57 protein-coding genes and 1 tRNA gene (2 of these 58 only partly in view) are annotated in these 53,820 nt (G+C 72.0%); 38 read left to right on the forward strand and 20 right to left on the reverse strand.

From position 1 onward, the window contains the following. The 4 genes from RL72_RS10820 to rpsN all read left to right on the forward strand — a co-directional run. Nucleotides 1-419, forward strand: partial view of a DNA-3-methyladenine glycosylase gene (locus RL72_RS10820; RefSeq protein ID WP_045250844.1) — the 3' portion only. Its footprint begins 370 nt before the window's first position; the window shows 419 of its 789 coding nt (coding positions 371-789); its start codon lies beyond the left edge, outside the window; it ends in the stop codon at nucleotides 417-419. 148 nt (nucleotides 420-567) lie between these two features. Continuing rightward, nucleotides 568-804, forward strand: a complete 237-nt coding sequence (gene rpmB, locus RL72_RS10825) for a 50S ribosomal protein L28 (protein ID WP_045250845.1) — start codon at nucleotides 568-570, stop codon at nucleotides 802-804. Next, nucleotides 804-974 carry a 50S ribosomal protein L33 gene (gene rpmG / locus RL72_RS10830; protein WP_045250846.1) on the forward strand — a complete coding sequence of 57 codons (171 nt, stop codon included), beginning with the start codon at nucleotides 804-806 and terminating at the stop codon, nucleotides 972-974. Before rpmB ends, rpmG begins: the two co-directional genes overlap by 1 nt. A gap of 3 nt (nucleotides 975-977) precedes the next feature. Then, nucleotides 978-1,283 carry a 30S ribosomal protein S14 gene (gene rpsN, locus RL72_RS10835; RefSeq protein ID WP_045250847.1) on the forward strand — a complete coding sequence of 102 codons (306 nt, stop codon included), beginning with the start codon at nucleotides 978-980 and terminating at the stop codon, nucleotides 1,281-1,283. 87 nt (nucleotides 1,284-1,370) lie between these two features. Here the strand turns inward: rpsN and RL72_RS10840 are convergent, their stop codons facing one another. Continuing rightward, nucleotides 1,371-2,204 carry an alpha/beta hydrolase gene (locus RL72_RS10840; RefSeq protein ID WP_045250848.1) on the reverse strand — a complete coding sequence of 278 codons (834 nt, stop codon included), beginning with the start codon at nucleotides 2,202-2,204 and terminating at the stop codon, nucleotides 1,371-1,373. A gap of 137 nt (nucleotides 2,205-2,341) precedes the next feature. Between RL72_RS10840 and RL72_RS10845 the strand changes: the two genes are divergently transcribed. From RL72_RS10845 to RL72_RS10855, 3 genes are all read left to right on the forward strand, one after another. After that, complete coding sequence (locus RL72_RS10845; protein ID WP_045250849.1) at nucleotides 2,342-2,923, forward strand: TetR/AcrR family transcriptional regulator; 582 nt, start codon at nucleotides 2,342-2,344, stop codon at nucleotides 2,921-2,923. Between the two features lie 330 nt (nucleotides 2,924-3,253). Further along, nucleotides 3,254-3,541, forward strand: coding sequence for an HU family DNA-binding protein (locus RL72_RS10850; RefSeq protein ID WP_045250850.1), 288 nt, complete (start codon nucleotides 3,254-3,256; stop codon nucleotides 3,539-3,541). Between the two features lie 167 nt (nucleotides 3,542-3,708). Then, on the forward strand, nucleotides 3,709-5,874 hold the full coding sequence (locus RL72_RS10855) for a bifunctional copper resistance protein CopD/cytochrome c oxidase assembly protein (RefSeq protein ID WP_248700451.1): 2,166 nt from the start codon (nucleotides 3,709-3,711) through the stop codon (nucleotides 5,872-5,874). A gap of 63 nt (nucleotides 5,875-5,937) precedes the next feature. On the opposite strand, the gene RL72_RS10860 is transcribed toward RL72_RS10855, so the two are convergent. Next, the gene (locus RL72_RS10860) at nucleotides 5,938-7,056 is read right to left on the reverse strand and encodes a hypothetical protein (protein ID WP_045250851.1); all 1,119 of its coding nucleotides are present in this window, start codon (nucleotides 7,054-7,056) and stop codon (nucleotides 5,938-5,940) included. A 138-nt stretch (nucleotides 7,057-7,194) separates the two neighbouring features. Here RL72_RS10860 and RL72_RS10865 point away from each other — a divergent pair, with 138 nt between their 5' ends. From RL72_RS10865 to RL72_RS10875, 3 genes are all read left to right on the forward strand, one after another. After that, nucleotides 7,195-8,580, forward strand: a complete 1,386-nt coding sequence (locus tag RL72_RS10865) for an ATP-dependent DNA helicase (protein WP_045250852.1) — start codon at nucleotides 7,195-7,197, stop codon at nucleotides 8,578-8,580. A gap of 15 nt (nucleotides 8,581-8,595) precedes the next feature. Then, on the forward strand, nucleotides 8,596-9,639 hold the full coding sequence (locus RL72_RS10870) for an endonuclease/exonuclease/phosphatase family protein (protein ID WP_045250853.1): 1,044 nt from the start codon (nucleotides 8,596-8,598) through the stop codon (nucleotides 9,637-9,639). A 72-nt stretch (nucleotides 9,640-9,711) separates the two neighbouring features. Then, a complete protein-coding gene (locus RL72_RS10875; RefSeq protein ID WP_045250854.1) occupies nucleotides 9,712-11,463 on the forward strand; it encodes a sensor histidine kinase in 1,752 nt (583 codons plus the stop codon). Between the two features lie 25 nt (nucleotides 11,464-11,488). Here RL72_RS10875 and RL72_RS10880 read toward each other — a convergent pair whose 3' ends face one another. Both RL72_RS10880 and RL72_RS20095 read right to left on the reverse strand, forming a co-directional pair. Beyond that, on the reverse strand, nucleotides 11,489-12,142 hold the full coding sequence (locus RL72_RS10880; protein ID WP_045250855.1) for a response regulator transcription factor: 654 nt from the start codon (nucleotides 12,140-12,142) through the stop codon (nucleotides 11,489-11,491). Between the two features lie 117 nt (nucleotides 12,143-12,259). Then, on the reverse strand, nucleotides 12,260-13,315 hold the full coding sequence (locus RL72_RS20095) for a hypothetical protein (RefSeq protein WP_045250856.1): 1,056 nt from the start codon (nucleotides 13,313-13,315) through the stop codon (nucleotides 12,260-12,262). 224 nt (nucleotides 13,316-13,539) lie between these two features. On the opposite strand from RL72_RS20095, the gene RL72_RS20100 reads away from it, so the two are divergent. From RL72_RS20100 to RL72_RS10910, 5 genes are all read left to right on the forward strand, one after another. Then, nucleotides 13,540-14,115, forward strand: coding sequence for a hypothetical protein (locus tag RL72_RS20100; RefSeq protein WP_045250857.1), 576 nt, complete (start codon nucleotides 13,540-13,542; stop codon nucleotides 14,113-14,115). Next, nucleotides 14,112-15,386 (forward strand): sensor histidine kinase, encoded by a 1,275-nt coding sequence (locus RL72_RS20105; protein WP_052674325.1) that lies wholly within the window; start codon nucleotides 14,112-14,114, stop codon nucleotides 15,384-15,386. Before RL72_RS20100 ends, RL72_RS20105 begins: the two co-directional genes overlap by 4 nt. Then, on the forward strand, nucleotides 15,383-16,087 hold the full coding sequence (locus RL72_RS10900) for a response regulator transcription factor (protein ID WP_045250858.1): 705 nt from the start codon (nucleotides 15,383-15,385) through the stop codon (nucleotides 16,085-16,087). Before RL72_RS20105 ends, RL72_RS10900 begins: the two co-directional genes overlap by 4 nt. Nucleotides 16,088-16,203: 116 nt before the next feature. Beyond that, a complete protein-coding gene (locus tag RL72_RS10905; RefSeq protein WP_248700452.1) occupies nucleotides 16,204-17,472 on the forward strand; it encodes a serine hydrolase domain-containing protein in 1,269 nt (422 codons plus the stop codon). 96 nt (nucleotides 17,473-17,568) lie between these two features. Continuing rightward, nucleotides 17,569-18,585, forward strand: coding sequence for a magnesium and cobalt transport protein CorA (locus RL72_RS10910; RefSeq protein ID WP_045250860.1), 1,017 nt, complete (start codon nucleotides 17,569-17,571; stop codon nucleotides 18,583-18,585). A gap of 15 nt (nucleotides 18,586-18,600) precedes the next feature. On the opposite strand, the gene RL72_RS10915 is transcribed toward RL72_RS10910, so the two are convergent. Next, complete coding sequence (locus RL72_RS10915) at nucleotides 18,601-19,641, reverse strand: YeiH family protein (RefSeq protein WP_248700453.1); 1,041 nt, start codon at nucleotides 19,639-19,641, stop codon at nucleotides 18,601-18,603. Nucleotides 19,642-19,724: 83 nt separating this feature from the next. Here RL72_RS10915 and RL72_RS10920 point away from each other — a divergent pair, with 83 nt between their 5' ends. Both RL72_RS10920 and RL72_RS10925 read left to right on the forward strand, forming a co-directional pair. Then, complete coding sequence (locus RL72_RS10920; RefSeq protein ID WP_045250861.1) at nucleotides 19,725-20,684, forward strand: LysR family transcriptional regulator; 960 nt, start codon at nucleotides 19,725-19,727, stop codon at nucleotides 20,682-20,684. A 32-nt stretch (nucleotides 20,685-20,716) separates the two neighbouring features. Then, entirely contained in the window at nucleotides 20,717-22,036 is a 1,320-nt protein-coding gene (locus RL72_RS10925; protein ID WP_045250862.1) for a cation:proton antiporter domain-containing protein, read from the forward strand. A gap of 31 nt (nucleotides 22,037-22,067) precedes the next feature. Here the strand turns inward: RL72_RS10925 and RL72_RS10930 are convergent, their stop codons facing one another. After that, entirely contained in the window at nucleotides 22,068-22,505 is a 438-nt protein-coding gene (locus RL72_RS10930) for a hypothetical protein (protein WP_156156776.1), read from the reverse strand. Between the two features lie 213 nt (nucleotides 22,506-22,718). Between RL72_RS10930 and RL72_RS10935 the strand changes: the two genes are divergently transcribed. After that, a complete protein-coding gene (locus tag RL72_RS10935; RefSeq protein WP_045250864.1) occupies nucleotides 22,719-24,260 on the forward strand; it encodes a Re/Si-specific NAD(P)(+) transhydrogenase subunit alpha in 1,542 nt (513 codons plus the stop codon). Beyond that, nucleotides 24,257-25,654, forward strand: a complete 1,398-nt coding sequence (gene pntB / locus RL72_RS10940) for a Re/Si-specific NAD(P)(+) transhydrogenase subunit beta (protein ID WP_045250865.1) — start codon at nucleotides 24,257-24,259, stop codon at nucleotides 25,652-25,654. The genes RL72_RS10935 and pntB overlap by 4 nt, the downstream gene beginning before the upstream one ends. A gap of 285 nt (nucleotides 25,655-25,939) precedes the next feature. Here the strand turns inward: pntB and RL72_RS10945 are convergent, their stop codons facing one another. Then, nucleotides 25,940-27,577: an acyl-CoA dehydrogenase family protein gene (locus RL72_RS10945; RefSeq protein ID WP_045250866.1), complete on the reverse strand. Its 1,638-nt coding sequence runs from the start codon at nucleotides 27,575-27,577 to the stop codon at nucleotides 25,940-25,942. Between the two features lie 146 nt (nucleotides 27,578-27,723). On the opposite strand from RL72_RS10945, the gene RL72_RS10950 reads away from it, so the two are divergent. Both RL72_RS10950 and RL72_RS10955 read left to right on the forward strand, forming a co-directional pair. Continuing rightward, nucleotides 27,724-27,924: a hypothetical protein gene (locus tag RL72_RS10950; RefSeq protein ID WP_045250867.1), complete on the forward strand. Its 201-nt coding sequence runs from the start codon at nucleotides 27,724-27,726 to the stop codon at nucleotides 27,922-27,924. Further along, nucleotides 27,921-28,121: a DUF2795 domain-containing protein gene (locus RL72_RS10955; protein ID WP_082072324.1), complete on the forward strand. Its 201-nt coding sequence runs from the start codon at nucleotides 27,921-27,923 to the stop codon at nucleotides 28,119-28,121. Before RL72_RS10950 ends, RL72_RS10955 begins: the two co-directional genes overlap by 4 nt. A 12-nt stretch (nucleotides 28,122-28,133) precedes the next feature. Here the strand turns inward: RL72_RS10955 and RL72_RS19210 are convergent, their stop codons facing one another. Next, nucleotides 28,134-28,673: a GNAT family N-acetyltransferase gene (locus RL72_RS19210; protein WP_052674327.1), complete on the reverse strand. Its 540-nt coding sequence runs from the start codon at nucleotides 28,671-28,673 to the stop codon at nucleotides 28,134-28,136. A 180-nt stretch (nucleotides 28,674-28,853) separates the two neighbouring features. Here RL72_RS19210 and RL72_RS19860 point away from each other — a divergent pair, with 180 nt between their 5' ends. Beyond that, nucleotides 28,854-29,000 (forward strand): hypothetical protein, encoded by a 147-nt coding sequence (locus tag RL72_RS19860; RefSeq protein ID WP_156156777.1) that lies wholly within the window; start codon nucleotides 28,854-28,856, stop codon nucleotides 28,998-29,000. 29 nt (nucleotides 29,001-29,029) lie between these two features. Here the strand turns inward: RL72_RS19860 and RL72_RS10965 are convergent, their stop codons facing one another. After that, the gene (locus RL72_RS10965) at nucleotides 29,030-29,944 is read right to left on the reverse strand and encodes a cyclase family protein (protein WP_045250869.1); all 915 of its coding nucleotides are present in this window, start codon (nucleotides 29,942-29,944) and stop codon (nucleotides 29,030-29,032) included. 26 nt (nucleotides 29,945-29,970) lie between these two features. Next, entirely contained in the window at nucleotides 29,971-31,170 is a 1,200-nt protein-coding gene (locus tag RL72_RS10970; RefSeq protein ID WP_045250870.1) for an FAD-dependent oxidoreductase, read from the reverse strand. 78 nt (nucleotides 31,171-31,248) lie between these two features. Between RL72_RS10970 and RL72_RS10975 the strand changes: the two genes are divergently transcribed. Then, nucleotides 31,249-31,734, forward strand: coding sequence for a MarR family winged helix-turn-helix transcriptional regulator (locus RL72_RS10975; RefSeq protein WP_045250871.1), 486 nt, complete (start codon nucleotides 31,249-31,251; stop codon nucleotides 31,732-31,734). 71 nt (nucleotides 31,735-31,805) lie between these two features. Here RL72_RS10975 and RL72_RS10980 read toward each other — a convergent pair whose 3' ends face one another. Continuing rightward, entirely contained in the window at nucleotides 31,806-32,123 is a 318-nt protein-coding gene (locus tag RL72_RS10980) for a DUF2853 family protein (RefSeq protein WP_045250872.1), read from the reverse strand. 166 nt (nucleotides 32,124-32,289) lie between these two features. Here RL72_RS10980 and RL72_RS20565 point away from each other — a divergent pair, with 166 nt between their 5' ends. Together RL72_RS20565 and RL72_RS10985 are read left to right on the forward strand one after the other, a co-directional pair. Further along, entirely contained in the window at nucleotides 32,290-32,418 is a 129-nt protein-coding gene (locus RL72_RS20565; protein ID WP_258955370.1) for a hypothetical protein, read from the forward strand. Between the two features lie 7 nt (nucleotides 32,419-32,425). Then, nucleotides 32,426-32,950, forward strand: a complete 525-nt coding sequence (locus RL72_RS10985; protein ID WP_045250873.1) for a putative glycolipid-binding domain-containing protein — start codon at nucleotides 32,426-32,428, stop codon at nucleotides 32,948-32,950. A 59-nt stretch (nucleotides 32,951-33,009) separates the two neighbouring features. Here the strand turns inward: RL72_RS10985 and RL72_RS10990 are convergent. Then, a tRNA-Gly gene (locus RL72_RS10990) sits at nucleotides 33,010-33,080 on the reverse strand. A 305-nt stretch (nucleotides 33,081-33,385) separates the two neighbouring features. Here RL72_RS10990 and RL72_RS10995 point away from each other — a divergent pair. The 8 genes from RL72_RS10995 to RL72_RS11025 all read left to right on the forward strand — a co-directional run bounded on the left by RL72_RS10995 (nucleotide 33,386) and on the right by RL72_RS11025 (nucleotide 43,414). Further along, a complete protein-coding gene (locus tag RL72_RS10995) occupies nucleotides 33,386-34,330 on the forward strand; it encodes an ABC transporter ATP-binding protein (RefSeq protein ID WP_045250874.1) in 945 nt (314 codons plus the stop codon). Next, entirely contained in the window at nucleotides 34,327-35,148 is an 822-nt protein-coding gene (locus RL72_RS11000) for an ABC transporter permease (RefSeq protein WP_045250875.1), read from the forward strand. The genes RL72_RS10995 and RL72_RS11000 overlap by 4 nt, the downstream gene beginning before the upstream one ends. Before the next feature lie 238 nt (nucleotides 35,149-35,386). Next, the gene (locus RL72_RS11005) at nucleotides 35,387-39,046 is read left to right on the forward strand and encodes an efflux RND transporter permease subunit (RefSeq protein WP_045250876.1); all 3,660 of its coding nucleotides are present in this window, start codon (nucleotides 35,387-35,389) and stop codon (nucleotides 39,044-39,046) included. Beyond that, entirely contained in the window at nucleotides 39,043-40,329 is a 1,287-nt protein-coding gene (locus tag RL72_RS11010; protein WP_052674328.1) for a sensor histidine kinase, read from the forward strand. Before RL72_RS11005 ends, RL72_RS11010 begins: the two co-directional genes overlap by 4 nt. Further along, on the forward strand, nucleotides 40,326-41,021 hold the full coding sequence (locus RL72_RS11015; protein WP_045250877.1) for a response regulator: 696 nt from the start codon (nucleotides 40,326-40,328) through the stop codon (nucleotides 41,019-41,021). Before RL72_RS11010 ends, RL72_RS11015 begins: the two co-directional genes overlap by 4 nt. A 22-nt stretch (nucleotides 41,022-41,043) precedes the next feature. Beyond that, nucleotides 41,044-41,649: a dCTP deaminase gene (gene dcd, locus RL72_RS11020; protein ID WP_045250878.1), complete on the forward strand. Its 606-nt coding sequence runs from the start codon at nucleotides 41,044-41,046 to the stop codon at nucleotides 41,647-41,649. A gap of 209 nt (nucleotides 41,650-41,858) precedes the next feature. Next, the gene (locus RL72_RS20570) at nucleotides 41,859-41,984 is read left to right on the forward strand and encodes a hypothetical protein (protein ID WP_282955663.1); all 126 of its coding nucleotides are present in this window, start codon (nucleotides 41,859-41,861) and stop codon (nucleotides 41,982-41,984) included. 224 nt (nucleotides 41,985-42,208) lie between these two features. Further along, nucleotides 42,209-43,414 (forward strand): MFS transporter, encoded by a 1,206-nt coding sequence (locus RL72_RS11025; protein ID WP_045250879.1) that lies wholly within the window; start codon nucleotides 42,209-42,211, stop codon nucleotides 43,412-43,414. A gap of 88 nt (nucleotides 43,415-43,502) precedes the next feature. On the opposite strand, the gene RL72_RS19215 is transcribed toward RL72_RS11025, so the two are convergent. Together RL72_RS19215 and RL72_RS19220 are read right to left on the reverse strand one after the other, a co-directional pair. Continuing rightward, entirely contained in the window at nucleotides 43,503-44,420 is a 918-nt protein-coding gene (locus RL72_RS19215) for a helix-turn-helix transcriptional regulator (RefSeq protein ID WP_082072325.1), read from the reverse strand. 121 nt (nucleotides 44,421-44,541) lie between these two features. Continuing rightward, on the reverse strand, nucleotides 44,542-45,345 hold the full coding sequence (locus tag RL72_RS19220; protein ID WP_211256050.1) for a MarR family winged helix-turn-helix transcriptional regulator: 804 nt from the start codon (nucleotides 45,343-45,345) through the stop codon (nucleotides 44,542-44,544). 169 nt (nucleotides 45,346-45,514) lie between these two features. On the opposite strand from RL72_RS19220, the gene RL72_RS20450 reads away from it, so the two are divergent. After that, complete coding sequence (locus RL72_RS20450; RefSeq protein WP_248700454.1) at nucleotides 45,515-46,057, forward strand: MarR family winged helix-turn-helix transcriptional regulator; 543 nt, start codon at nucleotides 45,515-45,517, stop codon at nucleotides 46,055-46,057. A gap of 33 nt (nucleotides 46,058-46,090) precedes the next feature. On the opposite strand, the gene RL72_RS11045 is transcribed toward RL72_RS20450, so the two are convergent. Beyond that, nucleotides 46,091-47,014, reverse strand: a complete 924-nt coding sequence (locus tag RL72_RS11045; RefSeq protein ID WP_052674330.1) for an alpha/beta fold hydrolase — start codon at nucleotides 47,012-47,014, stop codon at nucleotides 46,091-46,093. A 73-nt stretch (nucleotides 47,015-47,087) separates the two neighbouring features. Here RL72_RS11045 and RL72_RS11050 point away from each other — a divergent pair, with 73 nt between their 5' ends. After that, nucleotides 47,088-47,774 (forward strand): TetR/AcrR family transcriptional regulator, encoded by a 687-nt coding sequence (locus tag RL72_RS11050; protein WP_045250881.1) that lies wholly within the window; start codon nucleotides 47,088-47,090, stop codon nucleotides 47,772-47,774. A 15-nt stretch (nucleotides 47,775-47,789) separates the two neighbouring features. Here the strand turns inward: RL72_RS11050 and RL72_RS11055 are convergent, their stop codons facing one another. Continuing rightward, nucleotides 47,790-49,205: an MFS transporter gene (locus RL72_RS11055; protein ID WP_052674331.1), complete on the reverse strand. Its 1,416-nt coding sequence runs from the start codon at nucleotides 49,203-49,205 to the stop codon at nucleotides 47,790-47,792. A gap of 104 nt (nucleotides 49,206-49,309) precedes the next feature. Between RL72_RS11055 and RL72_RS11060 the strand changes: the two genes are divergently transcribed. The 3 genes from RL72_RS11060 (at nucleotide 49,310) to RL72_RS11070 (ending at nucleotide 50,594) form a co-directional block, all read left to right on the forward strand. Then, nucleotides 49,310-49,873 (forward strand): hypothetical protein, encoded by a 564-nt coding sequence (locus RL72_RS11060; protein WP_052674332.1) that lies wholly within the window; start codon nucleotides 49,310-49,312, stop codon nucleotides 49,871-49,873. 68 nt (nucleotides 49,874-49,941) lie between these two features. Then, entirely contained in the window at nucleotides 49,942-50,205 is a 264-nt protein-coding gene (locus RL72_RS11065; RefSeq protein WP_045250882.1) for a type II toxin-antitoxin system Phd/YefM family antitoxin, read from the forward strand. Continuing rightward, nucleotides 50,202-50,594 (forward strand): type II toxin-antitoxin system VapC family toxin, encoded by a 393-nt coding sequence (locus RL72_RS11070; RefSeq protein ID WP_045250883.1) that lies wholly within the window; start codon nucleotides 50,202-50,204, stop codon nucleotides 50,592-50,594. Before RL72_RS11065 ends, RL72_RS11070 begins: the two co-directional genes overlap by 4 nt. Before the next feature lie 17 nt (nucleotides 50,595-50,611). Here RL72_RS11070 and RL72_RS11075 read toward each other — a convergent pair whose 3' ends face one another. The 4 genes in view from RL72_RS11075 to cobA are tightly spaced (each overlapping or abutting the next) and all read right to left on the reverse strand, a layout consistent with a single transcriptional unit that may run on beyond the window. Continuing rightward, nucleotides 50,612-51,538, reverse strand: coding sequence for an NAD(P)/FAD-dependent oxidoreductase (locus RL72_RS11075; RefSeq protein WP_045250884.1), 927 nt, complete (start codon nucleotides 51,536-51,538; stop codon nucleotides 50,612-50,614). Further along, on the reverse strand, nucleotides 51,531-51,860 hold the full coding sequence (gene fdxA / locus RL72_RS11080) for a ferredoxin (protein WP_045250885.1): 330 nt from the start codon (nucleotides 51,858-51,860) through the stop codon (nucleotides 51,531-51,533). The genes RL72_RS11075 and fdxA overlap by 8 nt, the downstream gene beginning before the upstream one ends. Beyond that, nucleotides 51,857-53,284 carry an FAD-dependent oxidoreductase gene (locus RL72_RS11085; protein ID WP_045250886.1) on the reverse strand — a complete coding sequence of 476 codons (1,428 nt, stop codon included), beginning with the start codon at nucleotides 53,282-53,284 and terminating at the stop codon, nucleotides 51,857-51,859. Before RL72_RS11085 ends, fdxA begins: the two co-directional genes overlap by 4 nt. Then, nucleotides 53,281-53,820, reverse strand: partial view of a uroporphyrinogen-III C-methyltransferase gene (gene cobA / locus RL72_RS11090; RefSeq protein WP_082072327.1) — the 3' portion only. It continues 348 nt past the right edge of the window; only the last 540 of its 888 coding nucleotides appear in the window; its start codon lies beyond the right edge, outside the window; it ends in the stop codon at nucleotides 53,281-53,283. Before cobA ends, RL72_RS11085 begins: the two co-directional genes overlap by 4 nt.

The following is a 53,820-nucleotide window of genomic DNA, read 5'->3' on the forward strand; positions in this document are numbered from 1 at the left end:
CCGCCGTACGCCGCGCCGCCGGGACACAACGCAGGAGCATCCCGGATCCGGTCCGCGGATCCGGCCTTGCCGCCGCAGATTCTCCTGCGTCCTGGTCTGGAGCCGGGCGAGACCTGGCCCGCGGGCCGGGACGTTTCGGCCAGGCGTCCGGGCTGCGGCACCCGCAGCACGACGGCATCGACGCCGTCACGGGCGCCGAGCACGCCGGAGCGCGCGCCGAGCTGTGGCTGGGCGAGCCGCTCGCCGAGTACGCGTCGGGTCCGCGCGTGGGGGTGGCCGGTCATGCCGGCACCGACGCGTTCCCGTGGCGGTTCTGGATCCCGGGGGATCCGTCCGTCTCGGCGTTCCGCTGGGGGAGGGGCGCGGCCGAGGCCGCCGCCGCCCTCGACACGCCCGGGATCGGATCCGTGCTAGAGTAGCTCTTTGTCTGCGCACACTCCTGTGCGCAGTTCGTATGCCTCCTCCTCTTTGGTCCCCTGAGCTCGTCGAAGGGCGGCGAGGGGAGAGGCGTGCAGACAAGGGATCTTGGGTGGGGCCGTCCGGCCTCACGGTAGAGAAGGAGTCATCATGGCAGCAGTGTGCCAGGTGACCGGAGCAGTTCCCGGTTTCGGTCACAACATCTCGCACTCGCACCGTCGGACGAAGCGCCGCTTCGACCCGAACGTGCAGAAGAAGACGTATTTCGTTCCGTCGCTCGGTCGCAAGATCACGCTGAACGTGTCCGCCAAGGGCATCAAGGTGATCGACGCCCGTGGCATCGAGCGGGTCGTCGCTGACCTCCAGGCGAAGGGTGTGAAGCTCTAATGGCCAAGAAGGCACAGGACATCCGTCCGATCATCAAGCTGCGTTCGACGGCGGGCACGGGGTACACCTACGTGACCAAGAAGAACCGTCGCAACACCCCCGACCGTCTCGTGCTGAAGAAGTACGACCCGGTGGTTCGCAAGCACGTCGAATTCCGAGAGGAGCGTTGATCCATGGCTAAGAAGAGCAAGATCGCGCGCAACGAGCAGCGCAAGGTCGTCGTCGAGCGTTACGCCGAGCGTCGTGCCGAGCTGAAGAAGACCCTGGTCGACCCGAACGCGACCGACGAGGCCCGCGAGGCCGCCCGCGTCGGCCTGCAGAAGCTGCCGCGCAACGCTTCGCCCGCGCGCGTGCGTTCGCGCGACGCCATCGACGGCCGCCCCCGCGGTGTCCTCACGAAGTTCGGCATCTCGCGTGTCCGCTTCCGTGACATGGCGCACCGCGGCGAGCTGCCGGGCGTGACCAAGTCGAGCTGGTAAGTCTCACCGGTCCCTGAGTTCATCGAGGGGCCGCAAGGGGCGGGGATCTTCGGATCCCCGCCCCTTCTGCATGTCCGCGGGCCTTGGTCACGCTGCGGCGGGCTCCGGGATCTGATGCGCGGTCGCCCACTCCAGGGTCTCGTCCGCGATCTGCTCCCAGCCGTCCTGGCTCACCAGCCGGTGCGTGCGGCCGGGGTACTCCCGGTACTCGACGACGGCAGGGCTGCCGCTGGAGCGGTACTTCTTGACGATCGCCCGCCCGATCGCCGGCGGCACGACGTGGTCGATCTCGCCGGTGACGACCAGGAGGGGCGCACGGTCGGTGCGGCCGTAGTCGACGTGCGTGACGCCGCCCTTCTCATCGAGCACGGACGAGACGCCTTCGAAGAACACGCGGTTGTACGAGTTGACCGCGTACTCCTGCCACAGCCGGTCGGACTCGGCGCGGGGCAGGTCGTTGCCGAAGGTGAAGTGGAAGTGGCTCTTGGACAGGGGCTTCGCGCCGTTGCGTCCGAAGGGGTTGGAGAGGATGGGGAACCCCGTCCACAGCGTCGACAGCGGGAGGGCGGTGACCCCGGCGGTCTGCCCGGGAGCGACGCCGACGTAGGCGGCGCCGAGGCCGCGGTCGGCGAGCATCTGCGTGATGACGCCGCCGAACGAGTGGCCGATGATGATCGGCTTCACGGGGAGCGTGCGGATGATCCGCTCGTAGTGATCGGCGATCTGCTTCAGACCGACGCCCTTGAGCGCCTCGGGGTTGCGGCGGATGTCCTCGACGGTGCGGTCGTCGATGCCGGGCCATCCGGGGACGATGACGTCGTGCCCCGCGTCGCGGAAGCGCTGCGCCCAGGTGTCCCAGCTCTTGGGCGTCATCCACAGGCCGTGGATGAGGACGATCGGGGTCTTGGTCGAGGTGGTCATGTCGTGCTCCTTGAAGGGTTCGGTGTTCGAGTGGTCTGCGGGATCCGCGGCTGCTGCTTCGCTGCTCATGGTAGACTGACCGTTCTATCTACACAAGAGTATTCCCGTGTGGCACGATGGAAGAGGAAGGGGAATCCATGACGACGACCACACCGGCGGTGCGCCCCGGCTCCGCACGGCAGCGACTGCTCGACGCGGCGACCGACCTCTTCTACCGCGAGGGGATCCACTCGGTCGGCGTCGACCGGATCATCGAGACCGCCGGCGTCACGCGCGCCACGATGTACAAGCAGTTCGCGGGCAAGGAGGGACTGGTCCTCGCGTATCTGCACGGGGAGGACGAAGGGCTGCGGGGACTGTTCGCGCAGGCGACGCAGGCGTCCGATGACCCCGCCGTGCTGCTCGATCTCGTCGTGGACGGCATCGCGCACGACATCCGCGACCGTCACACGCGCGGCTGCCCGTTCATCAACGCCGCGGCCGAGTACCCCGACCAGGGTCCGGTGCGCGACCTGATCGCCACCCACCGCGAGTGGTTCCGCGAGACGCTGCGGCAGCTGGCCGAGGCGGCGCGACTCCGCGACCCCGACGCCGTGGCCGCCTCCCTCGTGCTGCTGCGCGACGCGGCGCTCGTCGGCGGGTATCTCGACGGGCAGGACCGGGTCGCCCCCGCGTTCGCCCGCACCGCCCGCGACCTCATCGCCGCACACCGCGCCTGACCGTCGCCCCTTCCCGCGTGCCGGTGACGGCGGTGTCGCGAGCACAACGCAGGAGATTCGGGGCATCCGTCGGCGATCGGTGCCGAACCCTGCGGGATCTCCTGCGTTGTGTTCAGAGGAGGGGGCGAGCGTGGTCGAGAGGGGCCGCGGCTGTGACGGGAGTGGCTGGTGAGGCGCGACACGCCGCCGCAAAACGTCAAAACCCGCGAAATGACGCGGAAAACCGGGGTTTGGTTGATACATTCAAGGCGGTCGTTCGACCAACGGGGGGCATCCGCCCATCCGGAACTCTGATACGAAGCGACGGGATCCCCGTCGCTGGAGGATGAAATGGCTGACAAGTCCATCACCAAGACCGAGCTCGTCGCGAGCATCGCCAGCGCCACCGGCCAGAGCCAGGCTGCTGTCTCCGGCGTTCTCGACGCCCTGTTCGCCACGGTCTCGGACGCTGTTGCCAAGGGCAGCAAGGTCTCGATCCCGGGCTGGATCTCGTTCGAGCAGGTCGCGACCGCCGCTCGCACGGGCCGCAACCCGCAGACCGGCGCCGAGATCAAGATCCCGGCCGGCAAGCGCGTCAAGGTGACCGCCGGCTCCAAGCTCAAGGCTGCCGTCAAGTAATCCGGCTCCGCCTCGCAAGGCCGTCCCTCCGGGGGCGGCCTTCTGCGTGTCCGGGCGTCATTCCGGAGCGGTCACGGCCGGTGGGTCGGGACGCGGCGGGCGCGGCCCGTGGAGGCGATGCGCGGAGGTCGAGGGGCCCGCACAGGAGACGCGCCTAGGCTGGAGGGGTGAATCGCCCCTCCTCCGGGGTCCGTCCCCAGCCCGGGACGGGCTCCGACCGCACGGCCCTGCCCAGCGGATCCTCGACCCTGCGCATCGCCGGGCCCGTGATCCTCGTGGGTGCGGCGGTCCTCGCCGTCGTGGCCGGCCTCGCCTTCGGCGGCGGAGCGGCCCCGAACCTGCTGCTCGACCCCGGTCCCGTGGTGCGCTGGGGGCTGCCGGTCGTGAAGACCCTCAGCAACCTCGGGGCGGCCGCGATGCTGGGCTCGCTCGTGCTCGCCCTCTTCGCTCTGCGCAGCGGCGCGCGGTCGTTCGAGATCGCGCTCGACACCGCCTCGATCGGTGCGGCGGTCTTCACCGTGGCCAGCGCCGTGGCGGGACTGTTCACCTTCCTGCAGACGCTCGGCGTGAAGCTCAGCGCGGGCCCGGAGTTCGGTGCGCAACTGGGACGCTTCCTGCTCGAGCTGCCGCTCGGACAGGCGTGGCTGATGACCGTGCTCGCCGGCGCCGTGATCACCATCGCCGCCTTCGCGTTCCGCGGTTGGACGGCGACGCTGCTCACCGCGATCCTCGCCGCCGTCTCGTTCATCCCCCTCGCCACGCAGGGGCACGCGGGCGACCTCAGCGGTCACGACGCCGCCGTGAACTCGCTGCTGCTGCACACGATCGGCGCCGCCGTGTGGATCGGCGGGCTCCTGCTGCTGATCGTGCTGCGCGGATCCCGCAGCGAGCTGAGCGGAGCGCCGAAGGGCGGGAAGAGCGAGGCGGACCACGGCAGCGCCTCCGCCGAGCGCTCGCCCAAGACCGCGAAGGGCGCGAAGGGCCGGGCCTCCGCTCCCCGGGGCGGCGTCACGTTCGCGGCCGTCGTGCGCCGCTACTCGTCGCTGGCGCTCGTGGCGTACGTCGTGGTGGCGGTGTCGGGCGTCGCCCGCTCGATCGTCGCGGTGGGCGACTGGGCGGGCATGCTCACCCCCTACGGCGGCCTCATCGTGGCGAAGGCGGTCGTTCTGATCCTGCTCGGCGCGCTCGGCGCCCGGTACCGCACACGACTCATCCCGAAGCTCGAGACGAGCGGATCCGGTCCGTTCTGGACCCTGGTGCTGCTCGAGCTCGCCCTCATGGGCATCGCCTCCGGACTCGCGGCCGCCCTGTCGCGCACTCCTCCTCCGGCCGGCCTCGAAGCCCCTGCGGTGCGCACCCCGGCCGAGATCCTCACCGGATCCGCGCTGCCGCCCGAGCTCACGCCGATCCGCTGGCTGACGATGTGGAACCTGGATCTCATCTGGGCGGTCGCGGCCGTGCTCGGCGTGGTGCTGTACCTCCTCGGCGTGCGCCGCCTGCGTGCGCGCGGCGACTCCTGGCCGATCCACCGCACCGTGTTCTGGATCCTCGGCATGGCCGCCCTGGTCTGGGTCACCGGCGGCGCGATCAACGCGTATCAGGAGTACCTGTTCAGCGTGCACATGCTCGGGCACATGATGCTGTCGATGGCGATCCCGCTGCTGCTCGTCTCCGGCTCCCCGGTCACCCTCGCCCTGCGCGCGATCGACAAGCGCGGCGACGGCACCCGCGGCGGCAGGGAGTGGATCCTGTGGGCCGTGCACTCGCCGTTCTCCCGCGTCGTCACGAACCCGTTCGTGGCCGCGGCGATCTTCGTGCTGTCGCTCTGGGCGTTCTACTTCACCGATCTCGTGCGCTGGGCGATGACCGACCACATCGGGCACGAGTGGATGACGATGCACTTCCTCATCTCGGGGTACCTGTTCGTGCTCAGCCTGATCGGCGCGGATCCGGTGCCGCGGCGGCTGCCGTACGCCGGACGCCTGATCACGCTCATCGCGGTGATGGCCACGCACGCGTTCTTCGGCATGGCGATCATGATGCAGTCCGGGCTGATGGTGGCGGAGTGGTTCGGCGCGATGGGGCGCACCTGGGGGGCGACCCCGCTGCAGGACCAGTACGTGGGCGGCGGTGTCGCCTGGTCGGTGGGGGAGATCCCCACCCTGATCCTGGCGATCACCGTGGCGATCCAGTGGAGCCGCAGCGACGCCAAGGTGCAGAAGCGGGCGGACCGCGCCGCGGACCGCAGCGGAGACGCCGAGCTCGAGGAGTACAACGCCCGGCTCGCCGAGCTCGCCGAGAAGGATCGCCGCGCGGCCGCGCGCGGGCACTGACGCTTCGGGGTGCGTGGGGCCCTGGGTCCCTGAGCGAGCCGCTCCCTCGCGAACGGGGGCGGGTCAGCCCTCGGAACCTGCCGGGGGGCCGGACTGCTCGGGCGACGTGATGCTGATGGAGGCGGATCCGTCCGGGAGGAAACGGATCGTGCCGTCCACCTGGAACGGCACATCCTGGTCGACGTGCGAGAGCGTGCCGTCGTAGAGCAGCTTCACGTCCAGCGTCACGTGGGCGGTGGCGGAGGCCGGCGGGATCTTCCACCCCTCGTCGTCGGGTTCCAGCGTGATCTCGGGACCCTTGACCATGCTCCAGGTGGGGCCGTCCACGACGCGGTTCGGCACCGCGTAGCCGAACGGGCACCCGGTCGGCTGCAGCACGCTCTGCGTCGTGCACTGCTGGAGGAACTCGTCGACCCGCTGCTGCACGACCTTGACGAACGCGGCGGTGGGCTTGGCCTGCACGTCGAGCGGCACGTCGGCGAGCGGCTTGTCGGCCAGCACCCCCATGCCGTCGGCGGTGGCCGTGGACGTCTTCACCGACACGGAGTACAGCCCGGGGGAGAACACCAGCATCGGCACCGGCTGGAGGGCCGACGAATCCGCGCCCTGCGCCGCGACCTGGCGGCGGTCGAGTTCGAAGCCGTTGACGGAGAAGCGGTCGGATCCGCGCACCGTGAGCGAGATGACGGCGAGCGGGCTCTGCGCGAACTGCCAGGACGGGGCGACGCCGATCCATCCGTCCTGGGCGACCAGGAACGTGCTGGTGCCTGCGTGTCCGCCGGCCTTGTAGTGCACCGTCACCGCGGTCGCGTCGCCCTGCGGGCGTTCGCCGGTCACCGTGATGTCGGTGAGCGAGCTCAGCGCGGCCTGGCGCAGCAAGGCGTCCGACGCGGAGCGGAAGGTGCTCTTGTCGAGGTCGCCGTGCCCGATGGCGACGCCGGGCAGACGCAGCGCATCGGCCGCGCGGCCCTCGGAGAGCAGGGTCAGGTACCGGGTGACGAACGCGGAGGGACTGTAGAACTCGCGGTAGACGGTGACCCCTCCGGCGGCGAGCGCGGCCACGAGCACGAGTCCGATGGCGGCGAGCAGGGTGAGGTCGGCCCAGAGCGGGGCGCGGCGTCGCGCCGTCCGCGCCCGACGCGTCCGCACGCCTGGCGCCAGCACCCCCGACGACTGCACCATGTGCGTCAGTCTACGAAAGGCCGCCTGCGGGAACACCGAGTGCGCGGGCTCGTCGTCACACGATGTCCGCGAGGGCGCGGTGAGCCGGAGCGCGGTGGCGGCCGCGCCGGCCCGCTCCCCGGGTAGAATCCGAAGACCGTGAGCACGCCGACCCTCTCCGCCGAACAGGAAGCGCTGTTCCGGCTGATCGAGGACACCCGCGAGCACGTGTTCATCACCGGCCGCGCCGGCACCGGCAAGTCCACGCTGCTGCAGCACTTCGCGTACAACACGCAGAAGCAGATCGCCGTCTGCGCCCCGACGGGCGTCGCCGCGCTGAACGTCGAGGGCCAGACGATCCACTCGCTGTTCCGGCTGCCGATCGGCCTCATCGCCGACAGCGAGATCGACCAGTCCGACGCGACCCGTAAGATCCTGAACGCGATCGACACGCTCGTCATCGACGAGGTCTCGATGGTCAACGCGGATCTGATGGATGCGATCGACCGGTCGCTGCGGCAGGCGCGGGGACGCCGGGGCGAGGCGTTCGGCGGGGTGCAGGTGGTGATGTTCGGCGACCCGTACCAGCTCGCACCCGTGCCGCCGCGAGGCGATGAGCTGCGCTACATCCAGGATCATTACCGCTCGTTCTGGTTCTTCGACGCGAAGGTGTGGACCGGGGGGCAGGCGACCGACGGCCTGCTCGACGTCGGGTCCTATGGCGCGCAGCTGCACGTGCGCGAGCTCGTGCACATCCACCGCCAGTCCGACGCGGGGTTCAAGGCGATGCTGAACGCGGTGCGCTACGGGCGGGTGACGGCCGAGATCGCGCAGGCGCTCAACGACGCGGGCGCGCGCACCCCGCCGGATCCGGCTCCGGGCGAGATCCCGATCATCACTCTGGCCACGCGCAACGACATCGTCAACGGCATCAACTCGCGGCACCTCGCGGCCCTGCCCGGCAAGGTGCAGAAGGCGAAGGCCGACATCTCGGGTGATTTCGGCCGGGGCGAGGCGAACTACCCCGCCGACCAGGAGCTGCAGCTCAAGGAGGGCGCGCAGGTGATGTTCCTGCGCAACGACGTCTCGGCCGCGCCGGAGCCGCCGCGCTGGGTGAACGGCACGATCGGCACGGTCGTGCGCATCCTCGGCGACACGGTGCGCGTGGAGATCGACGGCGAGGAGGTCGACGTCGAGCCCGCGGTGTGGGAGCGCTATCGCTACATCTACAACCCGGGCACGAAGACGCTCTCGCGCGAGGTCGTGGCCGAGTTCACCCAGTTCCCGCTCCGTCTGGCCTGGGCGGTCACGATCCACAAGTCGCAGGGCAAGACCTACGACCGGGCGATCGTGGATCTCGGATCCGGCGCCTTCGCCCCCGGTCAGACCTATGTGGCCCTGTCGCGGCTCACCTCTCTGGACGGTCTGTACCTCACCCGCCCGCTGCGCCCCCGCGACATCCGTGTCGACGAGGACGTGCGCCGCTTCATGCGCGCCGCCTGGGAGGCGCGGCAGGGCGACTCCACGCCGCAGGTCGGGTCGTAGCAGAGGGAGCCGGTCGTGACGGAGCGTCGTGGCGCGCGGGGTCGAGCTGCCGCAGGGATCGTGATCCTGATCGGGGCGCTCATCGCGGTGCTGCTCGTGTGGTCTCAGGCGCTCGGCGCGCAACGAGTCCTCGGGATGGCGCAGGTCATCGCGTTCCGGGCGCCGGTCGCGCTCGCGCTGGCCGTGCTCGCTCTGGTCGGCGGGGTCATGGCGGTGGTGCTGCGCCGGCGGGCGCCGGGGCTGCGGCGCGCGCTGATCGCCGTCACGCTGGTCGCGGCGCTCGCCGCGGCGGGGAACCTGGCGGTGCTCCTCGCCCGGGGAACGTCGGAGAGCGGGACGGCCGGGCTGCGCGACGGCGATCTCACCGTGCTCGTCTGGAACACCCAGGGCGGGGCGACGTCGCCCGGGGACGTCGCCGCGCTCGTTCTCGCGACCGGCGCCGATGTCGTGAGTCTGCCCGAGATGGACGACGAGGCCGCCGCCGAGGTCGCGCGACGGGTGACCGCCGGAGGGATCCCCATGACCGCCGCCACCACCCGCGCGGTCGCCGAGACGTCGACCCCGTCATGGATCCCGATCTCTCTGCTCGTCGCCGACTCCCTCGGGGCCTACCGCCTCGACGCCACGGCGGGTACGACGCGCGGTCTGCCCAGCGGCGTGTGGCGACCGGTCGACGGAACGGGCCCGGTCATCGTCGCGGCCCACCCCGCGGCTCCGCTGACCGACGGCATGGACGACTGGCGCGCGGGCCTGGACTGGATCCGGGCGCAGTGCCGGGCTCTCGGGCCGGAGCTGATCCTCGCCGGAGACCTCAACGCGACGCTGGATCACCTCGATCTCGCCGGCTGCCGGGATGCGGCCGACGAGGCGCACGCGGCGGCGACGGGCACCTGGCCGTCCACGATGCCGGCCTGGCTCGCCTCGCCCATCGACCACGTGCTCGTCGGATCCGCGTGGCGCGTGCGCGAGGTGCGGGTGGTCGACGCGACCGGCGGAACCGATCACCGGGCGCTGGTCGCCGTGCTGGACCGGCACGATCGATCCGGTGGGAGTCGATGATCAGTTCTGCGACGAGTCGAGGAACGCCCGAGAACCATTCCGCACACTGACCGGCCCTGGGATCCTGTACGCATGACACGGCTCAGCGGTCCTCCGGGCGGGCGGGTCCCGGCGGCGGGAGGATCGGGCCTGCGCGACGCCCTCGTCGGCATCGGGATCCTGATGGCCGCGCTCTGCCTCGTCGAGCTCGCCGTCCCCTCGTCGTCGCGAGGACTCGGCGGATCGCTCCTCGACGGCGCGCTGGTCGCGGTCTACACGGTCACCGGCCTGCTCGCCTGGTCGCGCCGTCCGCACAACCGCATCGGCCGGCTCATGCTGCTGACCGCGCTGGCGCTCTGGGCGTCGCGCACGCAGGACGACGACCTCCCGGCCCTGCGCATCCTCGGCACGCTGACGTCCAGTCTGCCGCTGGCGCTGCTGCTGCACCTCCTGCTCGCGTTCCCCTCCGGGCGTCTGACGGGCCGTACCGCCCGCGCGGTCGTGACCGTCGCCTACCTCGTATCGGTGGCGCCTCAGATCGTCGTGGTGCTGCGGCCCGCCGCGACCGAGGTCGCCTGGACGCTGCAGGCGGCCGTGGGCGTCGGCACGCTCATCGTGACGATCGTGCTCTGCGGTCGGGGCGTCGCGCGGATGCCCGCGCTGCCGCGGCGTCAGCTGCTCCCGTTCGTCGGCTACGGCTGCGCGGCCCTCGCCGTGATCGCCGCGACCGTCCTGGTCCTGCATCTCGACCCGCGTCCCGGTGCTCAGCAGGCGGCGGACGTCGTGCAGTCGGTGATGCTCGGCGGCCTGCCGATCGCGTTCCTCGTGGGGCTGACGTTCGGCGCATTCGGCCGGGCGGGCGAGGTCGCCGAGGCCGCGGCGGGCATCGTGGCGGCGTCGGTGGAGCCGGCGCTGCTCGACGCCCTCGCAGCACGGGCGCTCGGTGACCCGGGTGCCCGGGTCCTCTGGGCCTCGCACGCGGAGGGGGCGGCTCCCTCCCGCTTCGTGGACAGCGGCGGGCGCCCCGTCGCGGTGCCCACCGAGCGCGGCTTGTGGCCGATCGGCGCCCCGGAGGCACCCACCGGCGCGCTGCTGTACGACCGCGAGCTGATCGCGGATCGAAGCCTGGTCGCGACCGTGTCGGCGCCGCTGGGCGTCGCGATGGACAAGCAGCGGCTGATCGTCGAGCTGCGCTCCGCGGTGCAGCAGCTGCAGGTGGCGGCGGAGGAGCTGCAGACCTCCCGGCGTCGGATCGCCGTCGCCGCCGATGCCGAGCGCCGCCGCATCGCGCAGGATCTCCACGACGGCGCCCAGCAGCGGATCGTCCTCGTCGGCATCGACGTGCAGCGACTGGCCCGGCAGGCGTCGGACCCGTCGTACGTCCGGTCCGAGTCCGCGCGGATCGCGGAGCACTGCGCTTCGCTCCTCGACGAGCTGCGCGGGCTGGTCGAGGGCCTCCTGCCGAGCCGGCTGCAGGACGACGGCCTGGAGGCAGCGATCACGACCCTGGCCGACCGGATCCGGATCCCGGTGCGGGTCGAGGTCGCATCCCCGCTCGGCCGGCTGGACGCCGCGGTCGAGTCGACGGGGTACTACGTGATCGCGGAAGCGCTCACCAACGCGGTCAAGCACGCCGATGCGCGGCAGATCGTGGTCGTCGTGGCTCTGCACGACGGCCGGCTGCAGATCGCCGTGAGCGACGACGGCAAGGGCGCGGCAGGGGCCGTCCCGGGGTTCGGGATGCGCAGCCTCCGCGACCGGGTGGAGACCCTCGGCGGGACCGTCGCCCTCGAGCCGGTCCCGGGCGGCGGGACGACCCTGCGGGCAGAGCTGCCGCTGGGGTAGCGGGTGCGGCGCGGGCGCCTTCCGCTCACCGGCCCAGAAAGCGCATCACGGCCAGCACCCGGCGATGGTCGTCGGGATCCGGCGGCAGGTCCAGGGTCGTGAAGATGAGAGCGATGCTGCGCGCGACCGCCTTCTCCGTCACGAAGAGCTCGCGGGCGATGCGGGCGTTGCTGTAGCCCTGCGCCATCAGCTGCAGCACCTCCCGGCGTCGCGGGGTGAGGCGGGCGATGCCGCCGTCGGTGTGGTCGCGGACCTCGCGGCGCACGAGCGAGGAGATCACGTCCGAGTCGATGCTGGATCCTCCGGCCGCGACGCGCTGCACGGCATCGAGGAAGTCGTCGAGGTCGAGGATGCGCCGTTTCAGCAGGTAGCCGACGCCCTCGGCGCCGTCGGCCAGCAGCTCCATCGCTCCCTGCGCGTCCACGTACTGCGAGACCACGATGACGCCGGTCCCGGGGAGCTCCTGCCGGATCCGCTTCGCCGCCCGCAGGCCGTCGTCGGTGAAGTCCGGCGGCATCCGGATGTCCGTGAGGACGAGGTCGGGACGGTGGGCGCGGACCTTGCCGAGCAGCTCGTCGGCGTTCCCGGCCGTCGCGACGATCTCGTGGCCCTCGTCCGTGAGGATCCGGGAGACCCCCTCCCGCAGCAGGACCTCGTCCTCGGCGATGACGACGCGCATGCCTGCTCCTGACTGACTGACGGATGCGGATCCGGGCGGTGACCCGACAGTACCCGAGGAGAGCCGCCGCCCACACCCTTGCGGGGTGGACGGCGGCTCTCCGCGGATCCCGGGGCGTCAGCCGACCGGCTTGATGTCGACGATCTTCGGCAGGCTGGCCTTCTCCTGCTCGGTCAGCGCGCGCTCGGCGCTGTCGTAGAGCACGTCGGCGTCTGCCCGCGGGATGTCGAAGTGCACGCCGGACAGCTTCCAGGTGGTCTTGCCGAGCTTGACCGTGAAGTCGCCCGTCACCCGCTCGGTCAGCACCCGGGACCACATGTTGAAGTTCTTGTAGGCGCCCACCTCGTACGGCTGGACCTTGGTCTCCTCCTTGGTGTTGGACCACTCGCCGCCGTACTTGTGGGTGAGTCCCGCCTCCAGGATCCCGTTGATGGTCAACTGCGCCGACGCGGTGGTCTCCACCGACGAGGTCGTGCCGGCCGAGACCTTGGTGGTGACGCTTCCCGCGCGCGCCTTCTCGGTGTTGTTCGCGCCTCCTGCGACCAGGCGGATCTGGGCCTTGCCCTCCTCCTTCCTGACGGGCGTGAACGTGCACGACGCCAGGCCCGAGACGCAGGTCTGGTTGAGCAGCTCGGCCTGTCGCTGGGCATCGGAGGCCGGCACCGTGATCTCCGAGAAGTCCTTCTCCGAGATCGTGATCTGCCCGGAGAGACCCTGATTGTGGACGGCGAACGCGTTGCCGGCGTCGGTGCGGATGCTCGTGCCGCTGACCGCGTCGACGACGAGCGTGACCTGGAAGGCGGAGATCCGCTCGGATCCGTCGCCCAGGGCCTCGCGGTAGTTGAAGGTGAGAGTCGTCTCGCCGCGCTTGAGGAGGTAGTAGACCTTCTCGTAGCGGTACGACTGACCCGGGAGGATCTTCGTCCCGGTCGGCTGGTACTGGTCCCGCTCGCCCGCGCCGTCGATGCCCTGCAGATCCAGGGTGTGCTTGGTCGTGTTGACGATGTCGAATCCGCGGGTGACGTCGGCGGTGGCCGCTGCGGCGCGCGGCGTCGCGGCGGAAGCCGGCGCGGCGGTGGCGACGCCGAGCGCGACCGAGCCGAGCACCGTCGAGGCGATCAGGCCGGTGCCGAGAAGCCGGCGGGCGGTGCTGTTCGTGGTGATGGTGTTCATGTCTTTCCTTCTCTTCTCTCGCCCCGAGGGGCTGCGTGTTCTCCCGTCCGGAAGCTCTTCTCACACGCTAGGAATCCGCGGCGCGCGGGCCGATGGGCGTGACTCCACAGCGAGGTGGTGCCTGCACCACATCCGCTGCCGACAGGAGGATCTCCACCCGCCGGGCTCGGATCTCCACCCGCGGGTGGTGCCCCCGGATCCGGCATCCGAGGAGCATCGAGGACATGAACCTCCCCGTGCTCTCCAACGTCCTGCTGATCCTCCTGGCCGTCGGCGTGATCGCCGTGCGGCAGATGACCTGGCGCCCGGTCCTCGGCGGCAGGGACTGGACGTTCCCGATGGTCGCGGTCGTGGCCGGCGCCGCGTTCCTGCTGCAATCGCTGAACGGCCGTGCGCTCGGCGTGATCGACGTCGTCGCGTTCGTGGTCGAGGTCGTCATCGCGCTCGGCGTCGGGGCGGGGATGGGCGCGATCGCGCACATCCGTCCGCTCGCCCGGCCCGCCGGATACGTGCCGGAGACCGCAGGGCTGTCGGCCAAGGCGGCCGCGCAGGCGCTCGCCGAGTTCGAGACCCGCACCGGCCCGTGGGGGCTGGGTCTGTGGGTGGTGCTGATCGGCGTGCGGGTCGGGCTCACGTTCGCGTTCGAGAGCCTGGGATCCCACCTCGGGGTATCGACCGGGATGATTCTGCTGGTGCTCGCCGCCAACCGCGCCTCCCGCATCCTCGTGCTGCACCGCCGGCTGGACGCGCTGCGTCACGCGGGCGCACGGGGCGGATCCGCGCGCATGATGGTTCCGTGACCCGCATCCCCCTGCGCATCCCGCCGATGACCGGCTGGAGCGCCGGCATCAACGCCGTCGGCATGCTCGCCGTCGGCTGGGTGCTGCTGCGCGTCGGTCCGCAGACCGCGCCCTGGGTGGTCTGGCTCCTCGTCGCGGGAGTGGCCGCCTGGGCGATGCGCACGGCGCTCGCGGCGCGGAACGGTGCGACGGCCGGGGCTGCGCCGGGCGGCCTGGATCCCGCCCTCGCGTCCACCGGCGCCGCGCACCGCTCCGGCGAGGCCTGGGCCGCGGCGGCGCTGCTCGTGACGATGACGGCGGCGGGTTCCGTGACCGCCGTCCCGACGCAGGGGCTGGGCGTGGCGGTCCTCGTGGTGGCGGTCATCGGGGTCGCGAGCGACCCGGCGACCACGCCGGGGGCGTGGATCGCGGTGGCGATCGCCGGAGCCCTCGGCATCTCCGCCGGCGCGCTGCTCACCGCCGCGGGCCGGGCGGGATCCGTGACCGGATCCGTGCTCGGTCTGCTCACCCTCTTCGCCGCGCTCGCCCTGGCCGTGGTGCTGGGCCTGGGCCGCCGCGCGCAGCGCGTGCTGCTGGCCGAGCGCGAGCGGGCGAACGCCGAGGCGGTGCGCGCCCAGGCGGCGGCGCACCGCGTCGCGATCGCGCGCGACCTGCACGACGTGCTCGCGCACAGCCTGGGCGGGCTGGTGGTGCAGCTGGATGCGGCGGAGGCGCTGCTCGAGGCGGGCGACGCCGAGCGGGCGGGTGCCAGGGTGGCCGCGGCGCGCCGGCTCGCCGTCGCCGGGCTGGATGAGGCGCGTGAAGCGGTGCGGACCCTGCGCGGACCGGATCCGGACGACGGAACGCCGGCGGCGTCCGCCGTGCAGCCGGACGAGCTCGCGGCGCGCCTCGAGGCGCTCCGCACCGCCGAGCCGCACGAGGGGGTGCAGATCGAGGAGTCGGGTGCGCCGCGGGCGGTCTCGGCCGCGCTCGCCGAGGCCCTGGTCCGGGCTGTGCAGGAGGGACTGAGCAATGCGCGCAAGCACGCGCCCGGATCCGCGGTGCGGGTCGCCCTGGTCTGGCATCCTGACCGGGTGGAGTGCGTGATCCAGAACGCGATGCCCGCGGAGGGCGGTCGCGAGGCCGGCAGAGGGCTCGCCGCGACCGGGGGCGGTTTCGGGCTGCGCGGCGTGCGGGAGCGCTTCGCCGCGGTCGGCGGCACGGTGACGGCGGGAACCACGGGGACCGGGGCGGCCGGCCGTTTCGTGCTCCGTGCCGAGGCCCCGGCATGACCGCGCGGATCCGGATCGCGATCGCCGACGACCAGGCGATCATCCGCGACGGCCTGGAGACGGTGCTGAGCCTCGTCGACGGCTTCGAGGTCGTCGGCACGGCGGCGGACGGCGCCGAGGCCGTGGCGCTGGTCGCGGCCCAGCGGCCCGACGTCGTGCTGATGGACCTGCGCATGCCGATCCTGGACGGGGCCGCCGCGACCCGGCGGGTGACCGCGGAGACGCCGGAGACGGCGGTGCTCGTGCTCACGACCTTCGCCGACGACGCCGACATCGTGACCGCGCTCCGCGCCGGCGCCCGGGGGTATCTCACCAAGGATGCGGGCCGCGCGGAGCTGGCTGCGGCCATCCGGGCGGTCGCGGCAGGTCAGAGCACCTTCTCCGAGCCGGTGCGGGAGGTGCTCCTGGGACGGATCGCTGCGCCGGCGCCGTCGCCGACGGGGACGGGCGAGCTCTCCGGATCCGTGCCCGATCCGCTCTCCGAGACGGCACTGGCGGAGCGCTTCCCCGCGCTCACCGCCCGGGAGCGCGAGGTGTACGCGCTGGTGCTGCAGGGGCGGTCGAACGCCGAGATCGCCGCAGAGCTCTTCGTCGGCGTCGCGACCGTCAAGACCCACATCAACGCGCTGTTCGCCAAGCTGGGCGTCCGCGACCGAGCCCAGGCGATCGCGCGCGGACTCGGCACGACGTCCGCGAACTGAGGGGGCGTTCATCACGATCCGGTCAGGACAGCCCGGATCATCCGCAGGGATGACGTGGACGCGGAGACGCGCCGTTTACAATCGTGAGGATGTCAGGGGGGCGAATGGGTCGGAACATGAGGCGACGCGCGGGAGCGCTGATCGTCGGCGCGATCGCGGCGGCGCTCGTGCTGAGCGGCTGCTCCGGCGGCGACTTCACCCCGACGTTCTCGCCGAAGCCGCAGGTCGAGGGCTCGCTGCCGTCGGAGGTGCAGGACCAGCTCAAGGGCGCCGTGCAGCGCGCGATGGCGGCGAGCGGCTCCAGCGGGGCGCTGCTGGGCGTCTGGGCGCCGTGGAGCGGCTCGTACGTCACCGGCCTGGGCACGGTCGCCGCCGGGGACAAGACGCCGGTCAGCACCGACATGTCGTTCCGCATCGGCGACGTCACCCGGCTGATGACCTGCGACGTGCTGTACGCGCTCGCCGACCGCGGCACCGTCAAGCTCGACGCCAGCATCACCGAGTACGTCTCCGGCGTGCCGGATCTGCAGGACGTCACGCTGCTGGACCTGTGCAACGGCACGAGCGGCATCGGATCCTCGGCCGCGATCGCCACGCCCATGTGGCTGAACAACCCCGACCGCCAGTGGGACCCCAAGGAGCTCGCCTCATACGGCCTGGCGCAGGACCGCACGCCGGCGCACACCGGCTACCGCGACTCCGACGCCGGGTACCTGCTGCTCGGGCAGGCGCTCGAACGGGCCACGGGACAGACCGCGTCGCAGCTCATCCGGCAGTACGTCACGGCGCCGCTGGGCCTGGACGCGACCTCGCTGCCGGGGCCGAAGGCGGCCGCGCCGTCGCCGGAGCCCGCATTGAACGGCTCGTACCTTCCTCAGGTCGACGGCGCGTACCAGTGCGCCAAGCCCGCCGACATCACCGTGAGCTCGTCGAGCAACGGATACACCGACTCCGGCGTCGTCTCGACGATCAAGGACCTCGGCCGGTACATGCAGGCAGAGGCGGCGCAGGCGCTGCGCGAGAAGAAGACGCCCAAGCGCTTCGGATCCCCGCTCCCCGTCGCGGACGGCGCGCCGAGCTGGTACAAGGCCACGGGCGGGGGATACCTCGTCGGCTCGATGATCGGCCAGCACGGCGGGACCCCGGGGTACCTCACCGCCGCGTACTCCGACCCCGCGTCCGGCTTCACGGTCGTGGTGGTGCTGAACGACTCCACCGTCGGGTCGGCCTTCATCGGCGATCTCGCGTTCGAGCTCTCCGCGATCGCCTCCAAGGTGCCCGCCGGAAAGGGCCGCACCGCCCCGGAGTTCGCTCTGCCGTTCACCCCGGAGGACTACGCTAAGGCGGTCGACGGCGCGGCCGTCTGCCCGCTGCCGCAGGGCTGACCCGGTCCGTTCGACGTCTCCCTCGCGCGTCGCGAGGCCTGCCGCCGCACGGTCCGGCAGGCCCTGCGAAGCGCTGCACGACTCCGAGGAGCAGCCATGGCCATCGTCGACAACGGCATCTACGTGGACGGCGTCCGCACCGACACCCCGCACACGCTCGACGAGACGTTCGAGCTCATGCATGCGCGGGGCGGCATGGGATGGATCGGCCTGTACCGTCCCAGTCAGGAGGAGGTGCGCCAGGTCGCCGCGGAGTTCGGACTGCACGAGCTCGCCGTCGAGGACGCGCTGACCGGCCATCAGCGCTCCAAGCTCGAGCGCTACGGGGAGACCCTCTTCGTCGTGCTGCGCCCCGCTCGGTACCTGGATGCGGCGGAGGAGGTGGAGTTCGGGGAGCTCCACGTCTTCGTCGGCCCCAACTTCGTCGTCACCATCCGCCATGCCGAGACCCCGAGCCTCAGCCGCGTGCGCGGACGCATGGAGCACGACCCCGAGCTGCTCGCACGAGGCCCCGAGGCGGTGCTGTACGCCGTGCTCGACGAGCTCGTCGACGAGTACTCGCCGGTGCTCGCCGGCCTGGAGAACGACATCGACGAGATCGAGGCGCAGCTGTTCCTCGACGACTCGGACGTCACGCAGCGCATCTACGAGCTCAGCAGCGAGGTGATCGACTTCCAGAAGGCGACCCAGCCGCTGCAGCCGATGCTGGAGAACCTGCTGCGCGGATCCGCGAAGTACGCGGTCGACCTCGAGCTGCAGCGCTACCTGCGCGACGTGCTCGATCACATCATCGCCCTCTCGGAGCGGGTGTCGACCTTCCGGGCGAACCTCGACAACGCGCTCACCGTGGAGGCGACGATCGTCGCCCGGCGTCAGAACGACGAGATGCGGCGGATGACCGAGGAGAGCATGCGCCAGGGCGAGGAGGTCAAGAAGATCTCCAGCTGGGCGGCGATCTTCTTCGCCCCGACGATCGTGGCGGGCATCTACGGGATGAACTTCGAGGTGATGCCGGAGCTGAAATGGGCCGCCGGCTATCCGATGGCGATCGGTCTCATGGTCGGCGGCGGCTTCGCGCTGTACCTCGTGTTCAAGAAGCGCGGCTGGCTCTGACCGGATCCCCGCCCCTCAGCGGCCGAAGCCGGTGAGGGCGATCACGGCGAGCGCCGTGACGGTGACCAGGATCCACAGGATCGCGCCGAGCAGCAGAGGCCGCCAGCCGGCGCTGCGCAGCGCGGCTGCATCCGTCGACAGGCCGATCCCCGCCATGGCCACCGCGATCAGGAAGCCGCTCGCGTGCACCATCGCGTCCCGAGGAGCCGCGGGGATCCCGCCGAGGGATCCGAGCAGCGCGACCACGAGGAACCCGATCAGGAACCACGGCACGAGCCCGATCGCGCCGCGCAGCGTCATCCGCCGGCCATCGGCCGCGCGACGCGACTCGATCACCGAGAGGCCGACCGAGATCGGGATGATCATGAGCGTGCGCACGAGCTTCGCGACCACCGCGAACCCGAGCGCGGAAGCGCCGAAGACGCTCGCCGTCGCCACGACGCTGCTCGTGTCGTTCACCGCGGTGCCGGCGAGGAGTCCGAACGTGTGCGGATCCAGTCCGAGCGCGTGGCCGAGCAGCGGGAAGAGCACCACGGCCAGGATGTTGAACACGAAGATCGTCGACACGGCGTAGGAGACCTCGGCGCCGACCGCGCCGATCACGGGCGAGACCGCGGCGATCGCCGAGGCGCCGCAGATCCCGGTCCCGACGCCGATGAGGGTGCGCAGTCGCGGGGCGACGCGCAGCGCCCGGCCGATCACGGCGGTGCCGAGGAGGCACACCGCGAGAGTCGTGAGCATGATCGGCAGCGACTCCGCTCCCACCCGGAGGATCGCGTCGAGCGACAGCTGCGCGCCCAGCAGCACCACCGCGATCTGCAGCAGGAACCGTCCGGAGTACTCCACTCCCGGCACGAACCGCGCACCGGGCCGCCGGATCACCGCGATCGGGACGCCGATCACGATCGCGGGCAGTGCCGAGCCGAGCACGGGCACGGCGGATCCGATCAGGGTGGCGGCGATCGCGATCGGCACGGTGAGCGCGAGCCCCGGCAGCACCTCGACCGCCCGCAGTGCGAGACGGGACGGCAGCGTGCGGGCAGGGCGGAACATCATGGATCCAGGCTCGTGCGTGGCCGCGCCCCGCGGTATCCGGCTAGGCTCGATAGGGATACAGGCAGAGACTGTGGGGTGTGCGCATGGCCGATGGATCGATGCCCGACATCGGCTCGCTCGAATTGCTGGTGGCCGTCGTGCGCACCGGCTCCATCTCGGCGGCGGCGCGTGAGATCGGGGTGACCCAGCAGTCGGCGTCCACGCGGCTGCGCGCGATCGAGCGTCAGCTCGGACTGGCTCTGTTCCACCGCACCCCGTCCGGGACCCGGCCCACGCTCGAGGGCGAGGTGGTCGCCTCCTGGGCCGATGACGTGCTCGCGGCGGCCGCGCGGTTCCGTGCGGCGACCCGCACGCTCCGCGGCGAGAGCACCGCGCGGCTCACGGTCGCCGCGAGCCAGACGGTGTCGGCGCGGCTGCTCCCACTCTGGCTCGTGGAGCTGCGCCGGCAGCAGCTCGCCGACGGACGGACCCCGACCGCCGTGCAGCTGCTCTCCGGCAACAGCACCGACGCCGAGGCCCTCGTGCGCGATGGGCGCGCCGACCTCGCGTTCATCGAGTCGAGCGAGGTCCCCTCCGACCTCGGCTCGACCACGGTGGACCGGGACGAGCTCGCGCTCGTCGTGGCGCCGGAGCACCCGTGGACCGCGACCGGTCCCATCGCGTTCGAGACGGCCGCCACCGAACCCCTCGTCGCGCGCGAGGAGGGCAGCGGCACCCGGCGCGCGTGGGAGGACGAGGTGCGCCGCCGGCTCGGGCGCGACGCCGCAGCACCCGCGGTCGTGCTGCCGACGTCGGCGGCGGTGCGCTCGGCCGTCGCGAACGGATTGGGCGCCGCGGTGTTGAGCCGCAGGGAGGCCGCCGACGACATCAGGCTCGGACGCCTCCGCGCCGTCCGCACGACGGGGGATCCGGTCGTGCGGCCGATCACGGCGCTGTGGCGCGGCGGTGCGCGCGACCTGTCCGCGTCCGGGCGGGAGCTGATCGACGTGGCCGTACAGACGGCGAGGGCGCAGGCGGGACGAAGGACCCCGGCGCCGCAGTAGTCTCTGAGCGTGCCCTCCACGGAAGGATCCGGATGCCGCCGTTCGTGCTCATCGGCCTGATCGCCGTCCTGCTGTGGTCGCTCATCTCCCATCGGTTCGAGCGCTGGGGCATCGCGGGTCCTGCGATGCTGCTGGTGCTGGGTGCGGCGGCAACGGTCTGGAACCTCGACGCGTTCGGCGTCTCGCTCGACTCGCCGGTCACCGAGAAGGTCGTCGAGGTGGTGCTCTCGGTCCTCCTCTTCGCGGACGCGACCGAGGTGCGCGGCGGGATCTTCGGCGGGGAGGGCAAGGTCACCGCGCGTCTCGTGCTGATCGCCCTGCCCCTCTCCCTGCTGCTGACCGCGATCCTGTGCGGCTGGCTCGTGCCGGAGTCGTTCGCCGTGATCGGCGTGATCGCCTGCGTGATCATGCCGACCGACTTCGCCCCGGCCACCCGGCTGCTGCGTTCTCGGCTGCTCCCGGAGCGCGTGCGCGCGATCCTGAACGTGGAGAGCGGCTACAACGACGGACTCGTCTCGCCGATCTTCGGCATGGCGCTGCCCATCGCCGTCATCATCGAGCCGCTCGTGCGCGAGTACCTCCGGACGGGCAAGGACACGTTCACGCTCGACGAACAGGACGTGGGCCACAACGGCGAGAAGTTCGTCGAGGCCTTCCTCAACGCGGTGCCGGCCACGCTCGTCGCGATCGTGATCGGTGTGGCGCTCGGCGGGCTCGTCGGGCTGGCGATGCGCGCCGCCCGCGACCGCGGAGTCGCCGACGCCGGGGGCGCCCGGTTCGTCATGGTGCTGCTGCCCCTGATCGCCTACGGGATCGCCACCATCCCGGCACTCGAGGCCAACGGCTTCGTCGCCGCCTTCGTGGCGGGCCTCATCTACCGTGTCGCCCGCACCGGCGGCATGGCGGAGCGCGTGATCCCGCATGAGGAGCTGCTGCTCGTCGAGGAGGTGGGCACCCTCACGGCGAACTTCGTGTGGTTCATGCTGGGCGGGGCGACACTGCTGGTCTTCACCGTCTCGTTCGACGTGCGGATCGTGCTGCTCGCGCTGCTCGCCCTCACGCTGCTGCGGCTCGGGCCGGTGTACCTGTCGCTGATGGGGAGCTCGGTGCCCCGCGGCGATCGGGTCAGGATCGGGCTGCTCGGTCCGCGCGGCACCGCCACGATCGTCTTCGGCCTCCTCGCATACAACGCCCTGCCGGACGACGCGGGCGACCTCGTGCTCACCGCGATGGTGACCACCGTGGTCGGCAGCATCCTGCTGCACGGCGTCCTCGCGCCGCTCGTGCTGCGCCGTCTCGCCCCGGAGGGCGACGACGCGGCGAAGGCCCGGGTGCCGTCACCCGGGCACTGATCGTGGCCGGCGCTCCGGTGCGCCGCCGGGGTCAGCCCTGCGCGGCCTGCCGGGTGTAGACGCCCCGCATGAGCGGCGCGGGCGCCGCATCAGCCGGCACGGCCGAGTCCAGCTCGACCGTCAGCCGGTCGCCGTCGGCGCGCAGGCGCATCACGGTGCGTCCCCGGTCGGAGCGGCGGTCGAGCACCAGCGCCTCGTCGACCCACTCGGCGGATCCGGGGGCCTGAGGGGTGAAGCCGTAGGTGTCGAACCACCAGAAGCCCTCTCCGGCGACCACGGCGTGCGCCACGAGCGGAGCACCTTCGGCGCCGTCGCGGGCCTCGACGTAGTCGAGCAGCACGCCGGCGGGGCCCGGTTCGACGCTGAGGGCTCCGCGGGCCGTCCCGGCCTCCGTCCACGCGGTGGGGAACAGCTCCTCCGTCCCCGTCCAGTCTCCGAGCAGTGCCATGAGCCGAGAATCCGGTGCCATGCCCACGAGCCTACGCGGCCGACGCTGTCGCGCACACGCGGTCGCCGTCGTTGCCAGGAGGGAAAGATCCGGGATTCTTAGCGCGTAAGATCGCGAAAAGCCAAGGGATCCGCGTCGTCCCGCTCAGTACTCTGAGCAGGTTGTCCGGCGAGGGTGCCGCATAGTGCGCAGCGCACACCACCCGTCATCGCCGACGGCATGGAGGAGGTAGCTATGGCAGTCATCGGCATCGTCCGAGAGCCTGCGGGAGAGTCGCGCGTGGCCGCGACCCCGGCGACGATCGCACAGCTTCGCACGCTCGGTCACGACGTGGTCGTGGAGCGCGGAGCGGGATCCGATGCGTCCTACCCGGATGAGGCCTACGCGGCCGCCGGGGCGGAGCTGGTCGATCGCGCCCGGGCATGGGGCAGTGAGATCGTGCTGGCGATCACGGCGCCCGGAGCGGAGCAGATCGCCCTGCTCGCCGACGGGGCGACGATCATCGCGCTGCTGTCGCCGGCGCTGCGGCCCGATCTGGTGGAGTCCCTCGCGCAGCGAGGCATCACGGCGCTCGCCCTCGACGCGGTTCCGCGCATCTCGCGCGCCCAGTCGATGGACGTGCTCAGCTCGATGGCCAACATCGCCGGCTATCGCGCCGTGGTGGAGGCCGCGCACGAGTTCGGGCGCTTCTTCACCGGCCAGGTCACGGCAGCGGGCAAGGTGCCGCCGGCCAAGGTGCTCGTGGCGGGCGCCGGCGTCGCCGGTCTCGCCGCGATCGGCGCCGCGTCGAGCCTGGGCGCGATCGTGCGCGCGACCGACCCCCGGCCGGAGGTCGCCGACCAGGTCACCTCGATCGGCGGCGAGTACCTGCCCGTCGACGTGGCGGTGGAGAAGTCCACCGACGGCTACGCCAAGGCGACGAGCGAGGCGTACGACCGGCGGGCGGCCGAGATCTACACCGAGCAGGCCGCCGACGTCGACATCATCATCACCACCGCCCTCATCCCGGGACGTGCGGCACCGCGGCTCATCACCGCCTCCGACGTCGCCCGGATGAAGCCAGGCAGCGTGATCGTCGACATGGCCGCGGGCCAGGGCGGCAACGTCGAGGGATCCGTCGCCGGCGAGCGCACCGTCACGCCGAACGGCGTGATCATCCTCGGCTACACCGATCTCGCGTCGCGCCTGGCGGCCCAGGCGTCGCAGCTGTACGGGACGAACGTCGCCAACCTCGTCGCCCTGCTCACCCCGGGCAAGGACGGCGCCTTCACGATCGACTTCGACGACGTCGTGCAGCGCTCGGTGACCGTCGTGCGCGACGGGGAGATCACCTGGCCCCCGCCGCCCGTGCAGGTGGCGGCAGCCCCGGCGAAGGCCCCGGTCGCGTCGACGCCGATCGAGGCGCCGCAGAAACAGGGCCTGTCGGCGGGCCGCAAGGCCCTGCTGATCGTGCTCGGCATCGCCGCGCTCTTCCTGGTCAACGCGTTCGCGCCGGCGCCGCTGCCGCAGCACTTCACGGTGCTGACCCTGTCGGTGGTGATCGGCTTCTACGTGATCGGCAAGGTGCACCACGCGCTGCACACCCCGCTCATGTCGGTGACCAACGCGATCTCCGGGGTCATCGTCGTGGGCGCGATGCTGCAGATCACGGATCCGGATCCGGTCGTCCAGGTGCTCGCCGCGATCGCGGTGCTGCTCGCGTCCATCAACATCTTCGGAGGGTTCGCGGTGACCCGCCGCATGCTCGCCATGTTCACGAAGGGCGGCCAGAAGTGACCGTCGGAGCCCTCTCCACCGCCGCGTACATCGTCGCGGCGCTGCTGTTCATCCTGAGCCTCGCCGGTCTCAGCAAGCACGAGACCGCCCGTTCGGGTGTGGTCTTCGGCATCTCCGGGATGGCGATCGCCCTGATCGCGACCGTGTCGCTCACGGTCGCCCGCGCCTGGTCGGGCGGCGCGGTGATCGGCCTCGTCTTCCTGCTCGTCGCGCTGCTGGTGGGCGCGGGGATCGGACTGTGGCGCGCCAGGGTCGTGGAGATGACCGGCATGCCCGAGCTCATCGCGCTGCTGCACAGCTTCGTGGGGCTCGCCGCCGTGCTCGTCGGCTGGAACGGCCACCTCGCACACGCCGAGATCGCCCCCGCGCTGGTCGGGATCCACAACGCCGAGGTCTTCATCGGGATCTTCATCGGCGGGGTGACCTTCACCGGATCCATCGTCGCGTTCCTGAAGCTGTCGGCGCGGATCTCGTCCAAGCCGCTCATGCTGCCGGGGAAGAACGCGCTGAACATCCTCGCGCTGGTCGCCTTCCTGGTGCTCACCGTCTGGTTCGTGATCGACCAGCAGCTGTGGCTGCTCATCGCGATCACCGTGCTCGCGTTCGCGCTGGGCTGGCACCTGGTCGCCTCGATCGGCGGCGGCGACATGCCGGTCGTCGTCTCGATGCTGAACAGCTACTCCGGCTGGGCGGCCGCGGCGGCGGGCTTCCTGCTCAACAACGACCTGCTCATCGTCACCGGCGCGCTCGTCGGATCCAGCGGTGCCTACCTCTCGTACATCATGTGCAAGGCGATGAACCGGTCGTTCCTCTCCGTGATCGCGGGCGGCTTCGGCATCGTGGCCTCGACCTCGTCCGACGAGGAGCACGGCGAGCACCGCGAGATCACCGCGACCAGCGCCGCGGAGCTGCTCACCTCGGCGAAGAGCGTCGTGATCACTCCCGGCTACGGCATGGCCGTCGCACACGCCCAGTACCCGGTCGCCGATCTGGTGCAGCGTCTGCGCGAGCGCGGGGTCGATGTGCGGTTCGGCATCCATCCCGTCGCCGGTCGTCTGCCCGGGCACATGAACGTGCTGCTCGCCGAGGCGAAGGTGCCGTACGACATCGTCCTGAGCATGGACGAGATCAACGACGACCTCGCGCACACGTCGGTCGTGCTCGTCATCGGCGCCAACGACACCGTGAACCCCGCCGCGGCGGAGGATCCGGGCAGCCCGATCGCGGGGATGCCGGTGCTCCGGGTGTGGGAGGCCGAGAACGTGATCGTGTTCAAGCGCTCCATGGCCGCGGGCTATGCCGGTGTGCAGAACCCGCTGTTCTTCCGCGACAACGCGCAGATGCTGTTCGGCGACGCCAAGCAGCGCGTGGAGGACATCATCGCCGCGCTGTGACCGGATCGGATCCGGTCCCGTCCCGCCGGTCGGGGCGGACCGGATCCGCAGCCCGGGAGCTTCGGGTGAGCCCACGCCAGGGCCTGGGTCCGCGTCCGAGCGAGATGGATTTCGCTGCTGCGGGGCACGTGCGAGCGACGTTTTCCATCTCGCCGCAGGGTTGCTGCGCGTGCGGAGATGGATTTCGCTGCTGCGGGGCACGTGCGAGCGACGTTTTCCATCTCGCATGCGGATCCGCAGGGCGGGGCGCGGTCAGGCGCTGGCGTGTCGGGCGGCGGGTCGCGGTCAAGCGCCCGCGTGCCGGGCGACGATCGCGGCGGCATCCCGCGCGGAGGTCGCGCCGTAGAGGAAGCCGCGCACGGGGCCGACCCGCGACGCGACGAACGCGTCGGCGACCGCGGGCGGTGCGCTGCGCACGAGCAGCGAGCCCTGCAGGGCCACCGCGAGCGCCTCCGTCAGCCGGCGGGCCCCGGCCTGCGCCTCGGCGGATGCCGGATCCCGCTGCGCCTCGTGCAGCAGCCGCGCGGTGTCGTCGAGGTGCGCGTCGAGCCGAGCGTCCGCGCCGGCCGCGAGGCGCACCTCGGCGAGCAGCGCGTCGGCCGTCTCGGGCTCGCGCGCGATCGCACGCAGCACATCCAGCGCGATGACGTTGCCGGATCCCTCCCAGACCGCCATCACCGGCTGCTCGCGATAACGGCGTGCGAGCGGGAAGGCCTCGGTGTAGCCGTTGCCGCCGAGGCACTCGAGGGCTTCGGCGGCGTGGCCGGGCCCGCGCTTGCAGATCCAGTACTTCAGCACCGCCGTGGCCAGCCGCCGCAACGGTTCGTCGGCGGCGGGGGCGTCGGCCTCGTACGCCGCGGCGACCCGCAGCGACGCGGCGATCGCGGCCTCGGTCTCGACCGCCAGATCGGCGAGCACCTGGGTCATCGCGGGCTGCTCCGCGAGCGGGGCGCCGAAGGCCGCCCGGTGCTGCGCATGCCAGATCGCCTCCGCCGACGCCTGCCGCATGCCCGCGGCGGTGCCGAGCATGCAGTCCAGGCGCGTCTGGTTCACCATCTCGATGATCGTGCGCACCCCGCGGCCCTCATCGCCCATGAGCCATCCGACGGTGCCGTCGAACTCGACCTCGCTGGAGGCGTTCGCCCGGTTGCCGAGCTTGTCCTTGAGGCGCTGGATGAGGAAGGCGTTGCGCGATCCGTCCGGCAGCACCCGCGGCACCAGGAAGCAGCTGAGCCCGGCGGGCGCCTGGGCGAGCACCAGGAAGCCGTCGGACATCGGCGCCGAGCAGAACCACTTGTGACCGGTGAGGATCCAGGATCCGTCGGCGGCCGGGACGGCGGCGGTGCGGTTCGCGCGCACGTCGGATCCGCCCTGCTTCTCGGTCATCGCCATCCCGAACAGGGCCGACGTCTTTCCGGCGATGAGCTCGGGGGAGTAGTCGCGGGAGAGCAGCCGCGGCAGCCACTGCGCGCGCAGGTCGGCGGGCGCGAACTGCTGCAGCGCAGGGACCACCGCGTGGGTCATCGACACCGGACAGGCGTGGCCCGGCTCGACCTGTGCGAACAGCAGGAAGTGCGCCGCCCGCGCCACCTGGGCGCCCGGGCGCGGGTCGGCCCACGCCGCCGTGTGCGCGCCGGCGGCGACGGCTGCGCCGAGCACCCGGTGATAGGACGGGTGATACTCCACCTCGTCGATGCGTCGTCCCCAGCGGTCGAACGCCGTGAGCGAGGGCTCGTGCACGTTCGCGAGCTCGGCATCGTGCTGGAACCCGGCGGATCCGACCAGGCGCCCGGTCACGCTCAGCCCCGCCTCCGCCCAGGACGCGCCGTGGCGCCGGACGCCCTCGGCGAGGGGCAGGTCGAGGGCGAACTCGTCCAGCCCCTCGCGAGGAGGAGCCTGGTTCGTCACGGTGTGCGTCGCCATGCGGATCCCCTTCGATCACGGTCTGCTCCGACGCTACGCCATCGGGAGCGGGCGGCGACGGCGGCTGTCAAGACCCTGGGCGCATGTCGCGTCGAGAGGTGGCATGGGTGTGCGGTGCCGCTTCGGGCGCCGAGAAGGAGGACGAGATGAGCGATCAGAGGGACCAGACGGATCCGGAGGACGAGACGCGCGCCGCGCCGACGGGCTCGGGCGATCCGAACGACGACCGCGCCCACCTGCAGCACCAGCCGCCGGCGCAGGTCGACGAGGAGCGCGCGACCGCGGTGGAGGAGGACGAGGATCCGGTCGCGCACGACGCGCGGGCCGCGCAGGAGGGAGGCGCATGATGGCCGTGCTGCCCAACCCCCTCGCCGTGCAGGAGCACCTCTCCGGAGTGAGCTATCCGGCGTCGCGCGACGACCTGGTCGCCGCCGCGAAGGATCGCGGTGCGGCCGATGTCATCGTCGACGCGCTCGCCGGGCTGCCGGATCGGAGCTACGAAGGGCCGGCCGAGGTCAACGCAGAGCTGTTCGGAGACCGCTGAGGCGATCGCCGCTCACCGGCCGTCTCGGGCAGCCTGCCACTCCTCGCGGAGCACGCCCATGCGCACGAGGTCCTCGTACTGCCCGCGCACCCAGGCGTGCTCGCGCTGGCGCCCCTCCACCACGAAGCCGGCCTTCTCATAGGAGCGGATCCCGGCCGCGTTCGACGAGATCACCTCGAGGTGCACGCGACGCAGATTGCCGCGCACGAACGCGAACTCGAGGATCTGCCGCATCGCCTCGGTGCCGATGCCCCGACCGCGCGCGGACGGGATGAGGGCGATGCCGACCTCCGCGTGCTGCGCGACGTCGTCGACGTCGAACAGGCCGACGGTCCCGACGGCCGCGCCGTCGACGTCGATGACGAAACTCATGTTGCCGCCCGGATCCGCCTCCCGCGCGGTGAGACGCGCCTGCCAGGCCTCGCGCGTCGGCGTCACCGGGCGACCGGGATTGCGCTCCTCCCACGTGTCCAGATCGGACGCGATGCTGTAGAGCGCATCGAGGTCGGCATCGGTGCGGGCACGGAGCGTGACGGTCGGAGCTGTGGACATGGGGACACGCTACCCGTGGGGTCCGACACGGCTCCGGGAACCGGGGCCGAGCAGCGCCACGGGAGCCTTGCCAACGCCGAGGCCCCGGCATAGCCTGCCCGGAAGAGGGCGGATCCGGTCGGTGCGAGCCCCGTCGACGCGGATGTCGACGCCCGGACGGCGAGCTGCGAGGAGGACGGAATGGGACGCGACGAGGACGACGACCGACTCGAGGAGCAGGATGCGGTCGATGAGGAAGTGACGGAGACGGAAGAAGAGGGCGGACCGCTCCCGCCGCCGTCGGTCGAGACGACGCTCGGCTTCGAGGGCGGCATCGAGGGCCTCTGATCGGAGCCGTGCCCGTGCGGGCGGCGCCGTCAGACGATGGCGTGCGCCCGCACGGGGAACGTGCCGAACCCGGCCACGGCCGGGGGAGCGGCGGTGAACCGCGCGCCGCGGGCCGGGAGCGACCCCAGGCGGGTGAGATGCTCGACGACCGGGATCCCGGCCGCGAGCAGGAGCGAGTGCGCCGGCCGCTCGCCGCCGGACTCGGTGTCGTCGATGTTGATCGAGTCGATGCCGACGAGCGCGACGCCCGCGTCGACGAGCGCCGCGGCCGCGGCGCCGGTGAGGAAGGGCGCGCCGCGGCCGTACTCCGGTGTTCCGAAGAGCCGGTCCCATCCGGTGTGCAGCAGCACGGCGGCGCCGCGCAGGTCGCGATCGGCGAGGGTCTCCGGCGCGATGCCGCGCCGCTCGGCCGTCCACGCGTCGGTCAGGTGGAACACCTCCGCGGGGAGGTCGGCGAGCTTCTCCAGCGGCAGGGACGAGAGATCGCCGCCGTCGGCATAGCGGTGGAACGGCGAGTCGAGATACGTGCCGGTGTTGCCGATCATCGTGATGACGTCCATCGCGAACTCCGTGCCCGGCGCGTACTTCTCCCGCGAGTCGGCACGCGTGAGGAACGGCGTGATCTCGGGCGCGGGGAGCCCGGGATAGGTGATCAGTCCGGCGCGGATCGGGTGCGAGAGGTCGACGAGGCGCCGGTCGGCCGCCGCCGGCCGCGTCTCGACGCCCCGGCTGCCGCGGTGCGGCTCGGCGACGATCTCGAGGTCGCGCAGCGTCGCGGACTCCACGAGCGCCAGACCCAGATGGCGGACCAGGAGCAGCGCGATCGCGTCGGCGTCGAGGTCGGCGGAGGGCAGATCGAGGCGGAATCCGTCGCCGTGCATGCCGCCGCCGTTGGCGAAGGCGATGTCGAAGCCGAAGTGCGCGCGGTACTCGGGGGAGGTCATGACCCCAGTATGGCGAGGCTCGCGGGTCACGCGTCGAGGGCTGATCGCTCCCACCGGATGACGTGGTTGTAGAGGTGGTTGTTGCGGGTGTCCCGCGTCGCGCCGCGCAGGAACAGCGGCAGCAGCGCGTCCCGAAGGAGGACGGCGAGCTTCGACGAGGTCGCCGTCTTCTGCCGGCTGATCGCGCGGGAGTACTTCACGACGTCCTCCGCGCGGCGCTGCCGCAGCTGCTGGTAGCGGGCGAACGCCTGCTCGTGCGCCGTCAGATCGCGCAGGCACAGGGCCAGGGTCTCCGCGTCCTCCAGGGCGAGTGAGGCGCCCTGGCCCGCGCTCGGCGAGGTCGCGTGCACGGCGTCGCCCACGGCGACCACCCTGCCGCGGTGCCAGTGCGGCACGTGCGGCAGCTCGTAGATGCCGTAGGCCCCGACCGCGCCGGTCGCGTTGTCCAGGATCTGCGGCACCGGGTACGGATCCTCCGAGTGCACCGCCCGCAGCTCGTCGAGCCACGTCTCGCCGGGCACTGCGCGGAGGGCATCGCGGTCCATCTCCGCTCTGGCCGGGTTCGCGAACCAGTAGACGGTGCCGTCGTCGCGCACCAGATATCCGAAGAACCCCCGTGTGCCGAACACCATGTGCTGCGTGAGCGGGGTGGGCTCGAGCCCGTCGACGCGGGCGAACCCGCCGATGCTGAGCAGTCCGCTGTACGCGGGATCCGGCGCTTCGGGATCGATCCATCGCCGGGTCGGGGATCCGACGCCGTCGCAGCCGATGAGGATGTCGCCGGTCGCCTGCGAGCCGTCGGCGAAGTGAGCAGTGACGCCGTCGGGCGTCTCCTCGATGCGCTCGAGTCGGGCTCCCCAGGTGAGGGGGATGCCGGCGTTCTCGGTCGCTTCGCGCAGCACGGCATTGAGCCATTCGCGTCGCACGACGACGCTGCCCCGCTCGGGTTCGCCGGCGGGGCCGTTCGGCACCGTGCCGAGCTTCCGGCCTCGGCCGCTGTGCATCTCCATGTACGGGCTCAGGTGGCCGTCTTCGAGCAGGCGCGCCTTCAGGCCGAGCGTGTCGAGAACGGCGAGGCCGTTGGTCGCGACGTTGAGGAAGAGGCCGCCGAAGGCGTCGGGTCGGTGGCGTGCCTCGAAGATCTCCGCCTCCCAGCCGGCACGTCGCAGGAAGAGGGCGGCGGCGGGTCCCGCGACCCCGCCGCCGATGATGAGCGCCTTGGGCATCGGTCCGGCCTTTCGCTAGTCTGGAGTAAGCCAGAGAGTCTCGTTTTCAGAGTCTCTCGATAATAGAGAGAATAGCAGATGTCCGAACCGACCGCACGTCGTGCTGCTGCCATCGCCCGTCAGAGCGCGGCGATGCAGGAGTTCATGGCGCGCGCCGTGCTCTTCCAGGACGCCGTCGCGCGATCGGTCGGTCTCAACGGCACCGACCTGCAGGCCGTGGGACTCCTGCTGAGCAGCGGTCCGGCCACTCCGGGCGAGCTCGCGGCGCGCACGGGGCTCACCGCCGGAGGCGCGGTCACCGCCATGATCGACCGGCTCGAGCGGGCCGGCTACGTGCATCGCAGCCGCGATGAGAACGACCGCCGCCGGGTGCTCGTGACCGCGGATCCGGATCCGATCCTCGCCGGAGTGGGGCCGGTGTACGGGCGGGTGGCCGAGCAGTGGAGCGTCTACCTCGACACGCTCAGCGATGAGCAGATCGAGTTCGCGGCGGAGCTTCTGGCGCGCGCCGCCGAGGTCAACCGTGCGGAGATCGATCACCTGCGCGGTGACGCCCGCGGCTGACGTCGACCGCACGAGAAGGGCCGCAGTCGCTCCTGCGGCTGCGGCCCTGTCGTCTGCGTCGGAGCAGGCGCTCAGTGGAAGAGGTCGAGCTTGCCGAACTTCTCGGCGAGGAGGTAGTAGACGGTGATGCGGCTCTTGGTGCGGTCCGCCTTCATCGTCTCCTTGACCTCGTCGAGCGCGGCGTCGAGCACGGCGTCCGACTCGGTGAGACCGAGCTTCTTCTTGAGGAAATTGGTCTTGACGGTCTCGACCTCGTCCTTGTCGGAGAAGGCGACGTACGCCGAGTCCTGGCTGTCCATGACGAGGCGGTAGGTCTTCAGCAGACCCGCGATCGCAGCCTCGTCGGCATTGGGACGGTAGATCTTGACGTCAGCGGCCCAATCGGCCATGGGGAACTCCTTCGCTCCGGCTCGGCTCGGATGCCTCGCTCGCCAGAGATCCTAGACGCCGGAGCCATGGATGCGAAGAGGAAGTTCTTCCCTCGATCCCCTGCCCGCGGACGCGCCGTCCGCCTACCATGGCGAGGACGCCGGCCGCCAGGAACGAGGTTCGTGCATGAACACCGAGAAGAGCTCGCCCCCGCGGGTGCGCAGCTTCGACCACGAATGGCAGCACGCCATCCGGATGGCCTACGTCCGCGGTCCGGAGGGCATCATCGTCTCCCTCGCCGAGTCGATCGGCTGACGGCATCATGCGGATCCGCTGGCGGGGTGCCGAGACGGGAAGCACGGAGACGCTGGAGCTGTCCGTCGCGGCGGGCGGCGTGGATGCGACATCGGTGGTGGAGAGCCCCGGTCGCGTGATCCGCTACGCCGCCCGCCTGACGGAGCGGTGGGAGTTCGTGGATCTCACGGTCGAGGACGACCTCGACGGAACCCTGCGCCTGGCCCGATCGTCGGCGGGCGATTGGCGGGTGAACGATGTGCCGCGCCCCGACCTGAGTGCGGCGATCGACATCGACCTGTCCTTCAGCCCCTTCACCAACACGCTGCCGATCCGCCGTCTGGCCCTGGAGCCCGGTGAGTCCCGCGACATCGTGACCGCATACGTCACCGACGCGCTCGAGGTGCTGCCGGATCCGCAGCGCTACACCCACCTGAGCAGCGAGCGCTACCTGTACGAGTCGCGGGACAGCGACTTCCGCCGGGAGATCCTCGTCGACGCCTCCGGCCTCGTGCTCGACTACCCCGGGCTGTTCGTGCGTGTGGCGAAGTAGCCCGTCTGCCGGACACGACGAAGGGCCCCCGCCGGCGGCGAGGACCCTTGTGCGATCAGAGGGGCTGACGGGAATCGAACCCGCGCTGTCTGCTTGGGAAGCAGAAGTTCTGCCATTGAACTACAGCCCCGTGCGTCAGGGACGCCTGGCCAGCATAACAAACGCCCGCGGTTCCGCGATCCGCCCTGCCTCATCGCGCGGTTTCCCTCCCCGCCGCGACTTTCCCTCCCCGTGCGGGCGCCGATGAGGGGAGGGAAACGAGGTGCGGGGAGGGGAACGCGCCGGCGGGAGAGCAGAGCGACCGCGCGCGGGGAGACCGCGCGAGGAGCCCGGGCGGGGACGACGTTCGGGTTATCCGGAATCATCCTCGCGGGTTCCCCGAGTCATCCTCCAGGCGGATGCGCCGGGGCACGGCGGCCGCATAGCGTCGAAGGCATGATCACCGCAGAGGGCCTCAGCAAGAGATACGGACCCAAGACCGCCGTCGACGACGTGTCGTTCACCGTGCGTCCCGGAACGGTCACGGGCTTCCTCGGCCCCAACGGCGCCGGCAAGTCGACCACCATGCGCATGATCGTGGGGCTGGACCGGCCGAGCACGGGCCGGGTGACCGTGAACGGCCAGGAGTACCGCGGGCTGCGGGCACCGCTCACCGAGGTGGGTGTGCTGCTCGACGCGAAGGCCGTGCACACCGGTCGCACCGCCCGCAACCACCTGCGCGCGATGGCGGCGACGCACGGGATCCCGGCGTCGCGCGTGGACGAGGTCATCGAGATCACCGGCATCGGATCCGTCGCGCGCAAGCGCGCGGGCGGCTTCTCGCTCGGGATGGGGCAGCGGCTCGGCATCGCCGCAGCGCTGCTCGGCGACCCGCACACGCTCATCCTCGACGAGCCGGTCAACGGGCTCGACCCCGAGGGCGTGCTCTGGGTGCGCAACTTCGTGCGGCACGCGGCCTCCGAGGGGCGCACCGTGCTGCTCTCCAGCCACCTCATGAGCGAGATGGCGCAGACCGCCGACCACATCATCGTGCTCGGCCGCGGGCGGGTGCTCGCCGACGCCCCGCTGTCGCAGCTCGTTGAGCAGTGGACGACCGCCCAGGTGCGGGTCCGCAGCCCGCGAGCCGTCGAGCTGGGCGAGCTGCTCGTCGCGGCCGGCGCCGTGGTCCAGGGATCCGGCCACGACACGATCGACGTCACGGGCCCGGAGGCCTGGTGGATCGGCGATCTCGCCGCGGAGCGCGGCATCGCGCTGCACGAGCTCACCCCCACGAGCGGCTCGCTCGAGGACGCCTACCTCGCCCTCACCGGCGACGCCGTCGAATACCGCACCCGCGCCGTGCCCGAAGCCGGCACCCCGATCCCGGAGGTGGTCGCATGAGCGCCGTCGCCCCCGCCGCCCCCGCTCTCGCGGGCGGCTACCGCCTGTCCCTGCCGCGGACGCTCCGCAGCGAATGGATCAAGCTCACGACGCTGCGCTCCACGTGGTGGTCGATCGCGATCACAGCCGCCCTCACGATCGGCATCGGCGTGCTCATCGCCTTCGCCCTCACCTCGTCGGGCCAGGCGCCGCGCGGTCTCAACGGCATCATGGCCGTCGTCTCCCCGATCCAGTTCACGGCACTGCTGGCCGGGATCCTGGGTGCGATCGCGGTCACCGGGGAGTACTCCACGGGCATGATCCGCTCCACCCTCACCGCCGACCCCCGCCGCGGTCGCGTCCTGGTCGCCAAGGCTGTGGTGCTCGCCGTCTTCCTGTTCCTTGCCTCGCTGGTCATGTTCGTGATCTCGGCGGTGCTCGTCTCGGCGATCCTCGGCGGGCACGGGCAGAGTCTCGAATGGGGGCAGCCGGACAAGGTGATCCTGCCGGTGCTCTCCGCCTCGGTCACGATGGCGGTGTGCGCGCTGATCGGCGTCTCGTTCGGCTTCCTGCTGCGCTCGGGCGCCGGCGCGATCGCGGCCACGGTGGGCCTGCTGTTCGTGCTGCCGATCATGTCGACCTTCTTCGCCTTCGCCGGCGAGTCGTGGAAGTGGGTGATGGACGCCGCGAACTACCTGCCGCTGTCGGCCGCGCAGAACGCGATCCTGCCCAGTGACACGGCCCCGCTCTCGGCGGGCGTGGCCTTCCTCACGCTCGGCGCATGGGTCGCCGCCGGGCTGCTCGGCTCCTGGGCGGTGCTGCGCTCGCGCGACGCCTGAGCCTCGGGATCCCTGGACGAAGCCCCTTCCGCCTGCGCGGAGGGGGCTTCGTCGAGCAGGGAGCGATGTGTCGGATGGCGCCGCATGCGGATGTGGTACTTGAGGACGACCCCGGCGCGCGCGTGATCCTCCCGGAAGCGGATGTGCTGGACCGGGTGCGGCCGGTTGGCTGAAGTCATGGCTCGTCGCAGGTCGCGGCAGCCGGGGTGCCCCGCGCCCGTGATCGCCTGGAGGATCCGTGACCCTGCTGACCCGACTCAGCCTCGCCAACCGCGCCGTCGTGGCTCTGTTCACGATCCTCATCGTGGGGGCGGGCCTGTGGGCCACCGGCAGCATGAAGCAGGAGCTGCTCCCGTCGATGTCGCAGCCGGCCGCGGTAGTGGTCGTGACCAAGCCCGGCGCCTCGGCCGAGACGCTCGACCACGACGTGGTGAAGCCGCTGTCCGATGCGCTGGGATCCGTGACCGGGGTGGACGAGGTGCGCACGAGCACGTCGAGCGGCAGCGCGCAGCTCACCGTGAACTGGGCGTTCGGCCGCGACGACACCAAGATCCTGGCCGACCTCAAGACAGCCGCGACGGCCGCAGGATCCACCGCCGACGGCGTGCACACCGAGGTCTACGCCGGCAGTTCCGCCGACATCCCGGTGCAGAGCCTCGCCATCACGGCCGACGGCGACCTCGAGGCCCTGGCCGATCGGGTGGACAAGACCCTCGTCCCCGCGATCGAGCACGTGGCCGGCGTGCGCGCCGTGCAGGTCTCCGGACGCGTCGCCCAGCGGGTGCTCGTGACGCTCGACCCGGCGAAGCTGTCGGCGCGGTCGATCGACGCGCCCGCCGTGTCGGGGCTGCTGCGCACCGCGGGCGTCGTGGTCCCGGCCGGCACCAGCAGCGACGGGACGCGCGCGATGGCGATCGAGGTGGGCCAGGAAGGCACGTCGATCGAGCGGATCTCGGCGATGCCGATCCCGACCGCGAAGGGCCCTGTCGCGCTGTCCGAGGTCGCGACCGTCGAGCTCGCCCCCGTTCCGCAGAGCACCGTCTCCCGTGCGGACGGGCGCCCCGCGCTGAGCCTGACGATCACCAAGACCCCCGAGGCCAACGCCGTGCAGGTCTCGCACGCCGTCAGCGCCGCGGTCGGCAAGGCGCTGCCCTCGCTCGGCGGGCACGCGACGAGCACGGTGCTGTTCGACCAGTCGACGATGATCGAGAAGTCGACCCATGATCTCGCCGTCGAGGGCGGGCTGGGCCTGGTCTTCGCGGTCCTGATCATCCTCGTCTTCCTGCTCTCGCCCCGGGCGACCGTGATCACGGCCGTGTCGATCCCGCTGTCGCTGCTGATCGCGGTGATCGGGCTGCGCGTCGGCGGCTTCTCGTTCAACGTGTTCACCCTCGCCGCCCTGACCGTCGCGGTCGGCCGCGTGGTGGACGACTCGATCGTGGTGATCGAGAACATCGCGCGCCGACGGGGATCCGCACCGCTCACTCCCGCCGACGTGCTCGCCGCCGTGCGGCAGGTGGCCGGGGCGGTGACCGCGTCCACGCTGACCACCGTCGCGGTGTTCCTGCCGGTCGCCCTGGTCGGCGGCATGGCCGGCGAGCTGTTCCGGCCGTTCGCGCTGACCGTCACCATCGCGCTGCTGGCCTCCTTGCTGGTCTCCCTCACGATCGTGCCCGTGCTCGCGTACTGGTTCCTGCGCCGGCCGGCGCGGACCGCTGCCGCCGTCGAGGCGCCGACCGTCGCGGGTGAGCAGACGCCGGGAGGGTCGTCGGCGACGGGCTCCGAGGCCGCGCCGGTGCCGGCGAGCGCCGCGGTCGGACAGGAGCAGGCGCAGGCGGATCCCGCCGAGCGGGTCACGCGCATGCAGCGCGCCTACCTGCCCTCGCTCCTGTTCGCACTGCGCCGGCCGGTCGCGGTCGTGCTGATCTCGGTCGTCGTGTTCGCCGGCACGATCGTGGCAGCCGGATTCCTGAAGACCGACATGCTGGGCAGCTTCGCCGACGAGCGTGCGGTGACCGTCACCCAGACGATGCCCCTGGATGCCACGCTCGCCGTGTCGGACAAGGCCGCGACCGCGCTGGAGAAGAAGGTCGGCTCGCTGAAGGGCGTCGCCTCCTACCGCACCACCGCAGGCGAGCAGGGCGCGCCGGTCACCCTCGACGTCGTGATCGCGCCGGACGCGGATCCGACCGTCGTGCTGCCGCGGATCCGCAAGGCCGTCGCCGCACTCCCGGACTCCGACCGCATCACCGTGTCGACCCAGGCGACGCAGACCACCTCCTCGTCGATCGACGTGATCGTGAAGAGCCCCGACGACAAGGCCCTCGCGACCGCCTCCGAGAAGCTCACGGCAGCGCTCGGCAAGGTCCACGGCATCGGCACGGTCAAGAGCGACCTCGCGGCGGATCTGCCTGTGCTGAAGGTGTCGGTCGACGCGACCAAGGCCGCGGCGCAGGGCTTCACCACGGCCGAGGTGGGGGCCGCGATCTTGGCCGCCGTGCAGGGCGAGCGGCTCGGCACGGTGGGCATCGACGGCGCGGCCACCGACCTGGTCGTGCGGGCGCAGTCGACGGCGACGGATCCGGAGGCGGTGAAGGCGCTCGCGCTGCCGGTCTCGGCCCTGCAGGCCCAGAAGGCGCAGAACGACGCGGCGGACGCCCTGCAGCGCGAGCAGGAGACGATGTCCGAGCAGGCGCGGGTCGACGCGCAGAACAAGGCGGATGAGCAGCTGTCGTCGCTCTACGACGCCCGTTCCTCGGGCGCACAGGATCTGATCTCGCTGCGCGAGCAGCTCGCGCAGCTCCTCGCCTCGCCGCCGCCCGCCGACTCCCAGCCCGCGACGCAGGGGCAGCTCAGCGCCCTCGAGTACCAGAAGCTCGTGCAGCAGCTCACCCAGGCCGTCGCGGGGGCGGAGAGCGGCCTGAGCACCCTCGACGAGCAGATCTCCGCCGCGCGGGACGCGATGGCCGACGGAGCGCGCCAGCAGGCCGAGACCGACCGGCTGGCGCAGGCGCAGCGCGACCTCGAGCACGTGCGCGCGACCCCGATCCGCGTGGGCGACATCGCGACGGTGGAGGTCGTCTCGGCGCCCGCCACGATCACCCGGATCGACGGCGCCCGCGCGGTGACCGTCTCGGCCACGCCGGCCGAGGGCGCGGACCTCTCCACGGCCGCGTACGGCGTGCAGACCGCGGTGGCCGCCGTGCGCCTGCCCGACGGCGTGACCCTGGACGAAGGCGGCGCCGCCGCCGAGCAGGCGCAGTCGTTCGGCGAGCTCGGCGTCGCCATGCTCGCCGCGATCGCCCTGGTCTACATCGTGCTCGTGGCCACCTTCCGCTCCCTCGTGCAGCCGCTGCTCCTGCTGGTCTCCGTGCCGTTCGCGGCGACCGGCGCGATCGCGGGGCTCCTGGTCACCGGCACGCCGCTCGGCATCCCGGCCCTGATCGGCATGCTGATGCTGATCGGCATCGTGGTGACCAACGCCATCGTGCTCATCGACCTGATCAACGAGTACCGTCGCGCCGGCTCGGGGATCGACGACGCGGTCGTGCACGGTGCACGCCTGCGGCTGAGGCCGATCATCATGACGGCGTGCGCGACGATCTTCGCGCTCATCCCGATGGCCCTCGGCGTCACCGGGGGAGGGGCGTTCATCTCGCAGTCGCTCGCGATCGTGGTGATCGGCGGACTGGTCTCCTCGACCGTGCTCACGCTGCTGCTGGTGCCGGCGCTGGTCGTGCTGTACGAGCGTCGCCACGACCGCCGGCAGGCCCGGCGCGAGCGCCGCGCGGCCCGTCGTGCCGGCCGCGACGCGGGTGTGGAGGTGTTCGAGCGCGAGGAGGATCCTGCGCAGGACGCCGCTCCCGCCGCGGACGACCGTGGGAGACTGGCGACGTGACCGACGGCTCCGCGCGCGCCCTGGACCGCGCCGCGTCGCGCTGGCAGCGTCACCCGCGCGTCGCCGATGCGCTGACGACGCTCAGCTGGGTCGTGCTGACGCTCGTGCCGATGTTCACGGCGGAGTCCGCGGATCCCGGGATCCCGACGCGGCCGATCGGGCCGTGGGGACTCGGACTGGGGATCGCCGTGGTCGCGATCGTGGCGACGGCGATGATGCTGCTCCGGCGCCGCAACCCGGTGCTGCTCTTCGTCCTCTCGCTGACGCTTCCGCTCGTGCTGCTGCCGCTCTCGCTGGACGTCGGGGCCTTCGCGGTCGCCTATGCGGTGTTCGCGATCGCCGTGTACGACCGGACGTCGCGTGCGTGGATCGCCGGCGCGATCGCCTACGCGGTCACGGTGGCGCTGAGCATCGTGCATCTGCTCACGGGATTCGGCTTCGCGCCCGTGAGCCGCTCCGGATCCCGGTGGGACACCGCGCTGGCCTGGGTCGCGTTCGACCTGCTGCTGCTCCTGGTGGCGCTGCTGTGGGGGCAGAACGCCGGCAACCGGCGCCGGTACGTGGCCGCGCTCGTGGAACGGGCCCGGATCCTGGAGCACGAGCGCGATCAGGAGGCGCAGCTGGCCGCCCTCGCCGAGAGGTCGCGCATCGCCCGCGACGTGCACGACATCGTCTCGCACTCGCTCAGCGTGATCGTGCGGCTGGCCGACGGCACGAGGGCCGTCTTCGACGCGGATCCGGATCGTGCCAGGGAGGCGGTGGGGCAGATCGGCGGCGTCGCGCGCTCCTCTCTCGACGAGATGCGGCGCGTGCTCGGGGTGCTGGAGCGGCCGACCGGGCAGGAGTCCGCTCGCAGCGGCACGGGGCTCGAGGACCTGCCGCGCCTGGCCGAGGTGTACCGCGGCATCGGGCTGCCGGTGCGGCTGGAGCTCGATCTGGGACAGTCGGAGCACGACGCCGGATCCGGCGCCGCGGATGCGCACGAAGTGCCGGCAGGGCTCCAGATGACGGTGTTCCGGGTGGTCCAGGAGTCGCTGACCAACGCGCTGCGTCACGCCGACGCGCCCACGCGGGTGCAGGTCGACGTGCGGGTCGCCGTGGACGCCGTGCACGCCGAGATCCGCGACGACGGCGCGACGGCGGCGGCGCCCGCCGACCGTGTCGGGCGCGGACTGCTCGGGATGCGCGAGCGCGCCGCGCTGTACGGCGGCGCGCTCGACGCCGGCCCCGACACGGCCGGCGGGTGGGCCGTGCGTCTCGTCCTGCCCCGGAGCGGCGCATGACCGCGGTGCGGGTGCTCATCGCCGACGACCAGGCGCTGATCCGGGCGGGCCTCGCGATGGTGCTGGGCGCGCAGCCCGACATCGAGGTGGTGGGCGAGGCGCAGGACGGCATCGAGGCCGTGGCGCTGGCGAGCGCGCATCGGCCGGACGTGGTGCTGATGGACGTGCAGATGCCGCGCATGGACGGCCTGGAGGCGACGAAGGAGCTCGTGACGTCGGGCAGCGGGATCCGCGTGCTCGTGCTCACGACCTTCGACCTCGACGCCTACGCGTTCGGAGCGATCGAGGCCGGCGCCAGCGGCTTCCTGCTCAAGGACTCGGACGCCGATGACATCGTCGCGGCGATCCGTGCGGTCGCCGCAGGCGACGCCGTGCTCGCCCCCCGGGTCACATCGGAGCTGCTGCGGCGCTTCGGCGCCCTCAGCCGTGCCGCGGAGGAACCGGCGCGCCGGGCCAGGGACGAGGACCGCCGGGCCGCCGCGGCCCGGCTGCAGGTGCTCACCGACCGCGAGCGCGAGGTGTTCGACGCGCTCGTGCAGGGGCTGTCCAACGCGGAGATCGCGGAACGGCTGTGGCTGAGCGAGTCCACGGTCAAGACGCACGTCGGCAGGGTGCTGCAGAAGCTCGGCATGCGGGATCGCGTGCTCGCGGTGGTCTTCGCGTTCCGCAACGGCCTGACCGACCAGGGGTGACGGCACCGGCTACTCTGAAACCGTGCTGCTGAGCGACAGAGACATCCGGGCGGGGCTGGACGCAGGGCGGATCGGGCTGGATCCGCTCGAGCCGAGCATGATCCAGCCGTCGAGCATCGACGTGCGGCTGGACCGCTACTTCCGGCTGTTCGACAACCACAAGTACCCGTTCATCGACCCGGCCGAGGATCAGCCGGAGCTGACCCGCCTCATCGAGGTCGACCCGGACGAGCCGTTCGTGCTGCACCCGGGCGAGTTCGCGCTGGGCGCCACGTTCGAGCAGGTGTCGCTGTCGGACGACATCGCCGCACGCCTGGAGGGCAAGTCCTCGCTCGGTCGCCTCGGGCTCATCACGCACTCGACGGCGGGCTTCATCGACCCGGGGTTCACCGGGCACGTGACGCTCGAGCTCGCGAACGTCGCGACCCTGCCGATCAAGCTGTGGCCGGGCATGAAGATCGGGCAGCTCTGCTTCTTCCAGCTGTCCTCCCCGGCGGAGAACCCGTACGGATCCGGCCCGTACGGCAACCGCTACCAGGGGCAGCGCGGACCCACCGCGTCGCGCTCCTTCCAGAACTTCCACCGCACCGACGTCGGCATCACCGACGCGGGATCCACCGGCGGCTGACATGACCGGCGACGAGACGGACCCGACCGCGGGCGAGCAGCCCGCGGCGGAGGCTCCTGCGGGGTCGGCGCCCAGCGTGTCCGTGCCCGCCGACCCCACCGCGCAGCCGCCCGCCGGCGACACCGAGCTCGCGCCCGCGCCGGTCGAGAGCGAGGGGCTGGCCGACCTGCTCGCCGACCCGGAGATCGCCCCGGCGGACGAGAGCGCGGGTGTTCGTGATCCTTGCGGCGCTGCTTGTCGGCGCGATCGTGCTGATCGCCGTGCTCGTCGCGAACGGCGCGTGGCCGCTGTCCGCGGCTGACGCGCTGATCCCGGCTGTCGCTCCGCTCCTCTGACGGTCGACCGCCGCCGGATCCGACGGGCGACTGCGCGATGTCTGCAGGATCTGGCGACGTCTGTAGGCTGATCCAGCCGGATCCGTCATGCAGGTGTCGCACGGTCTTGCATCCGTCGCGCGGCAGCCGGCCTCGACGGTGGCGCGAACGCGGTCCGGACGATCGGTCGGATCCCCCGGACGCATGATCGGGCGCGCAGCGCGCGCGCACGGAAGGCTGGAAGCATGACCACGACCGCCCCTGTGCCCGTCGCCTCAGGCGTCCGCCCGCAGCCGATGCGCTACGGCGCGCTGCTCGTGATGATGGCGACCAGCTTCCTCCTCGTGACCGCTGAATTCCTGCCCGGCGGACTGCTCACCGACATCGCCACCGAGATCGGCGTGACCCCCGGCCAGGCCGGACAGATGGTGACGGTCACGGCGCTCGCGGGCCTCATCGTCGCCCCGACGATCGGGCTCATGCTGCCGCGGCTGGACCGGCGCTCGCTGCTGGTGTGGATGGCGATCGGCGCGACCGTCTCGAACGTCGTCGTCGCGATCGCCCCGAACCTTCCGCTGCTGCTGCTCGCCCGGGTGCTGCTCGGCGGCGCACTGAGCGGCTTCTGGTCGATGTCGGTCACCGTGGCCGCGCGGATCGCCGGCCCCGAACGGCTCGGTCGCGCCATGATGTTCACCTCCGCCGGAGTGTCGCTCGCGACGGTCGCCGGCGTCCCCCTCGGCGTGCTGCTCAGCCAGGCGCTCGACTGGCGGGGCGTGTTCGCGATCGCCGCGGCCGGGACGGGCCTGCTCGCGGTCGCACTGCGGATCGCCCTGCCGAGTGTGCCCGCCGAGGGCGCCGCGCGCCTGTCGACGCTCGTCGACACGTTCCGGCGCCGGGGCATCGGGCTCGGCATCGTGGGGCACGTGCTCGTGGTGCTCGGGCACTTCCTGGCGTACACGTACATCCGCGTCGCCCTCGAGCGGGTGCACGACGGCGGCGCCCCGATCAACGCGGGGACGATCATCCTGCTGCTCGCGCTCTTCGGGATCGGCGGGTTCATCGGCAACATCGGCATCGGCGTGATCGTCGACCGCAGCTACCGGATCCTCGCCGTGGTCACCCCGTTCGTGATCGCCGCGATGGCGCTCCTGATGAACGCGTTCACCGGATCCCTCTGGGCCATCGGCGTGGTGGTGTTCGTGTGGGGCTTCTTCTTCGCCTCGTGGCTGCTCATCGTGAACACGTGGATCGGGCACCGGATGCCCGACCGGCTCGAGGCCGGCGGGAGCCTCGTGGTGATGGGGTTCCAGGCGGCGATCATGACGGCCGCGGCCGTCGGCGGCGCGCTCGTGGACGGGATCGGCATCACGCAGGTGTACGTGATCGGCGCCGCGGTGCTCGTGGTGGGCGCCGTGCTCTTCGGGCTCTCGGACCGCCTCAGCCGCCGCTGACCGGATCGGCGGGATGCGCCCGAGCGGGATCCCGCTCGGGCGCAGGCTTCTGTCTTCGCGGGCGGGAGCATGCGCCGGGCGTCGGGGCTCAGGCCGTGCGGGCCTCGCGCCATGCCGTGGGGGTCTGGCCGGTGCGGCGGCGGAACGCGCGGCTGAACCCCTCGTCCGAGCTGTAGCCGAGGTCGCGCGAGATCTCGCTGACGAGGCACCCCAGCACGAGCCGGTCCTGCGCGGCGCGGATGCGCACCTCGGTGACATAGCTCGCCGGCGACGTGCCGAAGGCGGCGCGGAACCGCTCCGCGAACACCGTGCGCGACATCGCGCCCACGCTCGCGAGGCCCTCGACGCTCCAGTCCTTGCCCGGTGCGGCGTGGATCGCCTCGATCACCTTCTCCAGGAACGGGTCGCTCGTGCGCGCCGGCCAGCCCGCGGGGGCGCAGCCGTGCGCGGCCCAGGCGCGGATCACCGACGCGAGCACGGTGTTGGCCATCATGCGGCAGATCACGGCGTCGCCGTCGCGGCCGGTGGCCTCGATCGTGGCGGAGTCGAGAGGGAGCGCCGTGAGGTCGAGCCCGACCTGGGAGGCCAGTGCGGCCGCGGCGGGTTCGTGATGCGCGAAGTCGCGCACGAGCGCGACGTCCGGCAGCGCGTTCGCGATGTGTGCGGCGTGCGGCACGAGCGTGAGGGTCGAGACGAGGATCCGGGTTCCCGGATCCGTCTTGACCGACATAGGCACCCGGCCGGGCGTCAGCAGGGCATCGCCCTGGGCGAGCGACATCGGCTTGTCGCCGCAGCGGGTGTGCACCGCGCCGTCGATGACGTAGACGATCGACAGCGCATCGCGGTCGAGAGCGATGGTCTCGGCCGGATCCGGTGCGATGCGCACCTGCCGGCGCAGCCGTACGTCGACCGCGGAGAGCAGGGCCTCGACGGCACCGCCGGTCCGCGTGACCGCACCCGCGACGGCGACATCGGGCGATGCCGGGCCGGGGGCGATGAGCGTCATGTCAGAGAGGAACCGCGTACGCGGGGAGCGTATTCCGGCGGAGACGCCTCCGAAGGCGGCGCGGAAAGAGATCCGGCCCCTGCCGCGGGTGTGCGGACAGGGGCCGGAGGGGTGCTGCGGGTCAGCCGTCGCGACGGCCGTGGTGCAGGTGGATGTGGATGTGCTCGGTCGAGCGGCGGTGATGCCGTCCGCGCGGACCCATGCCGCGCAGGTGCTCGCCGCGCGGGTGCTCGCCGTGCGGGTGCTCGCCGTGCGGGTGCTCGCCGTGCGGGTGCTCGCCGTGGCGGTGCTCGGCGTGCTGCTGCGCGCGGCGCAGCCACTCGCGTCCGAAGCCGGGGTGCTCGGCGAAGCGATCGTGCGCGGGGCGTCCGAAGCGCTCGCCGTGGCCGAAGCCGGCGCCGCGGCCGTGGCCCCCGCCGAAGCCGGCGCCGTGGGGGCGCCCGTGCTCGCGATGACCGCTGCGGCGCCCGTGGTGCCCGCCCCGGCGCGTATCCGGTCGACGGGGAAGGCGCATGCCCTCCTCGAAGCCCAGCCCGCGGGCGAGCTTCTCGAGGGAGGCCGCCAGGGCGGCGAACTCCTCGGGGTCCAGGGCGGCGGCGACTTCGGCGCGGATCTCCTCGACGGCGTTGCCGAGGCGCGCCTTGGCGGCGACGCCCTCGGGGGTGAGGGCCCAGCCGTCGGCCGTGCGCTCGACCCAGCCGAGGTCGGCGAGGTGATGGAGCTTGCGGTCGGGAAGGTCGCGACCGGAGGGGACCGTGCCGTCGACCACGTTGAGGATCCGCCAGTCGCGGCGGGTGATCCCCTCATCCTCGAAGGCGGTGGCGAAGCGGGCGGCCGTCAGTCGGTCGACGGCGGAGATCCAGAAGCCGAACGGGCGGCCCTGGTCGGAGGAGGCGTTCTCGGTGCTGTTCTGAGAGGTGTTCATGGTGGTCCTGTTCTGATCGGGGGATGACCGCGGCGCGGCGCTCAGGCGGCGCCCCGTTTCCTTCATCTGTCGAAGGGGACGGATCCGGTCCGGATGCTTGTCATCATGCATGTACATGCAGTGTGACATGCATTACTGATCCATGTCAAGTCGCATGTAAAATCGGATCGTGTCACAGAACGCCGAAACACCGGATCCCCTCGACGCGATCGTCGCCGCCCTGGGCCTGCTGCGAGGGCGCGGACCGCGCCCGCCGCGGGAGCACGCGCACGGCGGGCGCGGCTTCCACGGGCACGGCGGTCCGCACGGTGAGCACGGTGAGCCGCATGGGGGCCGTCGCGGTGCCGAGCCCTGGGCGGGCGGGCCGTGGGGCGGCGCGCGCGGGGAGGCGCCTGCGCGCGTGCGCATGCTCGAGGCGCTCGCCGCAGGGCCGCTGAGCGTGAGCGCCCTCGGCGAGGCGATCGGGGTGGATCAGCCGCGTGCGTCGCGTCTGGTGCAGCAGGGCGTGGAGCGCGGGTGGCTGCGCCGCGAGGCCGACCCGGACGACGCGCGCCGCACCCGCATCGTGCTGACCGATGAGGGCCGGCGCCTCGGTCGCGGGGTGCGCGGCGACCGACGCGAGGCGCTGCGCCGCGCGATGTCGGCGCTGACCGCCGAGGAGCAGGCCGAGTTCGCCCGGCTGCTCGCCAAGGTGGCCGAGAACTGGCGCTGAGCGCTCCGCCGCGCCCCGAGAGCGGCGCGGCGGTCAGCCCGCGGTGACGGCCCGGGCCGTCACGTCCGCCGCAGTCCGGCTGCCGGTCGGGCGACCGGTCGGCTGTGGGGGTTCGGAGCGGACGAGATCGAGCACCGCGTCGAGCACGGCGTCGGCCTGCAGCACCCGGTTGTGCCCGTAGCCCTCCGTGCGCAGCAGCCGCGAGCGGCCGGCGTGCGCCGCGTGCAGGCGGAGAGCGTCGGCGTCGGGCATCCGGCGATCGCCGCGATCGTGCACCACGAGCAGCTCGGTGCCGTCCGGGAGCGGGTCGCCCACGGCGTCGTACGCGGCGGCGATCCCCGCGGCGTCGAGACCGAAGCGCGCGGCGAAGCGTCGCGCGAACCGGGAGGCGACGGCGGACGAGAGGCCGAGCCCCCGGGAGAACTCGGTGAGGAACGCGGTCGGCGAGGCGGCGCTCGCGATCGCGGCGACGCGCGGAACCGGCGTGCCGGTGCGTGCTGCGGTGAGCGCGGCGAGGCCGCCGAACGAGTGTCCGACGAGCGCGTCGAAGGGCCCGTCCGTCCGACCCAGTTGCTCGGCGAGCTCTACCCAGTCCCGGATGTCGGTTCGCCGGCCGCCGGATCCGCCGTGGGCCGGCGCATCGAAGGCGACGACGCGGAACCCCTCGGCGACGAGCTCGCGCACGAGCGGGGCGAACTGCGACGCGCGCCCCTGCCAGCCGTGCAGCAGTAGTACGGCGCGCTCGCCGTGGCCCCAGCGGTAGACGAGGACGTCCGAGCCGCGGAGCCGGATCCGCTCCTGCCGGGACTCCTCGTGGGTGGCGCGATCGGCGTCGCGCACGGCCATGCGCGGGGCGGTCGAGAAGAACAGTCGCAGGGCGAGTCGCGCCGACAGGTCGGGGGAGACGGCCCCGAGCGTGCGGATGCCGGTGCTGAGGAGCCGGGCGGAAGCGGTCATCGGGATCCCTCCAGACAATAAATACGAACGGTCATACGTAGACTATGCGAACGATCGTTCGTACACTAGGGCCATGTCCGAATCTCTGCTGCACGATCCCGCCACGGCCGCCGCCGCGGACGGACGGCGTCTGCGCGGCGACGCCTCCCGGCGCACCGTGCTGGAGAGCGCCACGGATCTCGCCTCGGTCGACGGGCTCGACGGCCTCACGATCGGGCGGCTGGCGGTGGCCTCCGGGCGCGGCAAGAGCAGCATCGCGACGCTGTTCCAGAGCAAGGAGGGCCTGCAGCTGGCGACGATCGCCGCCGCGAGGGACATCTTCACCGAGCGCATCGTCGAGCGTGCGCGCAGCGAGCCGCGCGGTGTGCGCCGGCTGTCCGCACTGCTGCGCAACGCGCTGGACTACTCCCGCGACCGCGTGTTCACCGGCGGCTGCTTCTTCGCGGCGACCGCGGCCGACGTCGACTCCAAGCCCGGACCGGTGCGCGACGCCGTGCGCGCGGCGCTGGCCGACTGGTACGGCTATATCGAGGCGCAGGCGCGGCACGCGATCTCCGCCTCCGAGCTCGCCGAGGGCACGGATCCCGAGCTGCTCGCCTTCGAGCTGGCGGCACTGAACGAGGCGGCGAACTCGAGGTCGCTGCTCCTGCAGGACGCGCGGCCGTACGAGCTGGCGGCACGCGCGATGCACGAGCGGCTGCGCTCCGCGGGCGCCGCCGCGGACCTGCTGACCGGACTCGTCGTCGACCCGGTCTGCTGACCGTCCGGCGCCGGGTCAGTGCGCGAGGCGCACGCTCTGCCGCGCCTCCTTGACGGGGAGGAGGAGCAGGAGCCCGGCGAGCAGCACGACGACGATCCCGAGGATCCCGAACTTCGTGTTGCCCGTGAGGACGATGAGCACGGTCCAGGCGCCCTGGGCGATCCAGCTCGCCGCGCGACCGGTCGTGGCGTAGAGGCCGAAGACCTCGCCCTCGCGGCCGGCGGGCGTGACGCGGGCCAGGAAGGATCGCCCAGCGGACTGCGCCGGTCCGACGAACGCGCACAGGATCAGCCCGCCGATCCAGTAGGCGATCGGACCGGTGTCGACCAGGGCGAACACGGCGAGGCCGGAGACGATCATGCACGCGAGCGAGATGAGGATCAGCCGCTTCGGCCCCCAGCGGTCGTCGAGGCGCCCGGCGAGGATCGTGGAGACGCCCGCGATGAGGTTCGCGGCGACGCCGAAGATCACGAGCTGGATGAACTCGAACCCGAAGACCGTGCTCGCGATCACCGCCCCGAACGTGAAGACCGCGCTCAGGCCGTCCCGGAACACCGCGCTGGCCACCAGGAACCAGAACGTCGTGCGGGTGCTGGGGGTGCGGTAGAGGCCGATGACGTCCTTGACGAGCAGGACGTAGGAGGCGAAGAAGCCGACCTTGCGCTCCGGGCGTCCGAGCGACGGCTCCGGCACGTTCAGGAAGATCGGGATCGAGAACACGATCGCCCACACCGCGCAGCCCACCGCGATGAGGCGGAAGGGCAGCCCGCCGTCCGCGGAGAGGCCGAACCAGTGGGAGGCGTAGAACACGATCACCAGCACGAGCGCCACGATGCCGCCGAGGTAGCCGAACCCCCAGCCGAGGCCCGAGATGCGCCCCACGGTCTTCGGGCTCGCGATCGAGATGAGCATCGCGTTCGAGTTCACCGAGGCGATCTCGCTGAACACGACGCCGGCCGAGATCAGGGCGACGCCCACCCAGAACAGCGCCGGGGTCGGCGTGACGAACCACAGTCCGAGCATGCAGAGGATGAGGGCGCCGGTGCCGATGCCGAGCCACAGCTTCTGCCGGCCCGCCGCGTCGGCGCGCTGACCGAGCACGGGCGCGAGCAGCAGGATGGCGAGCCCGGCGATCGTGCCGCCGAGTCCCAGACCGCTCGTGAGCTCGGCGATCCCGGCGACGCGGGCCGGATCCGTCTTGTCGAGCTGGGCGATCTCGGGCGGAAGGAACGCGTTCGTGGTGAGGTAGAGGGCCGTGAAGATGAACGTCAGGATCACGGAGTGGAACGGCTGCGTCGCCCAGTCCCAGAGCGCCCAGGAGTAGATCTGCTTCTTCGGGGCCGGCTCGTCGCCGCGCAGGTCGAGGCCCACCACCGCGACAGCCCCGCTGTTCGCGGTGGCCTGGGGCTCGGGATGATCGCCGTTGCTCATGCAGGAAGTCTCGTGCGTGCCGGTGAACGAGAGGTAGCGGCGCGCCGATGCGGAATCCGCCGCGACGGTGCGCGCGGGACCGCGTCGCCGGGTAGCGTCGGGGCATGGTGCAGCCCGTCGTGCTCGTGGAGGGGGAGAGCGATCGCCTCGCCCTCATCGCCGCGGCGCGCGTGCGCGGAGACGACCTGCGCGCCGAGGTGGTCGCACTCGGCGGCATCACGAATCTGCGCGCGTGGCTGGAGCGACGGGATCCGGCGGTGCCCGTGCTCGGGCTCTACGACGCGGCCGAGCTCCGCTACGTCGTCGGCGCCCTGGTCGCCGGCGGCCTGCTGCGCGAGGGCGGGGCGGATCCTGCCGCCGTCGCCCGGTGCGGGTTCTTCGGATGCGAGCGCGACCTCGAGGACGAGGTCATCCGTGCGGCCGGTGCGGAGCGGGTGCGGAAGACGCTGGACGCGCGCGGCGAGCTGGCGCTGTTCCGGGTGTTCCAGGGGCAGCCCGCCCAGCGGGTGCGCTCCGTCGAGGCGCAGCTGCACCGGTTCGCGAGCACGGCGAGCGGGCGCAAGACCGTCTTCGCCGCCGACGTGGTCGCCGCGCTGCCGCCGGACCGCATCCCGGATCCGCTCGCCGCGCTGCTCGACGCGGTCGCGGTCGTCGCTGCGGCGTTGTGAGCGAGGCGGAGACGGTGCGGCTCGGAGCCTGTGTAGTAGTTCTACTAGTTTCGGCGTAGCGTGGTTGCATGGGAACCGTGACGAAGACCGAGCTGAACCAGCAGACCGCGCGGGTGCTCGCGCGGGTCGCGGCCGGTGAGCACATCACCGTCACGGAGCGCGGGCGCGCCATCGCCGAGATCGGTCCGCCGAGGGAGAGCGCCTGGGATCGGCTCGTCGCCGAGGGGAGGATCAGGCCCGCGACCGCATCCGGACCGCTCGATTTCGAACCGATCGACCTGGGCATGACATCGGAGGAGATCATCGAGGACATCCGCGGGGAGCGCTGGTGATCTACCTCGACACCTCTGCGGCGATCAAGGCGATCGTTCCGGAGCAAGGGACCGACGAGATGCGCGACGTCTTCGCCCGAGGGGAGCTGCTGATCGCATCACGGCTGCTCGCGCTCGAGCTCGCGGCCGTCACGCAGCGCCGGCGCGCCGGCGGGAAGGAGGTGGCGCGGCTCCTGGATCGCGTGAATCTGGTGACGCTCGACGACCAGGTGCTCGATCGAGCCATGGAGATCCGCTCGGGCCTGCGCGCCCCCGATGCCCTCCACCTGGCAACGGCGCTCCAGCTCGAGGGCGTGGTCGACTCCATGCTCAGCTTCGACCGCGAGCTCCGGGAACGCGCGCGAGAAGCGGGGATCCCGCCTCACCCTCTGTGCGCCGACGCGGGCTGACCGCAGGCCGAGTCAGGTCAGTGCGCGGTCGCGACGCCGATCGAGTCGTGGATCATGACGGCGGCCACACGGGCCCCGGCCCCCGCCGCGACGATGAGCTGTTGCGGTCCGGGCGAGGCCACGTCGCCCGCCGCGTACAGGCCCGGCACGCTGGTGCGGCCTGCGCGGTCGGCGGCGAGATGGCCGTGCGCGTCGAGGTCGGGGGCGAGCGACGGCAGGAACGACAAGTCGGTCTGCCATTCCGGGCGCACGAAGCCGCCCTCGACGACGTGCTCCGTGCCGTCGGCCAGGCGGATCCCGGTGAGGGCGCCGCGCTCGCCGTGCAGTTCGGCGATCGGGCTGCGCTCGACGGAGATCCCCGCCGCGGCGAGCTCCGCCTCCTCCGCGGCGTCGACGATGTCGGCACCGTTCGTGAAGACCGTGAGCTGCGTCGTCCAGCGGGCGATGAGCCGGGCGCGCGCGGCGAGATCGGGCGTCTCGCCGATGAGGGCGAGGGGGCGGTCCTGCAACTCCCAGGCGTCGCAGGCCGCGCAGCTGAAGAGGGTCACGCCGTAGAAGCCGCGCAGGTTCGGCACCTCGGGCAGCGTCTCGCGCAGGCCCGTCGCGAGCAGCACCCTGTGCGCGCGGACCGTGACCTCCGGCGCACGCCGACCGACCCCTGCGCTGAAATCGGATCCCTCGGCCGCGATCTCGAACACGCGCTCGCGGGTGCGGATCGTGACGTTCGGGTAGGCCGCGAGCTCTTCGCGGGCGATGCGGCGCAGCTCGTGCGGGGGGATCCCGTCGCGGGTGAGGAACCCGTGCGAGATGAGCGTCGCCGCGTTGCGCGGCCGATCCGCGTCGACGACGAGCACCCGGGCGAGGGAGCGGGCGAGGTTCAGCGCGGCGGAGAGGCCGGCCGGGCCCCCGCCGACGACGAGCACGTCGTAGACGTCGTCAGTCATGGCCGTCCGCCTGCGGAGGCAGCGCGGCGACCAGCGGGTGGTCGAACGCGTAGGGGCCGACCTTGGCGGCGCCGCCCGGGGAGCCGATCTCGTCGAAGAACTCGACGTTGGCCTTGTAGTAGTCGCCCCACTCGTCGGGGAGGTCGTCCTCGTAGTAGATGGCCTCGACCGGGCACACCGGCTCGCAGGCGCCGCAGTCCACGCACTCATCCGGGTGGATGTACAAGGAGCGCTCACCCTCGTAGATGCAGTCGACAGGGCACTCGTCGATGCACGCCCTGTCCTTGACGTCCACGCAGGGCAGCGCGATCACATAGGTCATCGGATGCGCGCCCCGGCGTCCGAGAGCGCGGCGCTGCGCGAGATCTCCACCTGATCCTCGCGCGGCACCACCTTGACCCGCTCGCGCACGTGCCGGTGGGCTGCGCCCAGGGCGCGCTCGTGCGCGTCGAGCTCGAGCCACCCGTCCCACGTGGTCACCTCCACCTCGCGCTCGGCGAGCAGCTCGAGGATGTCCGCGGTCTCCACGGGAGCGACCAGACGGCCTGCATCGACATCCTCGAGGAGGTTCGCGATCGTCTCCGTCGCGTCGGACTTGGTGTGTCCGATCAGACCCACGGGGCCGCGCTTGATCCAGCCGGTCGCGTACACGCCCGGGGCGCCGTCCACGCGGCCGCCCTCGTTGGGCACCACACCGCGGCGCTCGTCGAACGGCACCTCGACCACCGGGGATCCGAAGTAGCCGACCGCGCGGTAGACGGCCGTGACCGGGTAGTCGCGGAACACGCCCGTGCCCGAGACCGATCCGTCGGCGTTCGGCGCGGTGCGCTCGAACCGGATCCCCTCCACGCGGTCGGATCCGGTGATCTCCACCGGTGCATGCCAGAAGTGCAGGTGCAGGCGACGAGGGTTGCCCGTCGGCTCCCCGCGGTTCTCCGGGCGGTCGCGCCAGGAGTTCAGCGTGCGGAGCATGATCTTGAGCTGGTTCGTCGACGCGGACGCGGGATCCACTCCGTCGAAGTCGGCGTCGTCGAGGAGGATGTCCACGCCCGCGACCTCTCCGAGCTCGCGCAGCTCGATCGGGGTGAACTTGATGTCGGCGGGCCCGCGGCGGCCGAACACGTGCACGTCGGTGACCGCCGAGGCCTCGAGGCCCTCGAGCACGTTGTCGGGCACCTCGGTGCTGCGGAGGTTCTCGGGCAGCTTCGCGAGGATGCGCGCCACGTCGAGGGCCACGTTGCCGTTTCCGATCACGGCGACCTGCTCGTCGACGAGCGGCCAGGTGCGCGGGACGTCGGGATGCCCGTCGAACCAGGACACGAAGTCAGCAGCGCCGTGGGATCCGGGGAGATCCACGCCCGGGATGCGCAGCGCGGCGTCGCGGATCGCCCCCGTCGCCAGGATCACGGCGTGATAGCGCGCCTGCAACTCGTCGATCGACACGTCGCGACCGACCTCGACGTTGCCGAGGAAGCGGATGACGCGCCGATCGGCGCCCTCCGCGCGCGCGTCGAGCATCTCGTGCAGCGAGTTCACGATGCCCTTGATCCGGGGGTGGTCCGGGGCGACGCCGTAGCGGATCAGGCCATAGGGCGCGGGCAGCGACTCGAACAGATCGATCTCCACGGAGGAGCCGTCCCCGCGGGCGGCGAGGGCGTTCGCGAGGATGTTGCCGGCGTAGATGCCGGCCGGGCCGGCGCCGACGATCGCGACGCGGAGCGGGGCGGAGGGGGCGGGAGCGGTCACGGCTGCAGGGTCTTTCGGTCGAGGGGACGGGGGCGATGAGCGAGCACCGGGGAAACGGGAGGGAGACGGAACGCGGTCTCGAACGAGGTGGCGGGGAACCGCGTTCCGTCGCGGTCGCCTTCGGCGTCCTCGCTCAGCGCGCCGGAAAGGGAGTCGCCCGGCCAGGCGGAGGAGAGGCGCACCACGTCGCCCACGACCACGACGGCGGGATTGCGCACCTGGCGCACGGCGGCGAGGGCGGCGATCGTGGAGAGCGTGCCGATGGTGACGCGCTCGCCGGATCCGTAGCCGTCCTCGACGATCGCGACGGGACAGTCGGCCCCCCGGGCGCCGCGCGCGAGGATGCCGGCGGTGTGCGCGAGGGTGCCGATGCCCATGAGCAGCACGACCGTGTGATCGGATCCGCCGGGCAGCTGCTCGATCGGGTCGTGCGCGCTCGCGACGGTGAAGGCGGTGGCGACGCCTCGGTGGGTGAGCGGGATCCCGGCCACGGCGGGCACCGAGATCGCGCTCGTCACCCCGGGCACGACCCGCAC

This window comes from Microbacterium azadirachtae (assembly GCF_000956545.1).
Classification (GTDB): domain Bacteria; phylum Actinomycetota; class Actinomycetes; order Actinomycetales; family Microbacteriaceae; genus Microbacterium; species Microbacterium azadirachtae.

Excerpts from the sequence above, each read along its gene's own strand:
- RL72_RS10925 (WP_045250862.1), top strand. The coding sequence starts at position 20,717 with ATGCCGCCGTTCGTGCTCATCGGCCTGATCGCCGTCCTGCTGTGGTCG.
- RL72_RS10970 (WP_045250870.1), bottom strand. The coding sequence starts at position 31,170 with ATGCCCAAGGCGCTCATCATCGGCGGCGGGGTCGCGGGACCCGCCGCC.
- RL72_RS11045 (WP_052674330.1), bottom strand. The coding sequence starts at position 47,014 with ATGACCGCTTCCGCCCGGCTCCTCAGCACCGGCATCCGCACGCTCGGG.
- RL72_RS19215 (WP_082072325.1), bottom strand. The coding sequence starts at position 44,420 with ATGACGCTCATCGCCCCCGGCCCGGCATCGCCCGATGTCGCCGTCGCG.
- RL72_RS10875 (WP_045250854.1), top strand. The coding sequence starts at position 9,712 with ATGACACGGCTCAGCGGTCCTCCGGGCGGGCGGGTCCCGGCGGCGGGA.
- RL72_RS10850 (WP_045250850.1), top strand. The coding sequence starts at position 3,254 with ATGGCTGACAAGTCCATCACCAAGACCGAGCTCGTCGCGAGCATCGCC.
- rpmB (WP_045250845.1), top strand. The coding sequence starts at position 568 with ATGGCAGCAGTGTGCCAGGTGACCGGAGCAGTTCCCGGTTTCGGTCAC.
- RL72_RS19210 (WP_052674327.1), bottom strand. The coding sequence starts at position 28,673 with ATGTCCACAGCTCCGACCGTCACGCTCCGTGCCCGCACCGATGCCGAC.
- RL72_RS10905 (WP_248700452.1), top strand. The coding sequence starts at position 16,204 with ATGAGGCGACGCGCGGGAGCGCTGATCGTCGGCGCGATCGCGGCGGCG.
- RL72_RS10950 (WP_045250867.1), top strand. The coding sequence starts at position 27,724 with ATGAGCGATCAGAGGGACCAGACGGATCCGGAGGACGAGACGCGCGCC.
- RL72_RS11055 (WP_052674331.1), bottom strand. The coding sequence starts at position 49,205 with ATGAGCAACGGCGATCATCCCGAGCCCCAGGCCACCGCGAACAGCGGG.
- RL72_RS11000 (WP_045250875.1), top strand. The coding sequence starts at position 34,327 with ATGAGCGCCGTCGCCCCCGCCGCCCCCGCTCTCGCGGGCGGCTACCGC.
- fdxA (WP_045250885.1), bottom strand. The coding sequence starts at position 51,860 with ATGACCTATGTGATCGCGCTGCCCTGCGTGGACGTCAAGGACAGGGCG.
- RL72_RS10965 (WP_045250869.1), bottom strand. The coding sequence starts at position 29,944 with ATGACCTCCCCCGAGTACCGCGCGCACTTCGGCTTCGACATCGCCTTC.
- RL72_RS10910 (WP_045250860.1), top strand. The coding sequence starts at position 17,569 with ATGGCCATCGTCGACAACGGCATCTACGTGGACGGCGTCCGCACCGAC.
- RL72_RS11075 (WP_045250884.1), bottom strand. The coding sequence starts at position 51,538 with ATGACTGACGACGTCTACGACGTGCTCGTCGTCGGCGGGGGCCCGGCC.
- RL72_RS10955 (WP_082072324.1), top strand. The coding sequence starts at position 27,921 with ATGATGGCCGTGCTGCCCAACCCCCTCGCCGTGCAGGAGCACCTCTCC.
- RL72_RS10915 (WP_248700453.1), bottom strand. The coding sequence starts at position 19,641 with ATGATGTTCCGCCCTGCCCGCACGCTGCCGTCCCGTCTCGCACTGCGG.
- RL72_RS10860 (WP_045250851.1), bottom strand. The coding sequence starts at position 7,056 with ATGGTGCAGTCGTCGGGGGTGCTGGCGCCAGGCGTGCGGACGCGTCGG.
- RL72_RS20100 (WP_045250857.1), top strand. The coding sequence starts at position 13,540 with ATGAACCTCCCCGTGCTCTCCAACGTCCTGCTGATCCTCCTGGCCGTC.
- RL72_RS10995 (WP_045250874.1), top strand. The coding sequence starts at position 33,386 with ATGATCACCGCAGAGGGCCTCAGCAAGAGATACGGACCCAAGACCGCC.
- rpmG (WP_045250846.1), top strand. The coding sequence starts at position 804 with ATGGCCAAGAAGGCACAGGACATCCGTCCGATCATCAAGCTGCGTTCG.
- RL72_RS10930 (WP_156156776.1), bottom strand. The coding sequence starts at position 22,505 with ATGGCACCGGATTCTCGGCTCATGGCACTGCTCGGAGACTGGACGGGG.
- RL72_RS10900 (WP_045250858.1), top strand. The coding sequence starts at position 15,383 with ATGACCGCGCGGATCCGGATCGCGATCGCCGACGACCAGGCGATCATC.
- RL72_RS20565 (WP_258955370.1), top strand. The coding sequence starts at position 32,290 with ATGAACACCGAGAAGAGCTCGCCCCCGCGGGTGCGCAGCTTCGACCAC.
- RL72_RS10845 (WP_045250849.1), top strand. The coding sequence starts at position 2,342 with ATGACGACGACCACACCGGCGGTGCGCCCCGGCTCCGCACGGCAGCGA.
- RL72_RS10985 (WP_045250873.1), top strand. The coding sequence starts at position 32,426 with ATGCGGATCCGCTGGCGGGGTGCCGAGACGGGAAGCACGGAGACGCTG.
- RL72_RS11025 (WP_045250879.1), top strand. The coding sequence starts at position 42,209 with ATGACCACGACCGCCCCTGTGCCCGTCGCCTCAGGCGTCCGCCCGCAG.
- RL72_RS11065 (WP_045250882.1), top strand. The coding sequence starts at position 49,942 with ATGGGAACCGTGACGAAGACCGAGCTGAACCAGCAGACCGCGCGGGTG.
- RL72_RS19220 (WP_211256050.1), bottom strand. The coding sequence starts at position 45,345 with ATGAACACCTCTCAGAACAGCACCGAGAACGCCTCCTCCGACCAGGGC.
- rpsN (WP_045250847.1), top strand. The coding sequence starts at position 978 with ATGGCTAAGAAGAGCAAGATCGCGCGCAACGAGCAGCGCAAGGTCGTC.
- RL72_RS10840 (WP_045250848.1), bottom strand. The coding sequence starts at position 2,204 with ATGACCACCTCGACCAAGACCCCGATCGTCCTCATCCACGGCCTGTGG.
- RL72_RS19860 (WP_156156777.1), top strand. The coding sequence starts at position 28,854 with ATGGGACGCGACGAGGACGACGACCGACTCGAGGAGCAGGATGCGGTC.
- RL72_RS20095 (WP_045250856.1), bottom strand. The coding sequence starts at position 13,315 with ATGAACACCATCACCACGAACAGCACCGCCCGCCGGCTTCTCGGCACC.
- RL72_RS10880 (WP_045250855.1), bottom strand. The coding sequence starts at position 12,142 with ATGCGCGTCGTCATCGCCGAGGACGAGGTCCTGCTGCGGGAGGGGGTC.
- RL72_RS10975 (WP_045250871.1), top strand. The coding sequence starts at position 31,249 with ATGTCCGAACCGACCGCACGTCGTGCTGCTGCCATCGCCCGTCAGAGC.
- RL72_RS10920 (WP_045250861.1), top strand. The coding sequence starts at position 19,725 with ATGGCCGATGGATCGATGCCCGACATCGGCTCGCTCGAATTGCTGGTG.
- RL72_RS10945 (WP_045250866.1), bottom strand. The coding sequence starts at position 27,577 with ATGGCGACGCACACCGTGACGAACCAGGCTCCTCCTCGCGAGGGGCTG.
- RL72_RS10935 (WP_045250864.1), top strand. The coding sequence starts at position 22,719 with ATGGCAGTCATCGGCATCGTCCGAGAGCCTGCGGGAGAGTCGCGCGTG.
- RL72_RS11060 (WP_052674332.1), top strand. The coding sequence starts at position 49,310 with ATGGTGCAGCCCGTCGTGCTCGTGGAGGGGGAGAGCGATCGCCTCGCC.
- RL72_RS10980 (WP_045250872.1), bottom strand. The coding sequence starts at position 32,123 with ATGGCCGATTGGGCCGCTGACGTCAAGATCTACCGTCCCAATGCCGAC.
- RL72_RS11050 (WP_045250881.1), top strand. The coding sequence starts at position 47,088 with ATGTCCGAATCTCTGCTGCACGATCCCGCCACGGCCGCCGCCGCGGAC.
- RL72_RS11015 (WP_045250877.1), top strand. The coding sequence starts at position 40,326 with ATGACCGCGGTGCGGGTGCTCATCGCCGACGACCAGGCGCTGATCCGG.